We start from the raw sequence: 55,719 nt of genomic DNA, 5'->3' as shown, positions 1-55,719 counted from the left end.
CGTGGCGTTCAGCGCCCTCGGCATGCCGCAGTACACGGCGGAGTGCAGCAGCGCCTCCGTGATCTCCTCCGGAGTGAGACCCACGTTCAGGGCCGCGCCCACGTGCACGTCGAGCTGGGCCTCGCAGCCGCCGAGCGCCGTGAGGACGCCCAGCGTGACGAGCTGGCGGTCGCGCGGCGCCAGTCCCGGCCGGTCGTAGATCTCCCCGAAGGCCCAGGAGACGACCTGGTGGCCCAGCTCCGGGCTGACGTCCGCGAGCGAGTCGACGACCCGCTGCCCGGCCTCGCCGTCCACCGTCCGCAGGACCGCCAGGCCGTGGGCGAAACGCTCGTCACGCGTGGTGCTCTCGCTCATGTCGTACATCCCTTCCGGGCCGCCGCCGGACGCGGCCGCCGTTCGCCGTCACCGGAACGCTAGGAGCTGGAGCGCACTCCAGGTCAAGACCCGCCGCGCACGCCTCCCGCCCGCGCCGTACAGAACGTCGATTCACCTTGAAAACATCTTCCCGAAATTCCGTGTTTTCCGGGGCGCCGAGAAATTCACGACGCGTTCAACGTATTCGGAACGGAAAGCCTCACTTCTCGATGTGCGCACAACCATCCCTGATCAGGCCCCGTCTGATACGGCGAAAACGAGAAGATCGAGGAATTCGAATTCGCTGGGGGCCTGCCGAACAATGGACCGCACGACCCGGCCCGAGGGGCCGCGCACGACGGCACGCGCCGCCCTGCTCGCCGCCGTCGTCACCGTCACCGCCTTCTGCGCCGCCGACGTCCTCGCGCGCAGCCGGCCCTTCGGCCCCCGCACCCGTGACGTCAACGACCTGGGCAACCAGTACATACCGTTCCACGCCCACCTGTGGGACCTGCTGCACGGCCGCGCCGACGGCGGCCTCCTCGTCAACTGGCAGTCCGGCTACGGCGCCGGCTTCCTGCCCGACCTCGGCACCTATCTGGGCAGCCCGTTCGCCCTGCTCGTCGCCGTCTTCCCGCGGAACGAGATCGACCTCGCGGTCTACGTGATCACCGTCCTGAAGACCGCGTCGGCCGGCGCCGCCATGGCCTGGCTGCTCCTGGCCCTGCGCCCCGGACGCTGGTGGGCGGCCGGCCTGCTCGGCGCCTCCTACGCCCTGTGCGGCTGGAGCGTGGCCGACGCCTCGTACAACCCCATGTGGCTGGACGGCCTCATCGCCCTGCCGCTGCTCTGCCTGGCCGGCGAATGGGCGCTCGCCGGACGCCGCCGGGTGCTCGGCGTCCTCGTCGTGGCCCTCGCCTGGACGGCCAACTTCTACACCGCCTACATGGCCACCCTCGGCGCCGGACTGGTCCTGCTGCTGCGCCTGCTGCTCGCGGACCCGCCCCGCCGGCGTGCGCTCGCCGCGGCCGGCCGGGCCGCGCTCACCGCCGCCCTCGGCATGGGCCTCGCCGCCCCGCTGGTCGCCGTCGTCTACTTCGGCACCGAACACGCCTACCCCGGCAGGTTCCACGCGTTCAGCCCGGTACCGGACGAGGACCTGCTGGCCCGGCTGCTGCCGACCACCTACGGCTTCGGCTCCCCGGCCCTCTACGTGGGCCTGACCGCCCTGCTGCTCGCTCTCGCCCTGCCGTTCCACCGCGCGGTCCCGGCCCGGGTGCGCACCGGCTGGACCCTGCTCGTGCTGCTGGTGACCCTGTCACTGCAGTGGACGCCCACCCATCTCCTGTGGCATGCCTTCGCCACACCGCAGGGCAGCCCCTACCGGCAGGCCTTCGTGGTGTGCGGACTGCTGGTCATCGCCGCCTGGCACACCCTCTCGTACGGCCCGCCGCCCCCGCGCGTCCTGGCCGCCGCGGCCGCGCTGCTCGCCCTGGTCGCCGTCCTCGCCGGCCGCAGCCACCTGGTGCGCCCGCACACCTGGCCGGTGCTGCTGCTCGCCGCCGCCGGGGCGCTCGGCGGCCTGGCCCTGCTGGGCCGCGCGGACTCCGGGCGGCGCGCGCGGGCCCTGGCCGGGCTGGCCGCCGTGCTCCTGCTCGGCGCACAGCTCGGCGAGAGCGCCGCCACCTCCGCCGTGGCCACCCGGGCGCGCCTCGCCCACCTCGACGACTACGCGCCCTGGGGGCCGCGGCAGCAGCGGCAGGCGGCGGCGATCGCCCGGGCCGACGGGTGGCCCCGGTACCGCACCGACCCCGGCCGCGAACAGACCGTCGCCAACGACCCGTTGCTGGTCGGCGGCCAGGGCGCCCAGTACTACAGCAGCCTCACCTCCGACGTGCTCAGCCGCACCCTCACCGCGCTCGGCGGCGGCTGGACCTCCCGCGGCCGGAGCGTGCAGAGCCTGGACAACCCCGTCACCGACGTCGTCTTCTCCGTCGGCGCCCGGGTGCACTCCCCGCCGGACCCGCACCAGTCGAGGCCGCCGCACGACGGCGGCGGCGGACCGGTCACCGTCACCCGGCGGGACGTGCCGCCCCTGGTGACCGTGCGCGACGCACCCGCGCGTACCGGGTTCGGGCCGTCGCCCTACCGCAACCAGGAACTGCTGCTCGGCAGCCGCGTCTACACCGTGCCCCGGACCACCGTGCGCGACGACGCGGGGCGGCCCGCACCGGGCGGCGGGGTCGGCACCGGCAACGCGCTCGCCCACCCGACGGTCACGGCCGGCTGCCCGGCCGGCAGCCAGGTGTTCCTGTGGGCCCCGCACTTCTCGGGCACCGCGCGCCTGGACGGCGCCCGGGCCGACGCGCGCTTCCGGTTCGCCCACCCGCGCAACCGCGCCGCCATGGAGCCGCTCGGACCCGCCCCGGCGTCCGGACGGCTGCGCGTCACGCTCACCCCCGACCGGCCCGGCCGCGTCCCCGGCGGCGCCGTCGGCTGCCTGGACACCGGCCGCCTGCGCGCCGCCGCCGCCCGCCTGACGGCCACCGGCGCCACGCGGGTCACCGTCTCCGACGGCACCCTGCGCGCCGAACTGCCCGCCCGCAGCCGGGGTACCGCCGTCGTGGCCGTCCCCCGGACCGCCGGCTGGCGGTGCGCCGCGGGCGACGGCCGGCCCCGGCCCGCCGAGTCGTACCACGGACTGATCGCCGTCCCGCTCGACGGCGCCTCCACCTCGCTGACCTGCACCTTCCACCCGCCCGGCCTGCGGCTGGGCGCAGTCGTCGGGGCCGGCTCGCTCCTGACGCTCGCCGTGCTCGCCGTGCTCGGGGCCGTGCGCCGCCGGCGCGTCCCGGCACCGCACCCGACCACACCGCCACGCGAGCGCGTGACCACCGTGCTCCGACCGCGCCCTGGGGGAGACCCGTCATGCTGATATCGATCGTCGTGCCCTGCTACGACGAGGAGGCCGTCCTCGAACGGTTCCACGAGGCGGTCCAGCGGACCGCCGACGAACTGCTGCCGCTCGGGCACGACATGGAGTTCGTCTACGTCGACGACGGCAGCCGCGACCGCACCCTCGCCGTGCTGGAGGACCTCGCCGGGCGCGACTCCCGGGTGCGGTACGTCTCCTTCAGCCGCAACTTCGGCAAGGAGGCGGCCCTGCTGGCCGGCCTCCGGCACGCCGGCGGCGACTCGGTCGTCGTGATGGACGCCGACCTCCAGCACCCGCCCGAGCTGATCGAGCGCATGGTCCGGCTGCGCGAGCAGGGCCACGACCAGGTCATCGCCCGGCGCACCCGCGCCGGCGACCGGCTCACCCGCACCCTCACCGCCCGCCTGTACTACCGGCTCGTCAACCGCCTGGTCGACGTCGAACTGGTCGACGGCGTCGGCGACTTCCGCCTGATGTCGCGCCGCGTGGTGGACGCGGTGCTGGCCCTCACCGAGTACAACCGCTTCTCCAAGGGCCTGTTCGCCTGGGTGGGCTTCCCGAGCACCACCTTCGAGTACGAGAACGCCGCGCGTGAGGCGGGCCGCACCTCCTGGAACCTGCGCAGCCTGCTCAACTACGGTCTCGACGGCCTGCTGTCCTTCAACAACCGGCCGCTGCGCGCGGCCCTCTGGCTCGGCATGGGCCTGCTGCTGTGCGCCGGCCTGTACACCACCTGGATCGTGGGCGCCGCACTCGTCAACGGCGTCGACACCCCCGGCTATGTGACCATCATCACCGCGGTCACGGCCCTCGCCGGCGTGCAGATGGTCATGCTGGGAGTCATCGGGGAGTACACCGGCCGCATCTACTACGAGGTGAAGGGGCGTCCGCACTTCCTGGTCAAGGCGACCAACGTGGAACGAACGAAAGACCTCATCCCTTGATTCTGAGACAGATCGTCACCTTCGCCGTGGTCGGTGTCGTCAACACGGCCGTCTACTACGGCCTTTACCTGTTGTTCCTGCACCGGCTGCCCTATCTCGGCGCGCACGTTCTGGCATTCCTGCTCAGCATGGTCGGATCCTTCTTCCTCAATGCGCGGTTCACCTACCGGACGCGGCCCACCTGGCGGAAATTCCTGCTGTTCCCGCTGACGAACGTCACCAATTTCCTCGTCACCACCGCGGGCGTGTACGTGATCGTGGACGTCCTGCACGCCGGGAGCCGCTTCGCCCCGCTGCTCGCCTCCGCCGCCGCGATCCCGGTGACGTTCGTGGTGTCCCGCCGCATCATGCTGCCCGGCGGCAGGAGCGCCGGCGACCGGCCGCGCCTCTCGGCGTGACGCCCGAATCCGGTTGAGACACGGGCCCGCGGTACGCCAGGGTCCACGGCATGGAGTTCTTCTGCTACCACCGCGACCGGCCCGGCTCGACGGCGTTGCGCGGCGAACTGACCGAGGAGCACTGGTCGTACATGGACCGGTACGCGGCGGAACTGATCGCGCGCGGCCCGACCTTCGCCGGGGACGGCACGCCCACGGGCAGCGTGCACATCGTCGACCTGCCCGGCCCCGCCGCCGCCCGCGCGTTCGCCTTCGACGAGCCCAACCACCAGGCCGGCGTGTACCGGGACGTGCTGCTGCGCCGGTGGCGCGACCTGCTGGGGCGTACCATGTGGGACTTCCCCGGCGGGGCGGCCGGCGGCAACCGGTACCTGGTGCTCGGGCTCGGCGCGCGGGGGACCACCGGGCCCGAGGTGCCGCCCGGGCGGGACGACCTGATCGCGTTCGGGCCGCTGCTCTCCGACGACGGCGCCACCTGGCTGGGCACGGCGGCCCTGGTCCGGGCCCCGGACCCGGAGACCGCCCGGGCCGTCCTGGCCCCGGACGAGTACGCCGCCGTCGAGGTCCACGACTGGGAGTTCGGCGGGCGGCGCTGAGCGGACCGTGCCGCGGCCCCGGCCGGCCGCGGCCGGTTGGTCCGTCCGGTCCATGCGGGCCGCCCGGCGGCCCGGGGTCGTCGATCGGCGCGCCCGCGCCGCCTAGCATGCTCACCGCTCAGGGGTTCCCCGGACCGAGGACGGAGTCGGCGACGTGCCCTTCGCTGAGTCCGCGGGCGGCGGGCCCGCGCCGCCCGGCCCGGCCCCGTCGGCGGCGCCGCGCTCCACGGCGCCGCTGCTGGCCGTGTGCGCCGGGTACTTCATGGTCATCCTGGACGTCACGATCATCAACGTGGCCGTGCCGGTGGTCGGCCGGGACCTCGGCGCCTCGCTCACCGGCATCCAGTGGATCACGGACGGGTACACCCTGGTCTTCGCCGGCTTCCTGATGACCGGCGGCGCGCTGGGCGACCGGCTGGGCAACCGGAGCGTCTTCCGCGCGGGCACCGGGGTGTTCACGGCGGCCTCGGCGGCGTGCGCGGCCGCGCCGGACGCCTCCCTGCTGGTCGCGGCCCGGCTGCTGGAGGGGCTCGGCGCGGCCCTGATCGTGCCCGGCTCCCTCGCCCTGCTCCAGGAGGCCTATCCGGAGCCGGCCGCCCGCTCACGGGCCTTCGGGCTCTGGGGGTCGATGGCCGGCATCGCGGCCTCCGCCGGGCCGCTGCTGGGCGGGCTGCTGGTCTCCACGGCGGGCTGGCGCTGGGTCTTCCTGATCAACCTGCCGGTCGGCGTGGTCTGCCTGGTGCTGACGTCCCGGTTCGTGGCGCCCTCGCCGCGGCACCCCGGCCGGGCCCTGGACTGGCCGGCGCAGTGCGCCGTGGTGGCGGCCGTGGCGCTGCTCACCGCCGCGCTCAACGAGGCGGGGCGGCGCGGCTGGACCGACCCGGCCGTGCTCGCCGGTCTCGCCCTGACCGCACTCGCCGTGGCGGCGTTCGCCGTGCGCGAGCGGCTCGCCCGGTCTCCCGCCCTCCCGCCGGCGCTGCTGCGCTCCCGGGCGATGAGCGGCGGGGCCGCCGTCGGCCTGCTGTTCAACTTCGCCTTCTACGGCATGGTCTTCACCGCCAGCCTGTACTTCCAGCACCAGCGCGGCTACAGCGCCCTGCGGACCGGGCTGGCCCTCTTCCCCGCGGTGGCGATGACGATGTTCGCCTCCGTGCTCTCCGGGCGGCTGAGCCGCCGCACCGGCGACCGTCCGCTGGTGGTCTCCGGCATGCTCCTGGGCGCCCTGGGGCTGGCCGGCTGGGCCGCGGCCGGGCCGGATCCCGCGTACCCGCTGCTGGTGCTCCCCATGATGGCCGCCGGGTTCGGCACGTCCTTCGCGCTGACCGGCTCGACCGCCACCGTGATGGGCGCGGCGCCCCCGGCCTACGCGGGCGCCGCCTCCGCCCTGTTCAACACCACCCGCCAGGTCGGCAGCGCCACCGGCGTCGCCCTGGGCGGCAGCCTCCTGGCCACCGGCACCGACTACGGCACCGGCCTGCGCACCGCCATGGCCGCCGGCGCCCTCGCCTACCTGTCCGCCGCGGCCCTCGCCTGGCGGAGCGTCCCGGTCCGGGCGGCCCCGCCGGGCCGCTGACGCGCCGGCCGCGCCCGGCGCACCCCACCCGGCCGGCCCGGCCTCCCGGCCGGCGAGGCGGCCCCGCGGCCGCACCGGGTGCCGGTCCGGGCCTGGACCGAGTGCCGCCCCGCACTACATGCCGCCCGCGCGTTCGACCGCCTTGATCCGGGAGTCGATCGCCTCGCCGAGGAGGCAGGCCGCGCGCAGCTCGCGGAACGACGTGCCGAGGGCGTCGTGCGCCTCCTTCAAACGGTCGGCGTCCAGGTGGGCAAGGGCCTTCCGGCAGTTCAGGGTCGTGTAGGCGGCGTTGAGCATGAACCGCTCCCACAGCTTCTGCGCCTGGGGGTCGGGGACGTCGAAGTACGAGGCCGCGTCGAGGACCGTCCGGCCGATGCGCTCACAGTTGGGGCGTATGCGATCGAGGTAGGAGGGCGGCTTCTTCCCGGCGACGAACACCCGCCCGATCGCGGCGATGCCGTCCCGTTCGCGGCGGACACGCTTCAGGAGTTCCTCCCCGCCGAGCCGGCTCCAGGCGTTCACCTGCATCGCCCTGATCCGCGGGGAGACCGGCCCGGTCCTGATCCTGGGCTGCACCTTCCGGGCCTGCTCCTGCGAGTCGCGCAGGGCGGACTCCTGCCAGTGACGGACGTCGGAGCTGGCCGCGACCACCTCCTCCTGGTGTGCCGCCCGGGCCGCGGAGACCGTCAGCGCCAGGGCGCACAGCGCCGCCGGCAGGACGCGGCGCACGCGCGGACCCTCCCTCCCCCGCGGCGCCGGGGAGGCGGGCCGCCGCCGGAGCCCGGGCGCCCTGCGGACGGCCGACACCGTCGCGGCCACCACGAAGGCCGCGACGGTCACGGTCATCACCGCGAAGTCCAGGACGGTGTGGGAGTCCGTCCAGCCGGCGAGCCTGCCGGGCCGCCATCCGCAGGACGACTCGAAGAGGCTCAACCGGTCGACGCAGCCGTCGAAGGTCAGCAGCGCCACCGGGGCGGCCAGGCCCACCAGCACGGTGGTCTGGGCGGCGGCGAGAGTGACGAGCAGCCGGTAGCGGTCCGCCCGCACGGCGGCGACCACGGCGGCCGTGAGGGCCGCCGCGGTCAGCGCGACGAAGGTCCAGGCGAGGAAGAGCAGCCCCGGAACGCTGGCCCGCCGCGGATCGGCCCCGGAGACGCCGGCCTGCGGGATCAACAGCACCGCCACCACGACGGCCCAGCACCCGACCCCGCACAGCAGGCTCGGCGGCATCACCCGGCGCATCCCGGGCAGGGCCTCGGCAGGCGGCTCCACGGCGCCCTCGATGTCGCGTGCGGCGCCGCGCGTCCAGGGCGGCGCGCCGGGACGAGGGCGGAGCGCCCAGGCCGCCAGCGGCACGACCCACAGGGCCGCGACCGCGAGGCCGACGAGCGGCACTCCTTGCGCCAGATTCAGCATGAACGGGGAGACGAGGGCGATCGCCGACAGCATCGTCCGGTGGTCCGCGGCCGGGCCGGGGTACACCTGCTCCAGCCACTGCCGGAACCCCGCGGGGTCGTACCACCATCCGGTCGCGAGCCGCACCCCGTAGCCGTGCCACCAGGTGAACCACTGCGCCAGTGCCAGTCCGCCCGCCACCAGGCTCACGACCAGGGCCGGCCGGAGCGTGCGCCCCCGCCACGTCCTGACCCACAGCTGGGCGCACTGAGCGGTCCACCAGGTGAAGGCGGGGCCGCCGAGCAGGAACTGCAGCAGCAGCGTGCTCCGGCTCGGGAAGAACTGCGCGATCGTGCCCTGACCGCTGATCAGGTTGCCCACGGTCATGCCGGCCCCCAGCCACAGCCCCGCCCGGATGCCGGAGGGAGGGCGGCGCCCGGTCAGCACCGCGTGGATCACCGCCCGCCACAGGGCGGTCCCGACGACCCCCGCGACCGTGCCCGCCGCCACCAGCGCAGCCGCCTGCCCGACGAGCTGGCCGACCGTGTACTGGACGTACGGCATCGGGGCGGCCAGGAGCTGGGTGTTGATCAGAACGGCGCCGGCGCCGGTCAGGAACATCGGCAGGGCGAAGACGCCGTACACCGGACCGGCGTCCGTCAGGGCGTCCTGGCGCAGGTCCCACCGGGGATGGGGGCGCCACAGACCCGCGAACGTGGCCAGTTCGCGGGTCAGCACGCCGCCCCTCTTCGCCGGCGCCGTGCCGTGCCAGCCGCGGGGGTCGGCGCCCCAGCGCGCCGCGGCGCGATCGGCGTGGAACTCCCGGCTGCGCAGGACGTCCGACCGCGCGAGGTACACCAGGGCGGTGAGGAAGGCCACCAGCAGGACACTGCGCGAGGGGACCGCCAGCAACCGGCTGCCGGACCGCAGCCCGTTGAAGAGGATCATGGCCAGCCCCACCAGGTACGGCGGAGCGGCCAGGGCCAGGAAGACCCGCCAGAGGGCGACCGTCGCGTAGGTGAGGGTGATGTCCCCGTTGCGTATGTGGGCGAACTCGTGCAGCAGGACCGCGCGGAAGCCCTCGGGGTCGCGGACCCGGCGGGCGAGCAGGCCGCCGTGCAGGCTCAGGACCGGCTTCCCGGTGCGGCCGAACACCAGCGCCCCGACGGAGGCGGCCGCCGGGTCCACCACGACACGCGGCATCCGGGCCACCCCGGCCACCGAGGCGACCTCCTCCAGGACGCGCCGGATCTCCCCGTCCCCGTCCACCGCGGCCAGCGGGACCACCCGGCTCCGCCGGGCCTTCCACACCGGCAGCCAGCCGAACAGCGCGACGGCGGCGGCGGCCAGCAGGGCCAGCCAGGAGACGGGCACCCACCACGGCGGCGGCTGTGCGAAGCGGCGCTGGCAGTTCGCGTACGCCATGCCCTGGTTGATCTGGCTGACGGCGGCCTGCAGATCGGAGGGGTGGCTGGGGTCGAGCCCCGCGGCGAGGCCGCAGCCGGAGGAGTCGGCGTGCGAGACCCACCAGATGGCGACGTACATCAGCATCAGGCCGCTGGTCGCCAGGATCAGGATCACCAGAACGGCGAACCGCACGGTGGTGCCGTCGCCGACCGGCCGCGTGTCACCGCAAGCCGTCCCCGTGTCCGCTGCCACCGCCGGCTAGCCCTGCGACTGGTCGGCGTCCCCGGCCGGTGCGGTCAGGGTTCTGCCCGCGTCCGCCGGCTCTCGCGGCGCGGCCGGGGCCGCGGGCGGGTCCGTCCGCTCCTCCGGCGCGATCAGCGCCAGTCTCGCGACCACCGCGTCCGCGAGCGATTCCGCGCGCTCCCGCGCGAGCCCGCGCCGCCCGGCCGTCTCCGTGATCCGGCGGTGGACCTCGGCGAGCTGGCCGGGGGTCAGCGGCGGGACGGTCACCGCGGGACTCCCGCGCCGCGATCTCCTGCGCAGCAGCGACCTCAGGCCGGCCGTCGTGCTCTCCGCGGCGGCGCTTCCGATCTGCCGGGCCGCCTGGTCCACCACCAGCCACACCACCGGGGCCACCAGCACCGTGATCTCGCCCAGGCCGAAACCGAGCGGATCCGGGCGTCCCCGGCCCCCGCGCTCCAGCCGCCGCAGGACGACCGCGTCGTCGAGGTGGGCCAGCCCCGCGACGACCGGCAGTTCCTCGGGGGCGGTCTCCGCCACCACGTCGCGCACCACATCGCGCACCCGGACGCTGCCGCACCCGGACGGCGCCGCCTCAGATCCCATGACGACCCCCCGTGTCCCGAAGATCCCTGCCGCCCACGCTACTCCCGGGGACCGGGTCCCCACGGCGCTTCGGCAGGCCAAAGCGCAGGCGAGTCCGGGACGATTGCATAAACGTGCAGCAATCCGTATAGTCATGCCATCCGGAGGAGGATGGACATGGTGGTACGTGCGGCGGTGGCCGGAGCGAGCGGGTACGCGGGCGGTGAGGTCCTGCGGCTGCTCCTCGCGCACCCCGAGGTCGAGATCGGGGCCCTGACGGCGAGCTCCAACGCGGGCCGGCGGCTCGGCGAGCTCCAGCCGCACCTGCTGCCGCTGGCCGGCCGGGTGCTGGCCGAGACCACGCCGGAGAACCTCGCCGGGCACGACGTCGTCTTCCTGGCGCTGCCCCACGGGCAGTCCGCCGCCGTCGCCGAGCGGCTCGGCCCGGACGTCCTCGTGGTCGACATGGGCGCCGACTTCCGGCTGCGGGACCCGGCCGACTGGGAGCGGTTCTACGGCTCCCCGCACGCCGGCACCTGGCCCTACGGCCTCCCCGAACTGCCGGGTGCCCGCGCCGCGCTGGAGGGGTCCAAGCGCATCGCGGTACCCGGTTGCTACCCGACCGCCGTCTCCCTCGCCCTGTACCCCGCCTACGCGGCCCGTCTCGCCGAACCCGAGGCGGTGGTCGTCGCCGCGTCCGGCACCTCGGGCGCGGGCAAGGCGCCCAAGCCGCACCTGCTCGGCAGCGAGGTGATGGGCTCCATGACGCCGTACGGCGTCGGCGGGGGCCACCGGCACACCCCCGAGATGATCCAGAACCTCAGCCGGGCGGCGGGGGAGCGGATCTCGGTCTCCTTCACCCCGACCCTCGCGCCGATGCCGCGCGGCATCCTCGCCACGTGCAGCGCGAAGGCCGCCCCCGGGGTGACGGCGCGGTCCGTCCGCACCGCCTACGAGAAGGCCTACGCCGACGAGCCCTTCGTCCACCTGCTCCCCGAGGGGCAGTGGCCGGCCACGGCGTCCGTGTACGGCTCCAACGCCGCGCAGGTGCAGGTCGCGTACGACGACGCCGCGGGCCGGGTCATCGCGATCAGCGCCATCGACAACCTGACCAAGGGCACCGCCGGCGGCGCCCTGCAGAGCATGAACCTCGCCCTGGGTCTCCCGGAGACCACGGGACTTTCCACGATCGGAGTCGCACCGTGAGCGACGCACGTGCAGCCGCCGGGCCGCAGACGACGACGATGGCCGCACCGCTGCGCTGCGCGGGCGGAGAAGCGAACAAGGAGATGCAGTGAGCGTCACGGCAGCCAAGGGATTCACGGCGGCGGGCATCGCCGCCGGGATCAAGGAGAACGGCAACCCCGACCTGGCCCTCGTGGTCAACGACGGGCCCCGCCGAGCCGCCGCCGGCGTCTTCACCTCCAACCGCGTGAAGGCCGCCCCGGTGCTCTGGTCCGAGCAGGTCATCAGGAGCGGCCAGGTGTCGGCCGTCGTGCTGAACTCCGGCGGCGCCAACGCCTGCACGGGCCCCAAGGGCTTCCAGGACACCCACGCCACCGCGGAGAAGGCGGCCGAGGTGCTCGGCCGGGGCGCCGTCGAGATCGCCGTCTGCTCCACCGGGCTCATCGGCGTGCCGCTCCCGATGGACAAGCTCCTGAAGGGGGTGGAGACGGCCGCCGGCGCCCTGAGCGAGCACGGCGGCGAGAAGGCCGCCATCGCCATCAAGACCACCGACACCGTCCACAAGACGTCCGTGGTGACCTGCGGGTCCCCCCGGACGGAGTCCGGGGGAGGGTGGACCGTCGGCGGCATGGCCAAGGGCGCGGGCATGCTCGCGCCGGGCCTCGCCACCATGCTGGTCGTCCTGACCACCGACGCCGACCTCGGCGGCGAGGTGCTGGACGAGGCCCTGCGCGCCGCGACCCGGGTCACCTTCGACCGCGTCGACTCCGACGGCTGCATGTCCACCAACGACACCGTGCTGCTGCTCGCCTCCGGCGCCTCCGGCATCACTCCCGGGTACGAGGAGTTCGCCGAGGCCGTCCGGCAGGTGTGCGACGACCTCGGCCGGCAGCTCATCGGCGACGCGGAGGGCGCCAGCAAGGACATCAGGATCGAGGTCGTCAACGCGGCGACCGAGGACGACGCCGTCGAGGTGGGCCGCTCGATCGCCCGCAACAACCTGCTCAAGTGCGCCCTGCACGGCGAGGACCCGAACTGGGGCCGTGTCCTGTCCGCCATCGGCACCACGAAGGCCGCCTTCGAACCGGACCGGCTGAACGTGGCCATCAACGGCGTCTGGGTCTGCAAGAACGGTTCCGTGGGCGAGGACCGCGAGCTGGTCGACATGCGCTACCGCGAGGTGCACATCGTCGCCGACCTCGCCGCGGGCGACGAGACCGCGACCGTCTGGACCAACGACCTGACCGCCGACTACGTCCACGAGAACAGCGCCTACTCCTCATGACCACGACGCGGAAACACACGGCACTGCCCAAGGCCCAGATCCTCATCGAGGCGTTGCCCTGGCTGACCCGGCACCACGGCAGGACGGTCGTCATCAAGTTCGGCGGCAACGCCATGGTCGATGAGGACCTGAAGGCCGCCTTCGCCCAGGACGTCGTCTTCCTGCGGCACGCCGGCCTCAAGCCGGTCGTCGTGCACGGCGGCGGTCCGCAGATCAGCGCCGCCCTCGACCGGCACGGCATCGTCAGCGAGTTCAAGGCGGGCCTCCGGGTCACCACCGAGGACGCCATGGACGTCGTACGGATGGTGCTCGCCGGGCAGGTGCAGCGCGAACTGGTCGGCCTGCTCAACCAGCACGGTCCCCTCGCCGTCGGTCTGACCGGCGAGGACGCCCACACCATCACCGCCACCAAGCACCAGCCCGAGATCGACGGCGAGCTGGTCGACATCGGGCGGGTCGGCGAGATCACCGAGATCGACACCGGCACCATCGAGGCACTGCTCGCCGACGGCCGCATCCCGGTCGTGTCCTCGATCGCCAGGTCACAGGACGACGGACATGTCTACAACGTCAATGCTGATACGGCGGCTGCGGCACTCGCTGCGGCACTGGGGGCCGAGACCCTCATGGTCCTCACGGACGTCGAGGGCCTCTACGAGGACTGGCCCGACTCCGACGAGGTGATCAGCCGCCTCACCGCCTCCCAGCTCGAGAAACTGCTGCCCGAGCTGTCCGCGGGCATGGTCCCGAAGATGGAGGGCTGCCTGCACGCCGTGCGGGGCGGCGTGCGCACCGCCCGCGTCATCGACGGCCGGGTGCAGCACTCGATCCTGCTGGAGATCTTCACCGACGAGGGCATCGGCACGATGGTCGTGCCCGACGAGACCGAGGGGGAGCAGTCGTGACGGGCAACCAGGAGCTGACCGCGCGGTGGCAGGGCGCGCTCATGAACAACTACGGCACCCCCCGGCTGCCCCTCGTGCGCGGTGCGGGAGCCCGGCTGTGGGACGCCGACGGCAAGGAGTACCTCGACTTCGTCGGCGGCATCGCGGTCAACGCGCTCGGCCACGCCCACCCGGCCGTGGTGGAGGCCGTCAGCCGGCAGATCGGATCCCTCGGCCACGTCTCCAACCTGTTCGTCGCCGAGCCGCCGGTCGCCCTCGCCGAGCGCCTGCTGCAGCTCTTCGGCCGGGACGGCAGGGTCTACTTCTGCAACTCCGGGGCCGAGGCCAACGAGGGCGCCTTCAAGATCGGCCGGCTCACCGGGCGGACCCACATGGTCGCCACCCAGGGCGGCTTCCACGGCCGCACGATGGGCGCCCTCGCGCTCACCGGCCAGCCCGGCAAGCAGCAGCCGTTCCTGCCGCTGCCCGGCGACGTCACCCACGTCCCCTACGGCGACGCGCAGGCGCTGGCCGCCGCGGTGACCGAGGAGACGGCCCTGGTGATCATCGAGCCGATCCAGGGCGAGAACGGGGTCGTGGTGCCCGCGGCCGGCTACCTCAAGGCGGCCCGCGCCATCACCGCCGCCACCGGCGCCCTGCTGGTGCTCGACGAGGTGCAGACCGGCGTCGGCCGCACCGGCGACTGGTTCGCGTACCAGGCCCACGAAGGCGTCCTGCCGGACGTCGTCACGCTCGCCAAGGGACTCGGCGGCGGGCTGCCGCTCGGCGCCACCGTCGCCTTCGGCCGCGCCGCCGAGCTGCTGCGGCCCGGCCAGCACGGCACCACCTTCGGCGGCAACCCGGTCGCCTGCGCCGCCGGACTCGCCGTCCTGGACACCATCGCGGACGAGGGACTCCTGGCCAACGTCAAGCGGCAGGGCGAGAAGCTGCGCGACGGGATCGAGTCGCTGGGCCACCCGCTGGTCGACCACGTCCGGGGCGCGGGTCTGCTCCTGGGTATCGTGCTCACCGGGCCGCACGCGCCACAGGTGCAGCAGGCGGCCCAGGAAGCCGGGTTCCTGGTGAACGCGCCCGCTCCCGACGTCGTACGGCTCATGCCGCCGCTGAACCTGCGCGACGACGAGACGGGCGCCTTGCTGCGGGCACTGCCCGGCATCCTCGACGCAGCCGACGGGGACGGACGAACCGGGGAATGAGACGACGATGAGCCAGGCGCAGGACCACGAGCAGGCGGCGGGCGCCGGACCCGCCGTCCCGCAGACCCGCACCGCCCGCCACCGCCGGATCGTGGACATCCTCAACCGGCAGCCGGTGCGGTCCCAGAGCCAGCTCGCGAAGCTGCTCGCCGACGACGGTCTGAGCGTCACCCAGGCGACGCTCTCCCGGGACCTCGACGAGCTGAACGCGGTGAAGATCCGCAACAACGACGGCGACCTGATCTACGCGGTGCCCAGCGAGGGCGGCTTCCGCACCCCGCGCGCCCCGCTGGGCGAGTCGGCGAAGGAGGAGCGGATGCGGCGGCTCTCCCAGGAGCTGCTGATCTCCGCCGAGGCCTCCGCCAACCTCGTGGTGCTGCGCACCCCGCCCGGCGCGGCCCAGTTCCTCGCCTCGGCGATCGACCAGGCCGAGCTGCACGACATCCTCGGCACCATCGCGGGCGACGACACCCTGCTGCTGATCAGCCGGAACCCGGTCGGCGGCCAGGCGCTCGCCGACCATCTGCTGCGGCTGGCACAGAACGGGCAGTGACCCGCGTGCGGGTCCCGCCCGACCGGCGGACAATGGCCTTGTGATCTTCCGGAGCCGGGGCGCAATCCCCTGGCGGCGGCCGTCCGTATACAGAGGTGTGTCGGGTTACGGGTCACCGGTGGACCGTCTTCCGGACGAGGCTCTTCTGTCCGGACTCTCCACCGGTGACGAGGAACTCGCCGTCGCCTTCGTACGGAGGTTCCAGCACAGGGTCTTCGGTGTCGCCATGGCGGTCACCGGTGACCCGCAGCTCGCCGAGGACATCGCCCAGCAGACGTTCGAGCGTGCGTGGCGTCATGCGCAGATCTACGACTCGCGCCGCGGGTCGGTCACGACCTGGCTGACGACCATCGCGCACAACCTCGCCATCGACGCCGTCCGCGCCCGGCGGACGCAGGCGGTGGCGCCCGAGGACATCGAGGCGCTCCTGGGCGTCGTCACCGAGACGCCCGAGCGCTGGGCGCTGGCCGACGAGGCCTCGTCCCAGCTCCGGAGCGCCCTGGCGCGGCTGCCGCGGGAGCAGGCGCGTGCGCTGGTGATGGCGGGCGTCTACGGGATGACGGCCCAGCAGATCGCCGAACAGGAGAAGATTCCGCTGGGCACCGCCAAGACGCGGATCAGGGCGGCCATGGGCAAACTGCGGACCACCCTCGCCGCTCCGAAGCGAGGCGACCATGTCCTGTGAGGTGACCTGCGGGAGACTGCGGGAGCTCGGCGCCGAGCTGGCGCTCGGCGTGCTCGACGGCCGCGAACGGGCCGAGGCCGTCGAGCATCTGGAGCACTGCGCGGACTGCCGCGAGTACATCGAGCACCTCACCCTGGTCGGCGACCGGCTGATCGGCCTGCTGCCGGGCCGCGAGCCGCCCCCCGGCTTCGAGACCCGGGCGGCGCGCGCCCTGACCGGGGACACGACCGCCGACGAGGGGCGCCCGCACGCGCGGGCGCCCGGCCGTCTCCGCGAGGGACTGTACGGCCGCGTCCGGCGCAGCCGGCTGCGGCTGGCCTCGGCGGCCGTCGCCTTCGCCGTCGCGGCCGGGTTCGCCGGCTGGGGCATCGGCACCGCCGTCGAGCAGGTCACGGCCTCGCCCGCCGCGACCGAGACCATGCTGGTCGGCGATCTGACCTCGGCCCGGTCCGGAGGCGGGCCCGGCGGCGAGGTCTACGCCCATTCCGGCCGGCCGGGCTGGGTGTTCATGACCGTCGACCTGACCGGCCCCGGCGCCGGGTACAACGGCAAGGTCACCTGTCTGCTGGAGCGCTCCGACGGCACCACGGTGCGGCTCGGCGAGTTCCCGGTGCGCGACGGGCGCGGCGCCTGGGGCGTGGCGGCCCCCGTCGACGCCGCCGCGGTCTCCGGCGCCCGCCTGACCTCGCCGGACGGCACGGTCCTCGCCACCGCCCCGCTGGAGACCGGCCGGATCACCACCGGCGAGGCGTGAACCCGGGGCACCCCGCGGGGACCCGGGCGCCCGGTGACGGCCTCAGCCGCGAGGGCGTCGCGTGCCGGGCAGGGTGTCGGCGAGGGCGGCGGACAGCTCGTCGAGCGCGGGCCGCGCTCCGGGGCCGGGGCGCAGGCAGGCGTCGACGGCGGCGGCGAGGGCGGGCGGCAGCCGGCGGCGGGCGGCGACGGGCGGGGCGGTCGCCTCCAGCTGGGGGTAGCGCCGGCGGTCCGCCTCCCCGGTGCGCCCGCCGCGGCCGAACGCCGGCTCGCCGCAGGCCACCTCGAACAGGGTGACGCCGACGCCCCACACGTCGGCGGCGGCCGTCAGCGGCTCGCCGCGCGCCTGCTCCGGGGACAGGTAGCGGAAGGTGCCCACGCCCGCCGGCGCCGGGCCGGGAGGCCGCGCGAGACCCAGGTCCAGCACCTTCGCGTGCCCGCGGTCCACCACCACGTTGGACGGCTTGAGGTCCAGGTGCAGCAGGCCCCGGCGGTGGAGGTACTGGACGGCGGAGCACAGCTGCACGCCGAGGAGCGCCACGTCGGCGGCGGACGCCCGGTGCCGCAGCCGCCCCACCAGGTGGGACAGCGTCTCCCCGGTCAGCGTCTCCAGCACCACGAGCGGCTCGGGCGACTCGAAGGTCTCGTAGCCGCGGACCAGATGGGGGTGGCTGAACCCGCACAGCCACCGGCCCTCCCGCAGCAGCCGCTCGCCCAGCCGGGTCTCGTCCCGCCGGTCCGGCCGCACCACCTTGACCACGCACCGGCAGTCCCGGTCCTCGCTCCAGGCGTCGTGGACGTCCAGCCAGCCGGTGCGGGTCAGATGCGCCAGGATCTGGTAGCCCGGGACCGGCCGCGCGCCCGGCGCCAGGGCCGGCGCCGGCCGCGGGAGCGCCCGGGCCGGGGCGGTCACGACGGCACCCGCCCCGGGGACGGGACGCCGTCGGCGTGCAGCCGGTGCAGGCGCGCGTAGACGCCGTCGCGGCGGAGCAGCTCGTCGTGGGCGCCCTGCTCGACGACCCGGCCGTGGTCGAGCACGACGATGCGGGTGGCGTCCTGGACGGTCAGCAGGTTGTGCGAGATGACGACGGTCGTCCGCCCGGCCATGAGTCGGCGCAGCGGGTCCATGATCCGCCGGCCCGAGCGGACGTCGAGCCCGGTGGTCGGCTCGTCCAGCACCAGCACGGGCGCGTCCCGGATCATCGCCCGGGCGATGGCCAGCCGCTGGCACTGCCCGCCCGACAGGGTCCGGCCGCGCTGGCCGACCAGGGTGTCGTAACCGTCCGGGAGCATCTCGATGAACTCGTGCGCGTCCGCCGCGCGCGCCGCCGCGACGATGTCGGCCTGCGTCGCCTCCGGCCGGCCGTAGGCGATGTTCTCCCGCACGGTGCCGTGGAACACCAGTGTCTCCTGCAGCACCACGGCGACGCTGTCCCGTACGTCGGTGAGGCTGAGCTCCCGCAGGTCCCGGCCGTCGAGGCGGACCGCTCCCCGGTCGGGGTCGTAGAACCGCAGCTGGAGCTTCGCGACCGTCGACTTCCCCGCCCCGCTGGCCCCGACCAGCGCCAGGGTCTCGCCGGGCGCCACCTCGAAGGACACGTCCGACAGGGCCCAGGACGCGGCCCCCGGGTAGCGGAACCGGACGCCGTCGAACTCCACCTCGCCGCGCGCCCGGCCGATGCGCCGGGGCTCGGCGGCCTCGACGACCTGCGGGCGCTGGTCCAGCAGCTCGATGATCCGCTCGGCCGAGGCGGAGGCCGCGTAGAAGGTGGTGCCGAGGTGGGACAGGCCGCGGACCGGCCCGTACAGCTTGCCGATCAGTGCCAGGAAGACCAGCAGGCCGCCCAGCGTCAGCTGCCCCTGGGCCAGCTTCCAGGTGCCGAGGCCCATCACCGCGATGCCCCCGGCCACCTCGATGATCTCCACGACCGGCCCGTACACGGCACGGATCCGGGCCGACGTCATCGCCGCCCGGAACCTGCCGAGGTTCTCCCGCTCGAAGCGGCGCTCCTCCCATCCCTGCCGGTTGTACGCCTGCACCAGGGCGACATTGCCGAGCGACTCCTCGGCGATCGCGCTGATCGAGCCGCTGCGCCGCCTGCGTTCCCGCGACGCCGCCTTGATCAGCCGCGAGAAGTGCCGGGCGGCGCCCCAGAACAGCGGCACGATGGCGAGGGCGAGCAGGGTCAGGTCCCAGCGCAGGTAGAACAGCAGCCCGAGGAAGACGCCCAGGCGGATCACGTAGTAGAGGACGTCCGCCACCCCGGACAGCAGGAACGTCTCCACGGCGTCGACGTCGCCGGTGACCCGCGACAGCACGTCGCCGAGCCGCCGGCGTTCGAAGAAGCCGAGCGACAGCCCCTGGACGTGCCGGAAGACGTCCGAGCGCAGGGAGAGCAGGAAGCGTTCGCTGACCCAGGTGGACGTCACGTTGTCGCCGAAGCCCAGGATGCCGGAGCAGAGGATCAGCCCCAGGTAGGCCGGGGCGATCCACAGGAAGGGGCGCAGGTCCCGGGGGACGAGCACATCGTCCACGACGATCTTGAAGAGCCAGATCTCGGCCGCGTCCACGACCGGTCCGGCCAGGCTGAACAGGGCGAGCGGCACGAGCCAGCGCCGCCCGCCACGGGTGTAGGGCCAGAACCGCCGGAACACCTCACGCAGGGGCACCGGGGGCGCCGCGGCCACCAGGGCGTCGGAGGTGTCACCCACCGACAGCAGACGCCGCAGGACCTGCGCCATGGCATGCGTTCCTCGGGAGTCGGCGGCGGAGCGGACCGGGTCCTCCGGTCACCGGTCCGCTCCGCCTGGGGATGCGATCAGTAGCCGCCGTGGCCGCCGTGGCCGCCGTGGCCGCCGCGGTCACCGTGGTCGCCGTGGTCGCCGTGGCCGTGGCCGTGGTCGCGGTCGCCGAAGTCGCCGTGGTCGCCGAAGTCGCCCCGGTCGCCTTCGAAGGACGACTCGTCGCCGTGGTCATGGCCGTAGGCCGGCATGAGATTGCTGAAGATGGCCATGTGTTCCTCCTGAATCTCGTCTCACACTGGATACGTCCCAGGGGGCGACTCGGATGGCGTTTCGGGGCAAAAAGGCCAAAATTAAACTTTCCGCCGTCCCGGCCGGCCCCGCCGTCCCGGCCGGCCCCGCCGTCCCGGCCGGCCCCGCCGTCCCGGCCGGCCCCGCCGGGCACCCGCCGCCCGCCGGACCGCCCCGCCCGGCCCCGCTCAGCCCAGCCGTTCCGCCAGGCCCCCGGTGCACCGCACCTCGTCCCCGGCCGTGATCAGCAGGGCCTCCACGCCGGGCAGCGACTCCAGCCACGCCAGCCCCGCCCGCGACCCCATCGCGAAGGCGGCCGTGGCCCAGCAGTCCACCCACGTCAGCCGCGGCCCCACCACGGTCACCGAGACCAGGTCGGTGACCGCGGGGCGGCCGGTGCGCGGATCCACGATGTGCGCGCCGCGCTCCGCGGTGCCGGACGTCGCCACGGACAGCTCGTCCGCACCCGCCGCCGAGATCACCGCGGCCAGCCCGCCCGGCCGGAGCGGATCGGCCACGCCCACCCGCCACGCCCGCCGCGGTTCCGGCGCGCCCAGCATCTGGACGTCGCCGCCGCCGTTCACACTGACCCCGCACACCCCGTCGACCGCGGCGAGCAGCCGGGCGGCCCGCTCCGCGGCCCACCCCTTGACGATGCCGGTCGGGTCGAGGCCGCCCTGGTACCGAGCGCTGAACCAGCCCTCGCTGACCCGCTCCGCCTCGGCCGCCAGCTCCAGCACCTCGGCCACCTCGGACGCGCACCGCGCCACGGTCAGCTCACCCCGGGCCAGCCGGGACACCTCGCTGTCCTCGCGGTAGGTGGAGAACAGCGCGTCGGCGCGGTGCAGTCCCGCGACCGCCCCGGCCAGCGCCTCGCGCACCGCGCCGGGCCGCCCGCCGCGCACGTCGAAGGAGAAGACGGTCCCCATGACCTCCTCCGCGTGCCGCAGCGCGGCGGGGGCGTCGGCCGGCTCGCCCATCGGGTCAGCCACCCGCCTGGTCGAGCGCCGACTGCAGCGACTGCCGGTAGCCGGTGCTGGTGTAGGTGGCCCCGGACACGGCGTCGATGCGGGCGTTCCCGGCGGCCACGGCCTCCTGGTTGAGCCTCGGCACGGCGAGCGCGGTCTTCTGGCCGCTGACCCCGCCCTTCGGCGCCTGCACGGCCGCCGCCTGGGTGATCCTGCCCCCGCTGACCGTGATCCTGACCTGCACCGGGCCGTACTGCGTCTGCGCGACCCGGCCGGTGACGGTGCGGGTCCCGGCGGTACCCCGCGCACCCGGGGAGGCCGGGGAGGCGGAGCCGCCCCCACCGCCCGGCCCGGAACCGGCGCCGGTGCCGGACCCGGCGGACGCCGGCGCCTTCACCTTGTCCAGCGCCGACTGCAGCGACTTCTTGTACCCCGCGCTCGTGTACGTCGCCCCGGACACCGCGTCGATGTCGGCGTTCCCGGCGGCCACGGCCTCCTGGTTGAGCTTCGGCACCGCGAGCGCGGTCTTCTGGTCGCTGACCCCGCCCTTGGGCGCCTGTACCGCCTCCGCCTTGGTGATCTTCCCGCCGGCGACGGTCAGCCGTACCTGCACGGCCCCGTACTGGGTCTGCGCCGCGTCACCGGTGACGGTGCCCGCCGCGGCTGCGCCGCCCTGCTGCCCGCCCTGGGGGGACCGCTGCGCGGCCGCGCCCGCCTGCGGCGCCGCGCCGGCCGCCGACGCCGCCGCCGGGTCCGAGGCGGGCTTCAGCGACAGCAGCAGCACGACTCCGGACACGGTGGCCGCGGTGGCCAGCACGACGCGCCGAATGGGGTGGCTCTTCCTCATCGCTTCGCAGCTCCCGCTCACATCTCGAACGACTCGTGGTGGATACGGCGCGCGGGGACGCCCGCGCCGCGCAGCGCCTCGTACACGGACTGCGCGAACCCGGGCGGGCCGCACATGAAGACGTCGTGGCGGTCGACGTCCGGGATCTTCCGCTGGAGGTTCTCCGCCGAGATGTCCGGCCGTTCGCCGTCCGGGCTGTTGACCGCGTACATCAGCCGGGCGCCCCGTTCCTCGGCGATCGCGGCCAGCTCGTCCCAGAGTGCCAGGTCCTGGGTGGTGTTGGCCCGGTACAGCAGGGTGATGTCACCGGCCGCCCCGGGCAGCGTCTCGAACAGCGCCCGCATCGGCGTGATGCCGACCCCGCCGGCCACCAGCAGCACCTTGCCCCGGCTGCGCCGCTGCGCGGTGAGCGCCCCGTACGGGCCCTCCGCCCACACCCGGGTGCCGGGCGCCAGCTCGCGCAGCCGGGAGCTGTGGTCGCCGATCGCCTTCACCGTGATCCGCAGCATGTCCGGCCGGGGCGCCGCCGACAGCGAGTACGGGTGCGAGCTGAACCGCATCCCGGGGGCCAGGAACCGCCAGCGGAAGAACTGCCCCGCCTCGGCGCCCATCCGGTGCAGCCGCCGGCCGCCGATCAGCACCGACACGATGCCCGGCGTCTCCTCGATCACCGCCTCCACGCGCATCCGGTGACGGATGTTCAGCCGGACCGGGGTGATGACCCGGTACCAGAGCACCAGCGCCGTGACGGCGCCGTACAGCCCGTACCAGAAGGTCCTGGCGACCGGCTCGACCGCGAAGTCGTTGCCGGTGGTGATCTGGTGCCAGAAGGTCAGGAACACGGCCGCGTACGTCAGCAGGTGCACGTGGTACCAGGCGTCGTACGGCAGCCGGCGGCGGATCCCGCCGGCCGAGCTGACGCCGATCAGCACGAACAGGCCGGTGCCGATCGCGGCCTTGCCCATGTCCGGGAGCTGTTCGACGGAGTCCACGGTCTGCCGGACCACGTCTCCGAGCGACTTGCCCGCCTGCAGCGCGTAGCCCCACATGGTGAGGAACACGTGCGCGACGACCAGGCAGAGCGTGTAACGGCCGCTCATCGCGTGCCAGCGGGCCACCCGGTCGGAGCCGACCCGCCGCTCCAGCGCGGGTACCCGCGCCATCTGGAGCACGACCAGCGCCATCAGGTAACCGGCCAGCAGGCCGGTGATCCGGCCCGCGTTCAGGATCCGGCCGCCGTCGTCCGCGATGGCCGGGGTGTTGTGCCACCAGAGCCACAGCACGGCCGCCGCGCCCGCCCAGACCGCGATCAGCAGCGGAACGGCCGGGGAGCGGCGCGGGCGGATGCGGCGCATCGTCTGGCGGCGGGCGGCACGTCCGCCTGCGAGCGTGGTGGTCACGGTTCCTCCGTGGGGACTTGACCCTTGGCCCAGAGATACGCGCGGCGCGCGCCGGGTGTTCATCCGCCGGCGGAGTCCAGCGCGGACTGCAGCGACTGCTTGTAACCGGTGCTGGTGTAGGTGGCGCCCGACACCATGTCGATGTCCGCGCTCTGCGCCGCCAGCGCCTCGCGCCGCAGCTGGGGGATGGCGTAGCTGTTGATCTCCTGGTCGCGCGGGTTCTCCGTCGGGTAGGTGACCGCGGTGACGTCGGTGAGCCTGCCGCTCCGGATCGTCACCCGCACCTGCACCGGGCCCCAGCGGGTCTGGACGGTGTCCCCGGTGACCGTCCTGGTCCCGGTGTCGGGCGCCTTCGTCGACCCCGGGGAGGCACCGGAGCCGCTGCTCGTCGGCGCCGGCGCGGGCGTGCCCGCGGCGAGCGCCGGGGCGGCGTGCGGCTTCAGCGACAGCAGCAGCACCATCCCGGAGACGGTGGCCGCGCTCGCCAGCACGATGCGGCGGAAGGGGCGGTTCTTGTTCAACGCGTGCACGTCTGCGGCCTCACAGCTCGAACGACTCGTGGTGGATGCGGCGGTCCGGGACCCCGGCCGCCCGGAGCTCCCCGTACACGTCCTGTGCGAAGCCGTGCGGCCCGCAGATGTAGACGTCGTGGCCGGCCAGCCCGGGGAAGGACGCCCGCAGGGACTCCGCAGTGATGTGCGGGCGCTCGCCCCGCGGCCCGTTCAGCGCGTACAGCACCCGGCCGCCGCGCCAGCGGGCGATCGACTCCAGTTCGGCGCCGAGCGCCAGATCCGCCGCGGACCGCGCCCGGTACAGCAGGGTGACCTCGCCGGGCAGCGTCTCGAACAGCGCCCGCAGCGGGGTGACCCCGACACCGGCCGCGATCAGCAGGGAGTGGTGGCTGGTGGCCCGGTCGGCGGTCAGCGAGCCGTAGGGGCCCTCCGCCCACACCCGGGTGCCGGGCCTCAGCAGGGCGACGGCCGCGCTGTGACCGCCGAGCGCCTTCACCGTGATGCGCAGCATGTCCGGGCGCGGCGGCGCCGACAGGGAGTACGGCGTCGACGTCCAGCCCATCCCCTCGCCCAGGAACCGCCAGCGGAAGAACTGCCCCGGCCGCGCGCCCAGCTCGTCGAGGTGCCGGCCGCGCACGACGACCGAGTACACGCCCGGCGCCTCCTGGTGCACCGAGTCCACCCGCAGCCGGTGGCGCCGGTTGAGCCGGACGGGGGCGAGGACGCGGAACCACACCACCAGCCCCGCGACCCCGAGGTACAGCACGTACCAGACGGCGGTGGCCACCGGCCGGCCGTTGAACTGGTCGCCCAGCGTGAGCTGGTGGAAGAAGGCCAGGAACACGGCCGCGTACGTGAGCAGGTGGACGTAGTACCAGAACTCGTAGCTGGTGCGGCGGCGCGCGGCCCGCACCGACGTGACGCCGACCGCGAGCAGGATCACCGTGCCGGCGGTCGCCTTGAGCATGTCCGGGTAGTCCAGGACCACCGTCACCGTCTCGTGCCACAGCGTGGCCCGGTCCTGGGCGGCGTACCCGGTGAGGATCAGCACGACGTGCGCGACGAGCAGGCAGATCGTGTAGCGGCCGGCCATCGCGTGCCAGCGGGCCACCCGGTCCGAGCCGACCCGGGTCTCCAGCAGCGGCACCCGGGCCATCAGCCCCACCAGGACCGCGCAGGCGTACCCGCACAGCAGGCCGGCGATCCGCCCGCCCCCGGTCAGCCAGCCGGCCGTGCCGACCACGGACCCGGTGTCCGTCCACCAGAGCGCGACCACGGCCGCCGCACCGGCCCACAGCGCGGCCAGCACCCAGCCCGCCGGGGAACGCCGCGCGGTCCCCGGCAGGGGCGGGGCCGCCCGCCTCGTATCCACGGTGGTCATCAGAGCCGTTCCCTTCGTCCGTCAGCGATGCCACTGTGCGGGCCGAAGTTCTGAGGCACCTCTGAAAAAGCCGCTCCGGCGGGGTCCCGCAGGGCTTTCTCAGAGAGATCTCACAGAGCCGCCCGCGTCCTCAGAGGAAACTCACAGGCCGCGGGGCGGACGGCCGGCCGGTCGAGGGGCGATGCTGGTAGGCGCGATGAACACGACCCGTTCCGGCCGACCGGCCCTCACCCGACCCGACGGCACCCCGTTGCGCGTCCTGGTCGTCGACGACGATCCCGACCTCGCCGAGGTGCTCACCGGCGCCCTGCGCTACGAGGGCTGGGAGGTGCGCGCGACCGGCGACGGCGCGTCGGCGGTCAGCGCCGCGCGCGAGCTGCTGCCCGACGCCGTCGTCCTCGACGTGATGCTGCCCGACACCGACGGCTTCGCCGTGCTGCGGCGCCTGCACGAGGTGACGCCCGAGGTGTGCGTGCTGTTCCTCACCGCCCGGGACGCGGTGGAGGACCGCATCGCCGGCATCACCGCGGGCGGCGACGACTACGTCACCAAGCCCTTCAGCCTGGAGGAGGTCGTCGCCCGGCTGCGCGGCCTGCTGCGCCGGGCCGGCATGGCCCGCCAGCAGGAGGACGGGCCCCGGCTGGTCGTGGGCGACCTGGTCATGGACGAGGAGGCCCGCGAGGTGACCCGGTCCGGGGAGCTGATCGAACTCTCCCCGACCGAGTTCGAGCTGCTGCGCTTCCTCATGCGCAACCCGCGCCGGGTGCTCAGCAAGGCCCAGATACTCGACCGGGTCTGGTCCTACGACTTCGGCGGCCGGGCCCACGTGGTCGAGCTGTACATCTCCTACCTGCGCAAGAAGGTGGACGCGGGCCGCGAACCGATGATCCACACCGTGCGCGGGGCGGGGTACGTGCTGAAGCCGGTGACCCGGTGAGGGCCCCGCGCCGCCTGCCCCGCCCCCGCACCCTGCGCGCCCGGCTCACCGTCGGCCTCGTGGTCCTGCTCGCGGTGAGCTGCGCGGCCGTGGGGCTCGCGGCGGTCGTCGAGCTGAACGGCTTCCTGACCCAGCGCCTGGACGAACAGCTCGTCCAGGTCGGCACCCGGTTCCCGGAGAGCATGGAGCACGACCCGCCGCGCACGGACCACGACGGCGACGAGCACCTCGACACCCGCCGCCAGGCCACCGGCACCTTCGGCGCCCGCCTGCTGGACGGCAAGGTCACCCACAAGGGCCTCATCCGCTCCGGCGACCCCTCCGCCGACCTGAACGTCGACCTGACGGCCGGGGACCAGCGGCGGCTCGCCCGGCTCCCGGCCGACGGCCGCCCGCACACCATCCAGCTGTCCGCCCTGCACGACTACCGGGTCATCGCCTCGTCGGGCCGGGACGGGGACGTCCTGATCGTCGGCCTGCCGCTGGAGCCCGTCGAGGCGACCGTCCACCGCCTGGAACGGGTGGCCGGCATCGTCTTCGGCCTGGCCCTCGTGGTCACCGGCGTGGCCGGGGCGCTCTGGGTCCGCTGGTCGCTGCGCCCGCTGAGCCGGGTCGCGGCCACCGCCACCCGGGTCAGCGAGCTCCCGCTGGCCAGCGGGGAGGTCGCCCTGCCGCCGCGCGTCCCGGTGTCCGACCCGGGCAGCGAGGTGGGCCGGGTGGCGGCCGCCTTCGACCGCATGCTGGGCCATGTCGAGGGCGCCCTGACCAAACGGCACGCCAGCGAGGAGCGGCTGCGCCGCTTCGCCGCCGACGCCAGCCACGAGCTGCGCACCCCGGTCGCCTCGGTCCGCGGCCACGCCGAACTGGCACTGCTGCACCCCGGCCCGGTGCCCGCGGAGGTGACCCGGGCCCTTGAGCGCATCGCCGCCGAGTCCTCGCGCATGGGCGAGATGGTCGACGACCTGCTCCTGCTGGCCCGCCTGGACGCGGGCCGCCCCCTGGAGAGCCGCCCGGTCGACCTGACCCGTCTGGTGCTGGACGCGGTGACGGACGCCCGCGCCGCGGGCCCCGGGCACCGCTGGACGCTGGACCTGCCGGAAGAACCGGTGACGGTGCCCGGCGACGCGCACCGGCTCCAGCAGGTGCTGGCCAACCTGCTGGCCAACGCCCGGCTGCACACCCCCGACGGCACCGAGGTGACGGTGACCCTGGCCGCCGGAGAGGGCACGGCCATCCTCTCCGTCCACGACGACGGCCCCGGTGTCCCGGAGGACGTGCGGCCGGGCGTCTTCGAGCGCTTCACCCGCGCCGAGCACCGCCGCCGCCCGGACGCCTCCGGTGGCGGGGCCGGCCTCGGGCTGTCGATCGTGGCGGCGGTGGTGGAGGCGCACGAAGGGAGCGTGGAGCTGGCGAGCGAGCCGGGTTCGACGACCTTCACGGTGCGGCTCAGCACCGGGTGACGGCCGTGCGGCTCAGTACCGGGTGACGGCCGTGGCGCCGTCCGCCGTCCCGATCGCGATGTGCGGCTCGCGCGCCGGGTCGGCCCAGCTCAGGATCGCGCGCATGGCGTCCTCGGGCACGGACACGCAACCCGCCGTCGCCCCCTTGCCGTTCACGTGCAGGAAGATCCCGGCGCCGCGCCCGCGCACCGGCCGGTCGTAGTTGAAGCCGATGACCAGCGCGTACCCGTACTGCGGAGCGTAGGAGTCCAGCTTCTCGGACCGCGAGGCCAGGCAGTCCGCCGGAAGCGGCTCGGTCCAGCGGTTGTACGAGGCGGAGTCGTTGTCCTGGCACCACCAGGACGCGGCCGTCACCGGCCGGTACCCGACCCGGGTGCCAACCGGGGCGGCCCGGAGGCCGAAGCCGAACGGGAGGCCGTACAGCCCGGTCGGCGTCGTGTCGGTCCCCTGCACCCGGGCGCCGCCCTCCACCAGCCCGTTCGCCCCGAACCTGGCGGGCGCGGAGCCGGTCTCCGTCCACGTGCCGTCCCGCAGGTCCCACCAGGTCACCGTGCCCGACGTCGAGCCGGCGGCCGGCGCCAGGGCGGTGATGAGCTGGGTGCCGCCGCCGGTGTCCGCCATCCGCGCGGGCAGCGGGTCCGTGCCGCGCGCGGGGGTGAGGCCGAGCACACAGACGGAGGCGGACACGAGGGCGAGGACGACACCTGGGCGCATGGCTCAGACGCTAGAGGGGGGCAGTGGCAGCGGCAGCCCGGGCAGTCCGTCCAGGCTGCTCGCCACGTGCTCCTTCTTGGTGAAGTAGGCGTTCAGCGAGGCGTCGTCCTCCCGCGCGAACCGCTTCGCGTGCAGATCGCGGTCCTCCTCGTACGCCATGCGGGGGACGGCGTAGCCGCAGGTGTCGCGGACCAGCTCGGCGTGCACGACGACGATCGCGCGCAGTCCGTGCGGGCCCGGGTCGATGTCCGGGAAGCGGGCGAGCAGCCCGGCGAAGCGCGGGTCGTCACGGAATACCGGCTCGCCCCGGCCGTGCACCCGCACGATGTTCGGCGGCCCCTGGAAGGCGCACCACATGAGGGTGATCCGGCCGTTCTCCCGCAGGTGCGCGATCGTCTCCGCGTTGGAACCGGCGAAGTCCAGGTAGGCCACGGTGAGTTCGTCCAGCACCGCGAAGGAGCCGCGGAGCCCCTTGGGGGAGAGGTTGACCGTGCCGTCGCCGGAGAGGGGAGCGGTGGCCGTGAAGAAGAGGGGCTGCTCCTCGATGAACGTGCGGAGCCTGCCGTCTATGCGTTCGTAGGTCTTTCCCATGTCCGCCGATTATCGGCGCAACTCCTTCGGCTGTCTAAGTATTTGGCTCCTCTGGTCCGGCTCCCACCCGACCGCGGCCACCCCGGCCGGCGTCTGCGGGGCGGCCGCGGTCGCCTGTCACCTCACTTGGTGAGCGTGCAGGCGGCGAGGGTGTCGAGGCCGGTGGGCTTGGTGGTGGTGCGGCCGATGGCGATGGCGATGCGGTCGATGGTGGAGGCGCGTTTGTCCTTGAGGGGGCCGAGGATGGCGTTGTTCACGAAGTTGGGTCCGCCCTGGCCGACGGTGCGGGCGAGCCGGGTGTTCGCCTCGTTGATCTGGGTCTGGAGCAGGGTGAGGTTGCGGTCGACCTCGGCCTTGGCGGAGGCGGGTACGGCGGGCAGCCGGGAGGCGACGTCGGGGCAGGTGATGGTGCCCGCCGCGGCGAGGGTGCGGGCGTTCGCCGCGCCGTCGCTTCCGTCGGGCGTCCCGGCCAGCGCCGAGCCGGCGATCACCGCGCCGGACAGGACCACTGCGGCGGCGCCGCCGATGACCGCCACGCGGCGCTTGTCGTACTTCGGAAGAGCCCTGGACATGCGGAAGCCTCACTTGGTCGGAAAGAGGGACGGAGGGAGGTCGGGAGACCGGGTCGGGCAACGCGGCGCCTGCGTTCGGGGGTGAGTACGGGAAAGCGGTTTCACCCGTTCAATCCGTGCCGGGACTTCCGGCTCGCCGGAGCGCCGATTGACGAATCATGCGGAGTTCTGCATACTCATGCATGTCAGCGAATGCACTGTGAGGAGAATCCCGTGACCGAGCGCGTCGTACTCGCCTACTCAGGCGGTCTGGACACCTCCGTCGCCATCGGCTGGATCGCCGAGGAGACGGGCGCCGAGGTCATCGCCGTTGCGGTCGACGTCGGCCAGGGCGGCGAGGACCTGGACGTCATCCGCAAGCGCGCCCTCGCGTGCGGCGCCGTCGAGGCCGAGGTCGCCGACGCCAAGGACGAGTTCGCCGACGAGTACTGCCTCCCGGCGATCAAGGCCAACGCCCTCTACATGGACCGCTACCCGCTGGTCAGCGCCCTGTCCCGGCCGACGATCGTCAAGCACCTGGTCGCCGCCGCCAAGAAGCACGGCGCCACCACGGTCGCCCACGGCTGCACCGGCAAGGGCAACGACCAGGTCCGCTTCGAGGCCGGCATCGTCGCCCTCGCCCCCGACCTGAAGTGCATCGCACCGGTCCGCGACTACGCGATGACCCGAGACAAGGCGATCGCCTTCTGCGAGGCCAAGCAGCTCCCGATCGCCACCACCAAGAAGTCCCCGTACTCCATCGACCAGAACGTCTTCGGGCGCGCCGTCGAGACGGGCTTCCTGGAGGACATCTGGAACGCCCCGATCGAGGACATCTACGAGTACACCTCCAACCCGGCCGTCCCGCGCGAGGCCGACGAGGTGATCATCACCTTCAAGGAGGGCGTCCCGGTCGCCCTCGACGGCAAGCCCGTCACCGTGCTCCAGGCCATCCAGCAGCTCAACGAGCGCGCCGGCGCCCAGGGCATCGGCCGGATCGACATGGTCGAGGACCGCCTGGTGGGCATCAAGTCCCGCGAGGTGTACGAGGCCCCCGGCGCGATCGCCCTGATCACCGCCCACCAGGAGCTGGAGAACGTCACCGTCGAGCGCGAGCTGGCCCGCTACAAGCGGCAGGTCGAGCAGCGCTGGGGCGAGCTGGTCTACGACGGCCAGTGGTTCTCCCCGCTCAAGCGCGCCCTGGACGGCTTCATCGACGAGGCCAACCAGCACGTCTCCGGCGACGTCCGGATGACCCTGCACGGCGGCCGCGCCGTCGTCACCGGCCGGCGCTCGGAGTCGTCGCTGTACGACTTCAACCTCGCCACCTACGACACCGGCGACACCTTCGACCAGGCCGCGGCCAAGGGCTTCATCGACATCTACAGCCTGTCGTCGAAGATCGCCGCCAAGCGGGACCTGGCCTGAGTCCCGGGCGGGTGACTCCGTAGGGGTCACCTCGCGCGCATCGCCTGACAGCCGCCTCCCCGCCTGCAAGGGTGGGGAGGCGGCCGCACACAGACGACTTCCGAGGAGCAACGCAAGTGAGCAGCAACAGCGGTGACGTACGGCTCTGGGGCGGCCGTTTCGCCGACGGTCCCGCCGAGGCCCTGGCGAAGCTGTCCGCGTCCGTCCACTTCGACTGGCGGCTCGCCCCCTACGACATCGCCGGCTCCCGCGCCCACGCGCGCGTGCTGCACAAGGCGGGGCTCCTCACCGAGGACGAGCTGACGCGCATGATCGCCGGTCTCGACCGGCTGGAGGCGGACGTGGCGGACGGCTCCTTCGTCGGCACCATCGCCGACGAGGACGTCCACACCGCCCTGGAGCGCGGCCTGCTGGAGCGCCTCGGCCCCGACCTGGGCGGCAAGCTGCGCGCGGGCCGGTCCAGGAACGACCAGGTCGCGACCCTCTTCCGGATGTACCTGCGGGACCACGCCCGGATCATCGGCGGTCTGATCGCCGAACTCCAGGACGCGCTGGTCGGCCTCGCCGAGGCCCACCCGGACGTGGCCATGCCCGGCCGCACCCACCTCCAGCACGCCCAGCCGGTGCTCTTCGCCCACCACGTGCTCGCGCACGCGCAGTCCCTGTCCCGGGACGCCGAGCGGCTGCGCCAGTGGGACGAGCGCACGGCCGTCTCGCCCTACGGCTCCGGCGCCCTGGCGGGCTCCTCCCTGGGCCTGGACCCGGAGGCGGTCGCCGCCGACCTCGGCTTCGAGCACGGCAGCGCCGGCAACTCCATCGACGGCACGGCCTCCCGCGACTTCGTGGCGGAGTTCGCCTTCGTCACCGCGATGATCGGGGTCAACCTGTCCCGGATCGCCGAGGAGATCATCATCTGGAACACGAAGGAGTTCTCCTTCGTGACCCTGCACGACGCGTTCTCCACCGGCTCGTCGATCATGCCGCAGAAGAAGAACCCTGACATCGCCGAGCTGGCGCGCGGCAAGTCGGGCCGGCTGATCGGCAACCTGACGGGTCTCATGGCGACGCTGAAGGCCCTGCCCCTCGCCTACAACCGCGACCTGCAGGAGGACAAGGAGCCGGTCTTCGACTCCTGCGACCAGCTCGAGGTCCTGCTCCCGGCCTTCACCGGCATGATGGCCACCCTCACCGTCAACCGCGAACGCATGGAGGAACTGGCCCCGGCCGGCTTCTCGCTCGCCACCGACATCGCCGAGTGGCTGGTCAAGCAGGGGGTGCCGTTCCGCGTGGCCCACGAGGTCGCGGGGGAGTGCGTGAAGGCCGCCGAGGCCGAGGGCAAGGAACTGGACGAGCTGACCGACGAGCAGTTCGCGAAGATCTCCGCCCACCTCACCCCGGAGGTGCGCTCGGTCCTCAACGTGCCCGGCGCCCTCGCCTCCCGCAGCGGCCGCGGCGGCACGGCGCCCAGCGCGGTCGCCGTCCAGCTCGCCGAGGTCAAGGCGGACCTGGCGGCCCAGCACGCCTGGGCCACGGCGCCCCGCAAGGGACGCGGCTGACCACGGCGAACAACAGGGCGCCCGCCCGCGCCGGAGCACCCCGAGCGGGGCGCCGCCCGCGCCGGAGCACCCCGAGCGGGGCGCCGCCCGCGCCGGAGCACCCCGAGCGGGGGCGCCCGCCCGCGCCGGAGCACCGCTCCGGCCGGGTCGTCGGCCGGACCAGGAGGTCGTCGCGGGTTACGTTGGTCGCCAGCCGTACCGGAGCCGACCGAACGGAGCCTGCGATGCCCTTCGCCCGCCTCGCGACAGTGACCACGCCGACGAGCCACATCGGCCTCGGCCTGGCCGCGGTGGGCCGCCCCGGCTACATCAACCTGGGCCGCGACCAGGACCTCGGAGCGGACCGCAGCGTCGCGGCCCTGCGCGAGCGCACCCACGAGCTCCTCGACGCCGCCTACGCGCAGGGCGTGCGGTACATCGACGCGGCCCGCTCCTACGGCCGTTCCGAGGAGTTCCTCGCCGACTGGCTGAACGCCCGCCCGGACATCGACGACGTCGTCGTCGGCAGCAAGTGGGGCTACACCTACACCGCCGACTGGTCCACCGACGCCGAACGGCACGAGGTGAAGGACCACGGCCTCGCGACCTACGAGCGGCAGCGCGCCGAGACCGGGGAACTCCTCGGCGACCGGCTCGACCTCTACCAGATCCACTCGGTGACCCCGGACAGCCCGGCCCTCACCGACAAGGAGCTGCACGCCAGGCTCGCCGAGGCCGCCGCCGGCGGGCTCACCGTCGGCTTCTCCACCAGCGGCCCCGCCCAGGCCGACGCCATCCGCGCCGCGCTCGCGGTGACGGTTGGGGGCGAACCGCTGTTCCGTACCGTCCAGTCGACGTACAACGCCCTGGAGACCTCGGCCGGCCCGGCGCTGGCCGAGGCGCACGACGCCGGGCTGACGGTGATCGTCAAGGAGGGCATGGCCAACGGCCGGCTCGCCGCGCCGCATGCCCCGGGCAGGCTGAAGGAGGTGGCCGAGGAGACCGGCCTCGGCTGCGACGCCGTCGCCCTCGCCCTGATCCTGCGGCAGCCCTGGGCCGGTGTCGTCCTGTCCGGCGCCGCGACGCCCGCCCAGCTCGCCTCCAATCTGCACGCGGCCGTCGTCGACCTTGACGCGGACCAGCTCACCCGGCTCGCCACCCTGGTGGAGGATCCGCACGCCTACTGGGAGCGGCGCGGACGGCTGCCCTGGCACTGACGGAGACCCGCTCCGCACGCCCCACTCGACGACAGTTATGAGTCACGCATGCCCAATGTGAGACATCAACGTCTCACATGGTCTACGCTTGTCTCATGGCCCTCGATCGTGACCACGTGCTGCGCAGCGCGGCCGCCCTGCTGACCCGCAAGTCCACCGCGACGATGGACGAGGTCGCCAAGGCCGCCGGGATCAGCCGCGCCACCCTGCACCGCCACTTCGCGGGACGCGACGCGCTCGTCCGCGCCCTGGAGGCGCTCGGCATCGCCGAGTGCGAGGCCGCCCTGGACGCGGCCCGCCTGGACGAGGGCCCGGCGGGCGAGGCGGTGCACCGCCTGGTCCGCGCCATCGAGCCCGCGGCCGGCCTGCTGGCCTTCCTCTACACCGAGAACCAGCTCTTCGAGGGCGAGGGGCAGAACCAGGGCTGGACCCGCCTCGACGAACGCCTCACGGGCCTGTTCCGGCGCGGCCAGGAGAGCGGCGAGTTCCGCATCGACCTCACCCCGGCCTGGCTCACCGAGGCGCTGTACGGCCTGCTGGCCTCCGGCGCCTGGGCGGTGGCCGAGGGCCGGCTGGCCGGCAAGGACTTCAGCTACATGGTCGTCGAGCTGCTGCTCGGCGGCGCACGACGTGCGAACGCACCCCGAAGAGAGGAATCATGACCAGCACCCTGCGGCCGGCCGGCACGACCGGGGCGGTGAAGCGCCCGGGCCGCTGGCTGGCGCTCGGCGTCCTCGTCCTGGCCGTGCTGCTGGTGGCCGTCGACGCCACCGTCCTCGGCCTCGCCACCCCCTACATCAGCGAGGACCTGCGCCCCTCCGGCACCCAGCTGCTGTGGATCGGCGACGTCTACTCCTTCGTCATCGCCGGCCTGCTCGTCTCCATGGGCAGCCTCGGCGACCGCATCGGCCGCAAGCGCATCCTGCTCGCCGGCGCCACCGCGTTCGGCGCGGTCTCCGTGCTGAACGCCTACGCGACCACCCCGGAACTGATGATCCTCGCGCGGGCGCTGCTCGGCGTCGCGGGCGCCACCCTGATGCCCGCCACCCTCGCCCTGATCCGCAACCTCTTCCACGACCCGCGCGAGCGCAGTCTCGCCATCGGCGTCTGGGGCGCCACCGCCTCCGCCGGCACGGCCGTCGGCCCCATCGCGGGCGGCTTCCTGCTGGAGCACTTCTGGTGGGGCTCGGTGTTTCTGATCAACCTGCCGGTCATGGCGGTGCTGGTCCTGGTCGGCGTCCGCACGCTGCCCGAGTCCCGCAACCCCGCCCCCGGCCCCTGGGACCTGAGCAGCGTGGTGCTGTCCCTCGTCGGCATGATCGGCATCGTGTACGCCGTCAAGGAGACCGCCGCGCACGGGCTCGCGCCCGTCCCGCTCGCCGCGGGCCTGCTGGGCGCGGCCGCGCTGTACGGCTTCGTGCGCCGCCAGCTCACCATGCCGGTCCCGCTGCTGGACATGCGTCTGTTCCGGCGCCGTGGCTTCAGCGGGGCGGTCCTCGCCGACCTGCTGACCGTGCTGGGCATGTCCGGCCTGGTGTTCTTCCTCTCCCAGTACCTGCAACTCGTCCAGGGCAGGCGCCCGTTCGAGGCGGGGCTGGCGGAACTGCCCGCGGCCGTGGGCGCGGTGGCGGCCGGCCTGGTCGCCGGCCGCGCGGCCCGCCGCTTCTCGGTGCGGGTGGTGGTCTCCGGCGGCCTGGCGGCGATCGGCGCCGCCCTGGCCGTGCTGACGACGCTGAGCCGGTCGACGGGCTACCCGCTGCTCGGGGCCGCGCTGCTGGTCGTGGGCGTGGGCGCCGGCTTCTCCTTCACGGTGACCGCCGACGTCATCCTCGCCGGCGTCCCCAAGGACGAGGCGGGCGCGGCGTCCGCGGTCTCGGAGACGGCGTACGAACTCGGCGCGGCGCTGGGCATCGCCCTGCTCGGCTCCATCGTGACGGGCGCCTACCGCGGCTTCACCGGCCCGGCGGGTACCCCGGCCCAGGCGCACGAGTCACTGGGCGGCGCGGTGGAGGCGGCGAGGGGCATGCCGGCCGAGGCGGCCGGGCAGATGCTGGACGCCGCCCGCGACTCCTTCGTCCACGGCCTCCACCTGGCCTCGGGCGCCGGCGCGGCCGTCCTGCTCGCCACAGCGGCGGCGGCCTGGTTCCTCCTGAGAAACCAGAGCCTGGAAGACACAGACTGAGCGAAACGCCCCCGAAGGGGGCGCGGGGAACTGCGCGACCGACCGAGAAGCACCCGCGGGCGCGATGAAGCAGCACCCCCACGGCGGTGACGCGCCGAACCGCCGGAGGCTTACGCCGCCTTCGCCTTGGTCGCGTACATGTCCACGTACTCCTGGCCCGACAGCCGCATGACCTCGGTCATCACCGAGTCGGTCACCGCCCGCAGCACGTAGCGGTCCCGGTCCATCCCCTCGTACCGGGAGAACTCCATGGCCTCGCCGAAGCGCACGGTCACCCGGCCGGGCCGCGGGATGCCCGAGCCGCCCGGCTGCAGCTTGTCCGTGCCGATCATGGCGAACGGGACCACCGGCGCGCCCGTCATCAGGGTGAGCCGGGCGATGCCGGTGCGGCCGCGGTACAGGCGGCCGTCGGGGGAGCGGGTGCCCTCGGGGTAGATGCCGAAGATCCGGCCCTCCTCGAGGATGCGGCGCCCCGTCATCAGGGCCGCCACACCACCGCGGCCGCCGTCGCGGTCCACCGGGATCATGCCGACGCCGGTGAAGAACCACGCCATCAGCCGGCCCTTGAGGCTCTTGCCGGTGACGTACTCGTCCTTGCCGATGAAGACGACCTGACGGTCGCAGACCAGCGGCAGGATCATCGAGTCGATGAAGGTCAGGTGGTTGCCCGCGAGGATGACCGGCCCGTCCCCCGGAATGTGCTCCACGCCCTCCACCTGGGGGCGGAACATCAGACGCATGATCGGTCCGAGCACTGCCTTGATGAGCGCGAAGCGGGACAACGGGTCCTCCGATGTCGAGGTGAGCGATATGTGTCTGTGCAGGTGAGGACATTACTCGCGGCTCCGGGGGAAGCGCACATCGGGAAGGTCCGGTTCACCGAGGTCTTACGCGTTGTTGACGTTGGTTTACCTGCGGTGAAGCGCCGGAACCAGGCCTGGCGTCCGGTCGGGCGATGTGACGGACATCGCCCGCAGCCCGCACCGTCCGGGTTCCCGCCCCGCCGCCGGGAATTCCCCGACACGCCGTCACATTCCGCCGCCTGGCGGACATCCGGTGCCACCCGCGTGTTCGGCCGGGGGCCTCCCTTCCGTCATCCGGACACCCCTACGATCGGCGCGCACCGGCGCCCGGGATCCGGAGCGCCGGGAACGGACACGCAGCGAACGGCAGGAGGGCGCATGGACCGCATGGACGGCGACCGGGCGAACGAGCGGCGGCAGACCACCGGACGGCGGGCCGTGCTCGGCGCGGCGGTGCTCGGCGCGGGCGGGGCGGTCCTCGGACTGCCCGGCGCCGCCCGGGCGGCCGGCGCCGGGACGGCCGCGCACGGCGGGCGCGGGCTGAAGGGCCTGCCGGTGCCGACGATCATCGGGCACCGGGGGGCCAGCGGCTACCGCCCCGAGCACACCTTCGGCTCCTACGAGCTGGCCCTCGACCTCGGCGCGGACATCGTGGAGGCCGGTGACCTGGTGCCCACCCGGGACGGCCACCTCGTCTGCCGGCACGAGCCGGAGATCGGCGGCACCACGGACGTCGCCTCGCACCCCGAGTTCGCCGGCCGGAAGACCACCAAGGTGCTGGACGGCGTCTCCACCACCGGCTGGTTCACCGAGGACTTCACCCTCGCCGAGCTGAAGACGCTGCGCGCGGTCGAGCGCATCCCGGCCAACCGGCCGCACAACACCCTCTACGACGGGCGCTGGGAGATCCCCACCTTCGAAGAGGTCCTGAAGTGGCAGGACGAGCAGACCCGCAAGCGGGGCAGGCAGGTCTGGATCTACCCGGAGACCAAGCACCCCACCTACTTCCGCAAGCTGGGCCTCGGCCTGGAGGAGCGGGTGGCGAAGCTGCTGCGCAAGCACGGCAAGGACGGCCGGAACGCGCCGGTGATCCTGCAGTCCTTCGAGCCGACCAGCATCCAGCGGCTGAACCGGCTCGTCGACAACCCGCTCGTCGTGCTGCTCTCCTCGGCGAACAGCCGCCCCTACGACTTCGTCGACACCGGCGACCCGCGCACCGTGGCCGACCTGGTCTCGCCCAAGGGCCTGCGGGAGATCGCCGGTTACGCCCAGGGCATCGGCCCGACGCTGGACCTCGTCATCCCGAGGAAGGCGGACGGCACCCTCGCCGAGCCGAGCACGCTGGTCGCCGACGCGCACAAGGTCGGCCTCATCCTGCACCCCTACACCATGCGCAACGAGAACCCCTTCCTCCCGGCCGAGTACCGCAAGGGCACCGCGGCGGACGCCTACGGTGACGCCTTCGGCGCCTTCGCCGCGTACTTCGCCACCGGGATCGACGGCGTCTTCACCGACAACGCCGACACCGGTCTGCTCGCCCGGGCCGACTTCCTGGCCCGCTGACCCGGTGGCCCGCGTCAAGACCCCAGCGGGCACCCACCCTTTCGGGGGGAACGCGCGCCGTCCCGGAACCCGGCACCGGGGCGGCGCGTCGTTGCGCACATGACGCACGACCTGCTGGCGGCCCTCGGACCCCTGCTCACCGCCGAGGCGTCCGCCGAGGCACAGGCGTCCGGGAGCGAACCGGACGACCTCCAACAGGCCGTCTGGCTCCGGCTGCTGGAGCGGCTGGCGGCCGGCGGCCCGCCGCCGGACCCGCACGGCTGGCTGCGCAGCGCCGTCCGCGCCGAGGCCCGCCGCAGCCGCCGTACCACCCGGCGCGAGCGGCCGTACGAGGCCGAACCGGCCGACGACGCGCGCCGCGGGCCCGAGCAGCTCGTGCTCGCCGCCGCCCGGCACCGCGCGCTGCGCGACGCGGTGCGCGCACTGCCCGGACGCTGCCCGCGGCTGCTGGCGGCGCTGCTCTCGCCCAAAGACCTGACATACCGGGAGATCGCCGGGGAGTTGGGTATCTCACAGGGCAGTCTCGGACCGGAACGCTCCAGATGTCTGGGATGTCTTCGGCGATTGCTCGCACCGGAGGTTGCGGCCCGCTGAGCGCGGGGATAGGAGTGGGGGACGACCGGTGATCAGGTGAGCGGGAGGCATGCGCACATGGGCATGAGCGTGACCATCTCGGTGGCGACCGAGCAGGACGCGGAGCAGATCTTCAGGCTCCAGTACCTGTGCTTCCAGAGCGAGGCGGCGCTGTACGGCAACTACCGCATCGACCCGCTCGTCCAGAGCCTGGAGTCCGTCCGTCAGGAGGTCGTCCAGGACTGCGTGTTCGTCGCACGGCTCGGCGAGGAGGTGGTCGGCTCGGTGTGCGGCAAGCCGACCGAGGACGGCGCGGCCGCCATCGGCAAGCTCTGCGTCCACCCCCGGCTCCAGGGCCACGGCATCGGCGCGCGGCTGCTGCGCGCGGCCGAGACGGCGCTGTCCGAGCAGCGCGGCGCCACCCGCTTCCGCCTGCACACCGGCCACCGCAGCGAGGGCAACCTGCGCCTGTACCGCCGGGTCGGCTACGAGGCCGTGGGCCGGTCCACGGGCGCCGACGGCGTGGAGCTGATCGTGCTGGAGAAGCGGGCGGGCACGTACGCGGCTACCGCGTGACGCGCTCGCGGGACCGGCGCAGCCAGTACATCGCCGACAGCGGCAGCAGCACCGGGATGAAGACGTACCCCATGCCGTAGTCGGACCAGACGGTCGCGTCCGGGAAGGCGGAGGGATCGGCCAGGGTCCACGTCCCCACGATCAGCACGCCCGCGAGCTCGGCGGCACAGCACACCAGTGCCGCCCTGCGGGCCTTCTCCCCGCCCCGGACGAGCGAGTACGTGATGAACCCGTACACCACACCGGCCACCGCCGACAGCGAGTAGGCCAGCGGCGCCCGGTCGAAGTCCGTCGCGATCTGGTACACCGAGCGCGACACCGCCCCGACCACCATCACGCCGTAGAACCAGACCAGCAGCATCCCCGGCCCGCTGATCAGCCGGGCCGGCCTCTCCCGCACCGCCGTCATCTCAGGCTCCCCAGATGTCATAGAGCCGCACCTCCAGCACGGCGAGGACCACACCGCCGGCGGCCACCGTCACCGAACCCCAGCGGGTCCGCTCGGCCAGCGACATGAAACCGGCCGCCGGCACACAGGCGAACGCGCCCAGCAGATACGCGAGGAAGATCGCCGTGCCCTGCTCCGGCTTCTCGCCCCGCGCCAGTTGCACGATGCCGACGACCAGCTGGACCGCGGCCAGCAGGGACACCACGGCCATGCCGATGAAGTGCCAGTCCTTGGTCGGCTGGTCCCGGTAGGCCGCCCAACCGCACCAGGCGGCGAGCAGCAGCGCGGTGAGCCCGGTCACCAGCGTCAGGGCATTGAGCATGCGGTGACCTTATTACGGCGGAAACGCCCCGCCGCCGCCGACCCCGTCGTACGCCGTAGGGTCAGGACCATGACGATCCACGCGCAAGCCCTCCTGTTCGACAACGACGGCACCCTGGTCTCCTCCCTGGAGTCCGTCGAGCGCTGCTGGACGCGCTGGGCGGGGGAGTACGGGATCACGGCCGAGGAGTTCGGCCGGGTGGAGCTGCACGGGCGGACCGCGGCGGAGATAGTCGCCGACCTGCTGCCCGCCCGCCTGGTCCCGGAGGCGGTCGCGCGGGTCGAGCGGCTGGAGGTGGAGGACGTGCCGAACGGCGGGGTGCGGCTGCTGCCCGGGACGCGGGACTTCCTGGACTCGCTGCCCGCCGACCGCTGGGCCGTGGTGACCTCCGCCACCCGGCGGCTCGCCGAGGCCCGGCTGGACGCCGTCGGCATCCTGCCGAAGACGTTCGTCACCGCCGACGACGTCACCCGCGGCAAGCCCGACCCCGAGCCCTACCTGCTCGCCGCCCGGCAGCTCGGCGTGGACCCGGCCCACTGCGTGGTCTTCGAGGACGCCCCCGCCGGGCTCCGGGCGGGCCGCGCGGCCGGCATGACCACCGTGGCGTTGGCCACAACCCACCGGGCCGCCGAACTGCGGGCCGACCTGGTGGTCGAGGACCTCTCGGCCTTGTCCGCACTGGTCACCGACCGGGGAGTGGAGATCTCCCTCCGCGGCTGAGCCCGCACCCCCCACTGTCCACCGCTGTCCACCATGCGGACAGCGGTCGCCGGTCAGCACCGTCGGTCTGGTTTACTGCTCGCATGACCACGACGAGCAGCCGCATCCCTGCGACCGAGGCGACCATGCCGCCCGGTGCTCGCTGTATGTGTCGAATGTGCGCCTTCTAGAGGGCCCCCGCACCACCTGAGCCTCGCGCCCCGAAGCGAGAGCCGTGGCCGGTCTCCGCAGCCGTGGCGACCGACGCCGCCCCCACCGCCCGAACGGCGTGGGGGGACCCGCACCGCGCACACGACGTTCTCCCCGGTTCCATCGCCACAGCGAGAACCGTGCCGCGTCCCTGACCGACTGCAACGCATGCACCCGTGCCCGGGCACACCCGCGCCCGCGCACTCGACAGTGACGGAATCCCTGTGATCACCACATCGGGCCTGACCAAGGTCTACCGCTCCCGCGGCCGCGAGGTCACCGCCCTCGACGGCGTCGATCTCCACGTCCGCGAGGGCGAGGTCTACGGCGTCATCGGCCAGTCCGGCGCCGGCAAGTCCTCGCTCATCCGCTGCGTCAACCTGCTGGAGCGCCCCACCGCCGGCACCGTGACCGTCGCCGGGCAGGACCTCACCGCGCTCGCCGGGCGCGGCCCGCGGGCCGGCCGGGAACTGCGCCGGGCGCGCAGCCGGATCGGCATGGTCTTCCAGCACTTCAACCTGCTCTCCTCGCGGACCGTGCAGGACAACGTCGAACTGCCGCTGGAGATCCTCGGCAAGTCCGGCAAGGAGCGCTCCCGCAAGGCCCTGGAACTGCTCGACCTTGTCGGCCTCGCCGACAAGGCGAAGGCACACCCCGCCCAGCTCTCCGGCGGCCAGAAGCAGCGCGTCGGCATCGCACGCGCCCTGGCCGGCGACCCCAAGGTGCTGCTCTCCGACGAGGCCACCAGCGCCCTGGACCCGGAGACCACCCGCTCCATCCTCCAGCTGCTGCGCGACCTGAACCGGCAGCTCGGCCTGACCGTCCTGCTCATCACCCACGAGATGGACGTCGTGAAGTCGATCTGCGACTCCGCCGCACTCATGGAGAACGGCCGGATCGTGGAGTCCGGCACGGTCAGCGAACTGCTGGCCACCCCGGGCTCGGAGCTGGCCGCCGCGCTCTTCCCGGTCGGGGGCGAGGCCACCGGCGCCGACCGGACCGTCCTGGACGTCACCTTCCACGGCGAGGCCGCGACCCAGCCGGTCATCTCCCAGCTCTCGCGCACCTACAACATCGACATCTCGATCCTCGGCGCCGCCATCGACACCGTCGGCGGCCTCCAGATCGGCCGCATGCGCATCGAGCTGCCCGGCCGCTACGAGGACAACGTGGTGCCGGTCGGGTTCCTGCGCGAACAGGGTCTGCAGATCGATGTCGTCGCGCACGAGGGCCAGGAGCCCGTGCTGGTCGAGGAGGGTGCGAAGTGACCTGGTCCGAGATGTGGTCGCTGCTGGAGCCGGAGTGCTGGAACACCGCCTACATGGTCGGGTGGTCCACGCTCATCGCCGTCGCCGGCGGTCTGCCGCTGGGCATCCTGCTGGTGCTCAGCGAGCGCGGTGGCCTGCTGCAGAACGTCGTGGTGAACAAGGTCCTCGGGCAGGTCGTGAACATCACCCGCTCGATGCCGTTCATCATCCTCATGGTCGCCCTGACCAGCCTCACCCGATGGGTCACCGGGACCAGCATCGGCCGTGACGCGGCCATCGTGCCGCTGGCGATCGGCGCCATCCCGTTCTTCGCCCGCCTCGTCGAGACGGCCGTCCGCGAAGTGGACGGCGGGCTGGTCGAGGCCGTGCAGTCGATGGGCGGCAACACCCTCACCATCGTCCGCAAGGTCCTGGTGCCCGAGGCCCTGCCGTCGCTGATCGCCTCCGCGACCACCACCCTCGTCGCCCTCATCGGCTACTCCGCCATGGCGGGCACCGTCGGCGCCGGCGGCCTCGGCGACCTCGCCGTCCGCTACGGCTACCAGCGCTTCGAGACCGGCCTGATGTGGGTGATCGTGGCGATCCTCGCCGTCGTCATCTCCCTCATCCAGTTCGCAGGCGACTACGCGGCCCGCGCCCTGCACCACCGCGGCGCCCGCTCCGGCCCCGCGCCGAAGCTCCGCCTGCTCAAGGCCAAGGAGCCCGCGGCCGCCGACGTCACCGAGATCGCCTGAGCGGCGCCCCCCAGAACTCCCCGTGCACCCACCACGGGGTCGCACCACCCTTAAGGAAAGGCACTTTTCGTGCGTAACACCGCCAAGCTCACCACCGCCGTCCTCGCCGCCGGAGCCCTCACCCTCGGGCTCAGCGCCTGCGGCTCCGGCAAGGACTCCGCCGGCTCCTCCGACTACAGCGGCCCGCTGGTCGTCGCCGCGAGCCCGACCCCGCACGCCGAGATCCTGAACTTCGTCCAGAAGAACCTGGCGAAGAAGGCGGGCCTCGACCTCGAGGTCAAGGAGTTCACCGACTACATCACGCCGAACACGGCGACCGAGGACGGCTCGGTCGATGCCAACTACTTCCAGAACCAGCCGTACCTCGACGACTTCAACAAGAAGCGCGGCACCCACATCGCGCCCGTCGTCACGGTTCACCTGGAGCCGCTCGGCCTCTACTCCCACAAGGTGAAGAAGGTGGACGCCCTCAAGAGCGGTGCGACCATCGCCGTCCCGAACGACGCCGTCAACGAGGCGCGGGCCCTGAAGCTGCTCGCCGCCAAGGGCCTGATCACCCTCAAGGACGGCGTCGGCACCGAGGCGACCCCGCAGGACATCACCAAGAACCCGAAGAAGCTCCAGTTCAAGGAGGTCGAGGCGGCCCAGACCGCGCGCTCCCTGGACGACGTGGACGCGGCGGTGATCAACGGCAACTACGCCATCTCCTCCGGCATCAAGCCCGCGAAGGAGGCCCTGGTCCTGGAGTCCGCGAAGAACAGCCCGTACGGCAACTTCCTCGCGGTCAAGGAGGGCAACGAGAAGGACCCCCGGGTCAAGAAGCTCGCCAAGCTGCTGACCTCGCCCGAGGTGAAGAAGTTCATCGAGGACAAGTACCAGGGCTCGGTCATCCCGTCCTTCTGATCCCATATCCCCACGCACGGGGTCCGCACCCTCGCACGGTGCGGACCCCGTTGTGCGTTTGGGTGCTTTCATGCTGCATGCTGGGCAGTTCAGCAGCCCCTGAAGGTTTTTCCGAAGGTTACGGAGCGGCGCATGACTAGCACCTTCCCCAACATCTCCATCAGCACGGAGCGGTTGGTGCTGCGTCCCCTCGACGAGGACGACGTGCCCGCGATGACCGAGATGATGAACGACGAGCAGGTCGCCGCCTGGACCGACGTGCCACAGCCGTTCACCGAGGACGGCGCCCGGCACTGGATCACCGCCTGGGCGCCCGCCGAACGCGCCGCCGGCCACGGCCTCGACCTCGCCGTCACCGAGTTCCTCACCCAGCGCCTGGTCGGCATCGTCCAGCTCACCAAGACCGACTGGCGCATCCGCTCCACCGAGCTGTCCTACATCATCGCCCCCTGGGCCCGCGGCGAGGGCTACGCGTCCGAGGCCGCCCTCGCCACCGCCCACTGGCTCTTCGGCGACCAGGACTTCGAGCGCATCGAACTGCGCACCGCCGCCGACAACACCGCCTCCCAGCAGGTCGCCCAGAAGATCGGCTGCATCAGCGAGGGCGTACTGCGCAACGCCTGCATAGTCCACGTCCGCACCGCGGACGGCGGCTGGACCGACGCGCGCACCGACTTCATCGTCTGGAGCCTGCTGCCGGAGGACCTGGAAGGCGGCGACGAGCAGTTCGCCGACACCAGTGGTTTCAGCTCCTACTCCGACTGGAACTGACCCCCCCGGGGGCCGCACCGCGCCCCGCCCCCGCCCCCGTCGCACGCCCGCCGGCCGCACCAGGTACGCTCACGGAGCCCGCTCAGGGCCGCCCACCCCAGACGACCTGTGAAAAACGGAGACTGACGACGATGGCCGACCGGGTCACGGTGATCGGCTGGGACGGCTCGCCGCCGACCGAAGCGGCACGCGCCGCCCTCGGCGCCGCCACGCTCGTGGCGGGCGCGGCCCACCATCTGGCGCTCCCCGAGATCCCGCCCGCCGCCGAACGCGTCCGCCTCGGCAGCGTCGCCCTGGCCGCCCGCCGCATCGCCGCGCACCGCGGCACCGCCGTCGTGCTCGCCGACGGCGACCCCGGTTTCTTCGGCGTCGTACGGACCCTGCGCGCACCGGAGTTCGGACTGGAGGTGGAGGTCGTCCCCGCCGTCTCCCCGGTCGCCGCCGCCTTCGCCCGCGCCGGCATGCCCTGGGACGACGCCCAGGTGGTCGTCGCCCACCGGCGCACCCTGCGCCGGGCCGTGAACGTGTGCCGGGCCCACACCAAGGTCGCCGTCCTCACCTCGCCGGGCGCCGGACCCGCCGAACTCGGCCTCCTCATGGAGGGGGTCCACCGGACCTTCGTCATCTGCGAGGAACTGGGCACCGAGCACGAACAGGTCACCGTCGTCACCTCCGACAAGGCCGCCGACCACACCTGGCGCGACCCCAACGTCGTCATCGTCGTCGGCGGCCGGGCGGCGGTGGCCGAGGACGGCGGCTGGATCGCCGGGCGCGACCCGGGCACCGGGCCGCGCGGCTGGGTGCAGCCGGACGAGGCGTACGCCGAGCCCGACGGCCTCGGCGAGGGCGAGACCCAGCTGCTGCGGGCCGCCCAACTCGCGCGCCTCGGGCCCCGCGTCGGCGACCTCGTCTGGGACATCGGCTGCGGCGGCGGCGCCTTGGCCACCGAGGCCGCGCGCGCCGGGGCCGCGGTCATCGCCGTCGACCGGCTGCCCGAGGCCTGCGCCCGCACCGAGGCGGCCGCGCGCCGCTTCGGCGTCCAGCTCCAGGTGGTCCACGGCACCGCCCCGCACGTCCTGGAGAACCTGCCCGAACCCGACGTCGTACGCGTGGGCGGCGGGGGAGCGGCCGTGGTCTCAGCGGTCGCCGACCGCCGGCCGCAGCGCATCGTCACCCACGCCGCGACCCGCGACGAGGCCGAACTCGTCGGCCGCGGGCTGACCGAGCACGGATACCAGGTCGAGTGCGCCCTGCTGCAGTCCGTCGAACTGGACACCAGGGCCTGGCGGGAGACCGAGCGGAACGTCGCGTTCCTGCTCAGCGGGGTCCTGGTCGATCGCGCCCCGTGATCCGGTTGTCGTACCGCGCGCGGTAGGCTGGCCGATCGTTGTACCGCACCGGTGGCCCGGAGCTTCGTTCATCAATGTCCGGAAAGCGCGCCCGTTTTGGGGTGGGGTGTGGTACGGCACAACCCGAGGACGCGCAACGTGGCGCAGTCCACAGCGGGCTGTCGCGGATCATGCTGTCGCGACGGCGGAACGGCCGGGACAATGCCACTGAATGGCTTTGTCGCCTTTTCCGGGCGGTCGTTCGTGCCGCTGGGCACGCACGCTCGTTCTTCACTACGGGGGCGGTCGGTGCGCCGTCCCGGGTGAGCTGGTCGTAGAGAAGCACTAACCGATGGGCGAGGGGTACGCATGACCGACACCGGCCAGGTCCCGGCCGAGGGACAGCCGGAGAGCGCAGGCATGGTGGAGCAGCCGGGCGTCCCCGCGCACGGCGCGTACACCTACCTCTCCGAGCTTCCCGCCGAGGACGAAGACCTGCTGCTGCCGGGTGCTCAGGGCGCCTGGGGCAACGAGGTTCCGCCGCCCGCGCCGGAACCCGTCGTCGAGGCCTTCCACGAGCCCGGCCCGCACGAGACGGCCGGCCGGGACAGCGGCTCCGTCGACCTGAGCGGCGTGCGGCTGCCCGACTCGGGCCCGGTGTCCGTGACCCCTTCCCCCATTCTCTCGGTCCCCCACGACGCGGCCGCGGCAGCCGCGCAGCAGCCGCGCCGGCCGCTGCACCTCGGCCCGCCGATCCCCGACGCCTCCGCCAGCCCGGTCCGCTCCCTCGCCGACCGCGGCCCGGCCGGGGCGCCGGTCCGGCAGCCCGGTCCGGCCACGACCGGGCCCGAGTACCTCGACGCCCAGGCCCTGCCGAACGGGGCCCCGCAGAGCGCGGCCCCCTGGGGCGCCGCGCCGGTCGCCGCTGCCCAGGCGGGCGCCCAGGCGCCGGCCGCGGAGACGGTCGCTCCGGCCGCGGAACCAGTCGCTCCGGCCGCGCAACCCGTCGCTCCGGCCGGCGAGCCCGAGCCCACCGCCGACGCCACAACCGACGCCACCGGCGCGGCCCAGGCGGCGGTGGCCCGCCTCGCCACCCAGGCGGCCGCGCAGCCGCAGCCCGAGGAGCCGCAGGCTCCCGTCGCGGCCCAGGGTGTGCACGGTCACGACGGAGTGCAGCCCGCGCACGGCCACGACGGCGGGTACGTCGCTCCCGCCGCCGGCCAGGGGCAGAGCGACGACGGCGACGCCCTCCCGGCGGACACTGGTCAGGAACCGCAGGCCGCGACCGTCCCCGGCGCGGACGGCGCCGAGGACGGGCCGGCGGTGGAGGCGTCACCGTCGACGGCCGAGGCGGCCGCGCCCGAGGCCGAGGCGGGTGCCGCACCCGGTGACGCCGGGGAAGCGGGCCAGGCCCCCGGTGTCACGCCGGGTGCCGGGCCGGGCCAGGCGGTCGCCGGCCCGGACGCCGCGGAGCAGGCCCCTGCGGCGGTCGAGGCGCAGGCACAGGGCGCGGAGGAGCCCGAGGCGGTCCAGGCGCCCGAGCCCGTGGCGTCCGGTGAGGCCGCCGAGCCCGTCCAGCCGGAGGGGAACACACCCGTCGGCGCCGAGACGGTGCCTGCCGAGACCGTGTCCGCCGAGACCGTGCTTGCCGGGGACGCCCCGGGTGTCGACGCGGCAGCCGGCGCGGTCGCGGAAGCCGGCGGTGCCCTCCCGGCACAGGACGTGGCCGCAGTGGCCGACGCCGCCGTCGTCGCGCCTCAGGAAGTGACCGAGGACGTGCCCGAGCAGGCCGACCAGGTCGGAGTCGGCCCGGCGGACGCAGCCGTTCCGACGGACGAAGCTGTTCCGGCGGTCGACGCCGCTCCCGCTCCCGTCGCGCCCCAGCCCGTCGCGCCCCAGCCCGTCGAGCCCCAGCCCGTCGAGCCCCAGCCCGTCGAGCCCCAGCCCGTCGCGCCCGCCGAGATCCCGGCCGCCGCCACCGCGCCCGCGCAGGCCGAAGCCGTCGTACCCGCGGCCGCGGCGGAGCCGCCGCAGGCGCCCGAGTTCGCGCAGGCCCCGGAGGCCGTACCGGCCGCCCAGCCCCTCGCCCCGGCGACGGAAGCAGAGACGGTGACCGCGGCCACCGAGGCGCCCGCACCCGCCGCACCCGCCACACCCGTCACGCCCGACGGCGACGCGATGACCGCTCAGCAGCCGCAGCAGCCGCAGCGGCCCCAGCACCCCGAGGACCAGCCCGGGGCCACCGCCCCGGACGGCACCGCCACGGGCGCGGCGCCCGCTCCGGCCGCCGGCCACGGCGCGCCCTCGGGCCCGCAGCACCAGCCCGCCGGCGCCGCGCCCGCACCGGCCGCCGCCGAGGCCGTGACGCCGCCCGCGCCCGCCGAAGAGGCGGACCCGGCCGCGGCCGCCGCACCCCAGCCCACGGCCGTTCCGCCGCAGGCGGGCCCCGAGCAGCCGCTCGGGCAGTTCGTCCCCGTCGACGGCCAGGTGCCGACCACCCCGCACCTGGCCCCGACCCCGCCGCACCCCCTGGTGCTGCCCGCCCAGGGCCGGCCGGAGCCGGTGGCCGCGGTCCCCGCGCCCCGCGGGGCCGGGACCGCCGGGGCGCCGGACACGCTGGACGCGCCGGACGGCGAGGCCGCCGCCGGCGTCGTACAGCACGCTGAGGACCTTCGGACCAGGGCCGCCGAGGAGAGCACGGCCGCGGCGGAGGAAGAGCCGAGACGGTCCGCCGGACCGGCCGCGCCGGCCTACGACGACGCCGAGCGCGAGGCCGTCCTGAAGGTGATGCGCGAACGCCGTGACATCCGCAACGGATTCCGCGGCGACCCGATCCCGCACGAGGTGCTGCTGCGCGTGCTGGAGGCGGCCCACACGGCGCCCTCCGTCGGCCACTCCCAGCCCTGGGACTTCGTCGTCATCCGCTCCGCCGACACCCGGCGGGCCATGCACGAGCTCGCCATGCGCCAGCGGGACGCCTACGCCAAGTCGCTGCCCAAGGGCCGGGCCAAGCAGTTCAAGGAACTGAAGATCGAGGCCATCCTCGACACCCCGGTGAACATCGTCGTCACCGCCGACCCCACCCGCGGCGGCCGCCACACCCTCGGTCGGCACACCCAGCCGCAGATGGCCCCGTACTCCGCCGCGCTCGCGGTGGAGAACCTGTGGCTCGCCGCACGCGCCGAAGGCCTCGGCGTCGGCTGGGTCAGCTTCTTCGACGAGCGTGAGATGGTCCGCGCCCTCGGCCTGCCCGAGCACCTCGAGGTCATCGCCTATCTGTGCGTCGGATACGTCGACGAGTTCCCGGACGAGCCCGAGCTGATGCAGGCCGGCTGGTCCAAGCGGCGCCCGCTGTCCTGGGTGGTGCACGAGGAGACCTACGGCCGCCGCGCCCTGCCCGGAGAGGAGCCCCACGACCTGCTTGCCGAGACCGTCGCCCAGATCCGCCCGCTCGACGCCAAGGCCCTCGGCGAGGCCTGGGAGCGCCAGAAGCGCATGACCAAGCCGGCCGGCGCGCTCGGCATGCTGGAGATCATCTCCGCCCAGCTCTCCGGGCTGTCCCGGCAGTGCCCGCCCCCGATCCCGGAGCCCGCGGCCGTCGCCATCTTCGCCGGTGACCACGGGGTGCACGCCCAGGGCGTGACTCCCTGGCCGCAGGAGGTCACCGCGCAGATGGTGGCCAACTTCCTCGGCGGGGGAGCGGTCTGCAACGCCTTCGCCGGCCAGGTCGGCGCCGAGGTGTGCGTCGTGGACGTCGGTGTCGCCGCCGACCTGCCGGCCACCCCGGGCCTGCTGCCCCGCAAGATCCGCGGCGGCACGTCCGACATGACCGCCGGTCCGGCTATGAGCCGCGAGGAGGCCAAGGCCGCCATCGAGGTGGGCATCGAGACCGCCCGCGACCTGGTGGCGGCCGGCAACAAGGCGCTGCTCACCGGTGAGATGGGCATCGCCAACACCACGGCGTCCGCCGCGCTGATCTCGGTGTACACCGGCGCCGACCCGGCCGAGGTCACCGGCCGGGGCACCGGCATCAACGACGAGACGCTGGCCCGCAAGACCGAGGTCGTCCGCCGCGCCCTGGAACTGCACCAGCCGGACCCGGCCGACCCGATCGGCGTCCTCGCGGCCCTCGGTGGCTTCGAGCACGCGGCCATGGTCGGCCTGCTCCTCGGCGGCGCCTCACTGCGTACGCCGGTGATCCTCGACGGCGTCAGCGCCGGCGCCGCGGCCCTGGTCGCCCGCGCCATCGCCCCCGAGGTCCTCGCCGCCTGCATCGCCGGCCACCGCAGCGCCGAGCCCGGCCATGTGGCGGCGCTCAACAAGCTCGGCCTGCGTCCCCTGGTCGACCTCGACCTCCGCCTCGGCGAGGGCACGGGCGCCCTGCTGGCGCTGCCCCTGGTCCAGAGCACCGCACGGGCGATGCACGAGGTCGCGACGTTCGACTCGGCGGGGGTCACGGAGAAGTAGCGGCCGCCCGCGGCGGGCGGTCCGGTGCCCAGCCACCGGACCGCCCGTGCCCCCGCTCGCTCCCACGCCTTAAAATCCCCACGTCAGGGCCGCTCCGACGTCGCAGCGCGCCCATCGCAGAGCTGCTCGAGGAGCCCTCCCTCATGGCCGAACACCCCGCCTACCCCGTAGGCCTCCGCCTCTCCGGCCGCCGCGTGGTCGTCCTCGGCGGCGGCCAGGTGGCCCAGCGCCGCCTCCCGGCGCTGATCGCGGCAGGCGCCGACATCGTCCTCGTCTCCCCGCACGCCACACCCTCCGTCGAGGCCATGGCGGACGCCGGCGAGATCACCTGGGAGCGCCGGCCGTACGCGCCGGGCGACCTGGAGCAGGCCTGGTACGTCCTCATCGCCACCAGCGACCCGGAGACCAACGAGGCCGCGTCCGCCGAGGCGGAGCGCGACCGGGTGTGGTGCGTACGCTCCGACGACGCCGACCGGGCGACCGCCTGGACCCCGGCGACCGGACACAGCGAGGGCGTCACGGTGGCCGTCCTCACCACCGACGCCCGCGGCCGCGACCCCCGGCACACGGCGGCCGTCCGCGACGCGGTGGTCGAGGGCCTGCGCGACGGCACCCTCGTCGCCCCGCACCACCGCACCCGCACCCCCGGCGTCGCGCTGGTCGGCGGCGGCCCCGGCGACCCGGACCTGATAACCGTCCGCGGCCGCCGTCTCCTCGCCGAGGCCGACGTGGTCATCGCCGATCGCCTCGGCCCGCGCGACCTGCTGGCCGAACTCCCGCCGCACGTCGAGGTCATCGACGCGGCGAAGATCCCGTACGGCCGCTACATGGCCCAGGAGGCCATCAACAACGCCCTGATCGAGCACGCCAAGCGGGGCAGGTCGGTGGTGCGGCTCAAGGGCGGCGACCCGTTCGTCTTCGGCCGGGGCATGGAGGAGGTCCAGGCGCTCGCCGAGGCCGGCATCCCGTGCACGGTGGTGCCCGGCATCTCCAGCTCCATCTCCGTGCCCGGCGCGGCCGGCATCCCGGTCACCCACCGGGGCGTGGCCCACGAGTTCACCGTGGTCAGCGGCCATGTCGCCCCCGACGACGAGCGCTCCCTGGTCGACTGGCCGTCCCTGGCACGGCTGACCGGCACGCTGGTGATCCTGATGGGTGTCGACAAGATCGGGAAGATCGCCGAGACGCTCGTCGCGCACGGCAGGCCGCCCGGGACCCCCGTCGCCCTCGTCCAGGAGGGCACGACGGCCGCCCAGCGCCGCGTCGACGCCACCCTCGCCACGGTCGCCGAGACCGTGCGCACCGAGGACGTCCGGCCCCCGGCGGTCATCGTCGTCGGCGAGGTCGTCGGCGTGGGCCCCGGACCGGCGGCCTGATCACGGACGGCCGGGGGCGGCCCGCCCACACCCCGGCCGTACGCAACCCACCCCTCCCAGGACAAGGCAGCAGCACCCCGTGGCCGAGCTCATCACCATCGACGACCCCGACGACCCGCGCCTGCGCGACTACACGGACCTGACCGACGTCGAGCTACGCCGAAGGCGCGAGCCCGCCGAGGGCCTGTTCATCGCCGAGGGCGAGAAGGTCATCCGAAGGGCCGGGGACGCCGGGTACGAGATGCGGTCCATGCTGCTGACGGCCAAGTGGATCGAGGTCATGCGGGACGTCATCGACGACATGCCCGCGCCGGTGTACGCGGTCAGCCCGGAACTGGCCGAGCGGGTCACCGGCTACCACGTGCACCGCGGGGCCCTCGCCTCCATGCGCCGCAAGCCGCTGCCGGCGGCGGCGGAAGTGCTGCGGACCGCCCGGCGGGTCGTGGTCATGGAGGCGGTCAACGACCACACCAACATCGGCGCCGTCTTCCGCTCGGCGGCCGCGCTCGGCATGGACGCCGTGCTGCTCTCGCCGGACTGCGCCGACCCGCTGTACCGGCGCAGCGTCAAGGTCTCGATGGGCGCGGTCTTCTCCGTGCCCTACGCCCGCCTGGAGACCTGGCCCAAGGGCCTGGACCCGGTCCACGAGGCCGGCTTCTCCCTGCTCGCGCTCACCCCCGACGACAGGGCCCGCACCCTGGACGAGGTCGCCCCGCACCGGATGGACCGGGTGGCCCTGATGCTCGGCGCCGAGGGCGACGGCCTGTCCGCGCGGGCCCTGGCCGCCGCCGACGCGTGGGTCCGCATCCCGATGTCGCACGGCGTCGACTCGCTGAACGTCGGCGCGGCCGCCGCGGTGGCGTTCTACGCGGTGGCCTCGGGACGCCCGGAAGCCTGAACCGGCGTCGCCGGCCGTCCGTCCGGCGCCGGACCGAGTCCGGCCCCCGCGTGCTGTGCCTGCCGCCGCCCGTCGTCGCCGAGACCCCGCGCCGGACCCTGACAGCCCTGCGCGACCGCGATCCCGAGCGCGACCAGCAGCGTCACCACCACGAAGACGAACAGCCGCTGGCGCAGCAGCCGCGGATTGGCCGGCCGCAGCCGGCCTCCCTTCGGGCGCGGGGCCGGCCGCCCGGCGCCGCTGCGCGGAGCGGGCCGGCTGCCGGAGCGCGGGCCGCCGCCGCGCGGCACGGGAGTGGGCCTGGCGGTGCCCGGCCGTGAGGGCGCGGGTCCGCCGCGCGGGACACCGCCGCCGCGGACCGGCGCACCGCCCCGCGCGGGCGTGTTCCCCCGGGGCACCGGGGTGCCGGGAGCCGTGCGCCGCTGGGTGCGCTGCTGCTCGGGGTAGGTGTCGACGAGCCGTCCGGTCGGCAGGTCCGCCTGCGCGGCGCGCGGCGCGGGCGGCCGTACGTCGGCCAGGCCCTGTGCCTCGCGGGCGGCGATCTCCTTGAGCCGCAGCGACAGTTGCAGCGTGCTCGGCCGGTTGTCGGGGTCCTTGGCCAGACAGGCCCGCACCAGTGGGGCCAGGGCGTCGGGCACGCCGTTCAGATGCGGCTCCTCGTGCACCACGCGGTACAGCATGACCTCGGAACTGCCCTGCCCGAACGGCGAGTCGCCGGTCGACGCGTAGGCCAGCGTCGCGCCGAGCGAGAACACGTCGGTCGCCGGCGTCACCACGGCGCCGCGCACCTGCTCGGGGGCGAGGAAGCCCGGCGAGCCGACCGCGGTGCCGACGTGGGTGAGCGTGGAGGCGCCGGTGGCCCAGGCGATGCCGAAGTCGATGATCCGCGGCCCCTTCGGGGACAGCAGGATGTTGGACGGCTTCAGATCCCGGTGCACGACACCGGCCTCGTGCACGGCGACCAGCCCCTCGGACAGCGCCGCCCCGATCGCCGCCGCGTCGGCCGCGCAGAGCGGTCCGTCGTCGGCGACCTTGTCGTGCAGGGAGGGCCCGGGCACGTACTGCGTGGCGAACCAGGGCCGCTCGGCCTCCAGGTCCGCGGCCACCAGCCGGGCGGTGCACCCGCCCCTGATCCGCCGGGCGGCCGAGACCTCGCGGGCGAAGCGCGACCGGAACTCCTGGTCCTCCGCCAGGTCGGGCCGGATCACCTTGAGCGCGACCCGCTGCCCCTTCTTGTCGGAGCCGAGGTAGACCACGCCCATCCCGCCCGCGCCGAGCCGTCGGTGAAGCCTGAACGAGCCGACGACGCGCGGGTCCTCGCGCCTCAGGCGCATCATCGCCATGTTCATCCCCGCTGCCCGGTCCCTGTGACGTGGCACAGCTTACGTTTCCACGGCCGCCCGCGCGCATAGGCCGCGCCCTCTCGGCCCGAGGGATTGTCCCCCGCGGGCGGCCCGGGTGAGAGTCGGTCAGGAAGCCATGGCCGACAGCGCCCTTGAGACCTGGGCGACTCCAACCAAGCCCCGGGGGAAGGGCGTTGACCCGGCGTACGTCGACCAGGCGCAGGCCACGCCGACCGGGACCCCGCGTCCGCGGACGGACCGGGCCCCGCCCGGCGGGACGGGCCGCCGGACGATCGGGACACCCGTCACCGACCGCCCGGAACCGGAGGAAGTGATCGAACTCACTCGAAGTGTCACACCGGCAGGACCGGACATGAGGGGACACAGCGGACGTCCCCTCCGGGAAGACCCCGAGAGTCAGGTTCATGTCTCCACCCAGGGGAGTACGCCTCCACTCGCCGCTCATCCTCCGGGAGGCCCGGCAATCGGTACGAGGGCATGACGCCCGCCCGGGCCCACGCGCCTAGATTTGAGGTCAAGCGGCGGGTGCAGCACTCGTCCCCCGAGGTCAAGCACCCGCCGCTGCAAGGACAACAGACACGGTCAGGAGAGGGACCATGGCCCACACGGCACCGCGGCGCACGACGTTCGCCCCCCGCCGCACGGGCCGCCGCCACCCCCTGGTGGCGACGCTGATGGCCCTTCCCCTGGCGGCCCTGCTCCTGATCGTCTTCGACGGCTGGGAGACGGTGGCCACACAGGCGTCGTCCGTGGGTGCGATGCTGGGGCGCTGAGCGGCGACCCCAGGCCCGGAAGAGCGGTCCGGGCGGGGACATCCATCCATGAAACCCCGTGGGGACGGGGGTGCGGCGGACGGCAGCAATGCCGGCGCAGCTGGGGAGCTGCGCCGGCATTACGCCGGTCCCCACCACCCGGGACAACGTCCGACGACTCCGACACAGGGCCCGCGTAGGCATGGAGGCCGAGCTTGCCTGGCTCGGGGCGCCGGGCCCGTCTAGCCGTAGAGACCGCGCGGCCCGTGACACCGGGCTCGCCGAGCTGGTCGCACCAGGCTCGGGTAGCCGTGGAGACCGCGCGGCTCGTGACACCGGGCTCGCCGAGCTGGTCGCACCAGGCTCGCGTAGCCGTGGAGACGGGGCCGGCGCAGCGATGGGCACCGGGCCCGTAGCTGCGGGCATGCGTGCCGCTAGGGGCGGCACGGGTGGGCGCAGCGGCACCCCGCAAGCGCGGGCAAGCGAAACACCCCTGGTCCAGCGACAGCACGGGTCACCTCACAGCACCCCCCAGCGGCACCCCCGTCCAGCACAGCACCGCCCAGCGGCACCCCCCGTCCAGCACAGCACCGCCCAGCGGCACCCCCCGTCCAGCACAGCGCAGCCCTCACAGGCGTACCCTCAGCCGACACCCCACCGCCCCCCGAGGCCGAAGTGAACCTCCTCAACGCCCTGTCCACGAAGGCCAGAACCGCAGCCCACCCCAACTCCCCCCACCCCGGCGGAGCCCCCTGCACCTGCCCCACCACAACCCTCGCCGACCGCCCCGACGCCACAGTCGTACGGCACGCCGGAACCGTCGCCAAGGCCCACGCCCCGCACACCGACCCCGCCGGACTCTCCCTACGCCTGGCCACCGCCGCCCGCCTCCCGGACATCCTCCTGCCCCCGCTCACCA

The 55,719-nt window shown here is 74.0% G+C and carries 50 protein-coding genes and 1 pseudogene (1 of these 51 only partly in view); 33 read left to right on the top strand and 18 right to left on the bottom strand.

The features are described from left to right. Positions 1-354 carry the 5' portion of a carboxymuconolactone decarboxylase family protein gene (locus TNCT1_RS23080; RefSeq protein WP_143635239.1) on the bottom strand. It extends 90 nt beyond the left edge of the window, so 354 of the gene's 444 nt are visible here — the first part of the coding sequence; it begins with the start codon at positions 352-354; its stop codon lies beyond the left edge, outside the window. A 322-nt stretch (positions 355-676) separates the two neighbouring features. Here TNCT1_RS23080 and TNCT1_RS23075 point away from each other — a divergent pair, with 322 nt between their 5' ends. The 5 genes from TNCT1_RS23075 to TNCT1_RS23055 all read left to right on the top strand — a co-directional run bounded on the left by TNCT1_RS23075 (position 677) and on the right by TNCT1_RS23055 (position 6,800). Continuing rightward, a complete protein-coding gene (locus tag TNCT1_RS23075; RefSeq protein WP_143635238.1) occupies positions 677-3,289 on the top strand; it encodes a YfhO family protein in 2,613 nt (870 codons plus the stop codon). Then, on the top strand, positions 3,283-4,233 hold the full coding sequence (locus TNCT1_RS23070) for a glycosyltransferase family 2 protein (RefSeq protein WP_143635237.1): 951 nt from the start codon (positions 3,283-3,285) through the stop codon (positions 4,231-4,233). The genes TNCT1_RS23075 and TNCT1_RS23070 overlap by 7 nt, the downstream gene beginning before the upstream one ends. A 2-nt stretch (positions 4,234-4,235) precedes the next feature. Further along, entirely contained in the window at positions 4,236-4,631 is a 396-nt protein-coding gene (locus tag TNCT1_RS23065) for a GtrA family protein (RefSeq protein ID WP_143635665.1), read from the top strand. Between the two features lie 50 nt (positions 4,632-4,681). Continuing rightward, complete coding sequence (locus TNCT1_RS23060) at positions 4,682-5,227, top strand: YciI family protein (RefSeq protein ID WP_143635236.1); 546 nt, start codon at positions 4,682-4,684, stop codon at positions 5,225-5,227. A 154-nt stretch (positions 5,228-5,381) separates the two neighbouring features. Continuing rightward, positions 5,382-6,800 (top strand): MFS transporter, encoded by a 1,419-nt coding sequence (locus TNCT1_RS23055; protein WP_143635235.1) that lies wholly within the window; start codon positions 5,382-5,384, stop codon positions 6,798-6,800. A 114-nt stretch (positions 6,801-6,914) separates the two neighbouring features. Here the strand turns inward: TNCT1_RS23055 and TNCT1_RS23050 are convergent, their stop codons facing one another. Beyond that, complete coding sequence (locus TNCT1_RS23050) at positions 6,915-9,854, bottom strand: M48 family metallopeptidase (RefSeq protein ID WP_143635234.1); 2,940 nt, start codon at positions 9,852-9,854, stop codon at positions 6,915-6,917. Between the two features lie 6 nt (positions 9,855-9,860). Beyond that, a complete protein-coding gene (locus TNCT1_RS36020) occupies positions 9,861-10,448 on the bottom strand; it encodes a hypothetical protein (protein ID WP_216856678.1) in 588 nt (195 codons plus the stop codon). Positions 10,449-10,604: 156 nt separating this feature from the next. Here TNCT1_RS36020 and argC point away from each other — a divergent pair, with 156 nt between their 5' ends. From argC to TNCT1_RS23010, 7 genes are all read left to right on the top strand, one after another. Further along, on the top strand, positions 10,605-11,633 hold the full coding sequence (gene argC / locus TNCT1_RS23040) for an N-acetyl-gamma-glutamyl-phosphate reductase (RefSeq protein ID WP_143635232.1): 1,029 nt from the start codon (positions 10,605-10,607) through the stop codon (positions 11,631-11,633). 88 nt (positions 11,634-11,721) lie between these two features. Then, on the top strand, positions 11,722-12,897 hold the full coding sequence (argJ, locus tag TNCT1_RS23035; protein ID WP_143635230.1) for a bifunctional glutamate N-acetyltransferase/amino-acid acetyltransferase ArgJ: 1,176 nt from the start codon (positions 11,722-11,724) through the stop codon (positions 12,895-12,897). Beyond that, complete coding sequence (argB, locus tag TNCT1_RS23030; RefSeq protein WP_143635228.1) at positions 12,894-13,802, top strand: acetylglutamate kinase; 909 nt, start codon at positions 12,894-12,896, stop codon at positions 13,800-13,802. Before argJ ends, argB begins: the two co-directional genes overlap by 4 nt. Positions 13,803-13,843: 41 nt before the next feature. Next, a complete protein-coding gene (locus tag TNCT1_RS23025) occupies positions 13,844-14,998 on the top strand; it encodes an acetylornithine transaminase (RefSeq protein WP_235902860.1) in 1,155 nt (384 codons plus the stop codon). Positions 14,999-15,005: 7 nt separating this feature from the next. Next, positions 15,006-15,551: an arginine repressor gene (locus TNCT1_RS23020; RefSeq protein WP_143635224.1), complete on the top strand. Its 546-nt coding sequence runs from the start codon at positions 15,006-15,008 to the stop codon at positions 15,549-15,551. Between the two features lie 97 nt (positions 15,552-15,648). Continuing rightward, positions 15,649-16,236, top strand: a complete 588-nt coding sequence (locus tag TNCT1_RS23015) for an RNA polymerase sigma factor (RefSeq protein WP_143635222.1) — start codon at positions 15,649-15,651, stop codon at positions 16,234-16,236. Beyond that, positions 16,226-16,990: a zf-HC2 domain-containing protein gene (locus TNCT1_RS23010; RefSeq protein ID WP_143635220.1), complete on the top strand. Its 765-nt coding sequence runs from the start codon at positions 16,226-16,228 to the stop codon at positions 16,988-16,990. Before TNCT1_RS23015 ends, TNCT1_RS23010 begins: the two co-directional genes overlap by 11 nt. A 42-nt stretch (positions 16,991-17,032) precedes the next feature. Here the strand turns inward: TNCT1_RS23010 and TNCT1_RS36015 are convergent, their stop codons facing one another. The 8 genes from TNCT1_RS36015 to TNCT1_RS22970 all read right to left on the bottom strand — a co-directional run bounded on the left by TNCT1_RS36015 (position 17,033) and on the right by TNCT1_RS22970 (position 25,130). After that, a complete protein-coding gene (locus tag TNCT1_RS36015; RefSeq protein WP_235902845.1) occupies positions 17,033-17,902 on the bottom strand; it encodes a serine/threonine-protein kinase in 870 nt (289 codons plus the stop codon). After that, positions 17,899-19,731, bottom strand: a complete 1,833-nt coding sequence (locus TNCT1_RS36010) for an ABC transporter ATP-binding protein (RefSeq protein ID WP_216856677.1) — start codon at positions 19,729-19,731, stop codon at positions 17,899-17,901. Before TNCT1_RS36010 ends, TNCT1_RS36015 begins: the two co-directional genes overlap by 4 nt. A gap of 77 nt (positions 19,732-19,808) precedes the next feature. Further along, positions 19,809-20,003, bottom strand: coding sequence for a hypothetical protein (locus tag TNCT1_RS23000; RefSeq protein ID WP_143635218.1), 195 nt, complete (start codon positions 20,001-20,003; stop codon positions 19,809-19,811). A gap of 207 nt (positions 20,004-20,210) precedes the next feature. After that, positions 20,211-21,002 carry an FAD:protein FMN transferase gene (locus TNCT1_RS22990; RefSeq protein ID WP_143635213.1) on the bottom strand — a complete coding sequence of 264 codons (792 nt, stop codon included), beginning with the start codon at positions 21,000-21,002 and terminating at the stop codon, positions 20,211-20,213. A gap of 4 nt (positions 21,003-21,006) precedes the next feature. After that, the gene (locus TNCT1_RS22985) at positions 21,007-21,837 is read right to left on the bottom strand and encodes an FMN-binding protein (protein WP_174266412.1); all 831 of its coding nucleotides are present in this window, start codon (positions 21,835-21,837) and stop codon (positions 21,007-21,009) included. 17 nt (positions 21,838-21,854) lie between these two features. Continuing rightward, the gene (locus tag TNCT1_RS22980; protein WP_174266411.1) at positions 21,855-23,237 is read right to left on the bottom strand and encodes a ferric reductase-like transmembrane domain-containing protein; all 1,383 of its coding nucleotides are present in this window, start codon (positions 23,235-23,237) and stop codon (positions 21,855-21,857) included. A 59-nt stretch (positions 23,238-23,296) separates the two neighbouring features. Beyond that, positions 23,297-23,767: an FMN-binding protein gene (locus tag TNCT1_RS22975; RefSeq protein ID WP_143635211.1), complete on the bottom strand. Its 471-nt coding sequence runs from the start codon at positions 23,765-23,767 to the stop codon at positions 23,297-23,299. A gap of 10 nt (positions 23,768-23,777) precedes the next feature. Further along, complete coding sequence (locus TNCT1_RS22970) at positions 23,778-25,130, bottom strand: ferric reductase-like transmembrane domain-containing protein (protein WP_143635208.1); 1,353 nt, start codon at positions 25,128-25,130, stop codon at positions 23,778-23,780. Between the two features lie 196 nt (positions 25,131-25,326). On the opposite strand from TNCT1_RS22970, the gene TNCT1_RS22965 reads away from it, so the two are divergent. Together TNCT1_RS22965 and TNCT1_RS22960 are read left to right on the top strand one after the other, a co-directional pair. Continuing rightward, positions 25,327-26,067 (top strand): response regulator transcription factor, encoded by a 741-nt coding sequence (locus TNCT1_RS22965; protein ID WP_143635206.1) that lies wholly within the window; start codon positions 25,327-25,329, stop codon positions 26,065-26,067. Next, a complete protein-coding gene (locus tag TNCT1_RS22960; RefSeq protein ID WP_143635204.1) occupies positions 26,064-27,527 on the top strand; it encodes a cell wall metabolism sensor histidine kinase WalK in 1,464 nt (487 codons plus the stop codon). Before TNCT1_RS22965 ends, TNCT1_RS22960 begins: the two co-directional genes overlap by 4 nt. A 12-nt stretch (positions 27,528-27,539) precedes the next feature. Here the strand turns inward: TNCT1_RS22960 and TNCT1_RS22955 are convergent, their stop codons facing one another. From TNCT1_RS22955 to TNCT1_RS22945, 3 genes are all read right to left on the bottom strand, one after another. Next, complete coding sequence (locus TNCT1_RS22955) at positions 27,540-28,241, bottom strand: L,D-transpeptidase (RefSeq protein ID WP_143635201.1); 702 nt, start codon at positions 28,239-28,241, stop codon at positions 27,540-27,542. Between the two features lie 3 nt (positions 28,242-28,244). Beyond that, positions 28,245-28,832, bottom strand: coding sequence for a pyridoxamine 5'-phosphate oxidase family protein (locus TNCT1_RS22950; RefSeq protein ID WP_143635200.1), 588 nt, complete (start codon positions 28,830-28,832; stop codon positions 28,245-28,247). Between the two features lie 122 nt (positions 28,833-28,954). Next, the gene (locus TNCT1_RS22945; protein ID WP_143635197.1) at positions 28,955-29,404 is read right to left on the bottom strand and encodes a hypothetical protein; all 450 of its coding nucleotides are present in this window, start codon (positions 29,402-29,404) and stop codon (positions 28,955-28,957) included. A gap of 213 nt (positions 29,405-29,617) precedes the next feature. Between TNCT1_RS22945 and TNCT1_RS22940 the strand changes: the two genes are divergently transcribed. The 5 genes from TNCT1_RS22940 (at position 29,618) to TNCT1_RS22920 (ending at position 35,745) form a co-directional block, all read left to right on the top strand. After that, complete coding sequence (locus TNCT1_RS22940; protein WP_216856676.1) at positions 29,618-30,811, top strand: argininosuccinate synthase; 1,194 nt, start codon at positions 29,618-29,620, stop codon at positions 30,809-30,811. A 116-nt stretch (positions 30,812-30,927) separates the two neighbouring features. Next, complete coding sequence (gene argH, locus TNCT1_RS22935) at positions 30,928-32,367, top strand: argininosuccinate lyase (RefSeq protein WP_143635193.1); 1,440 nt, start codon at positions 30,928-30,930, stop codon at positions 32,365-32,367. Positions 32,368-32,591: 224 nt separating this feature from the next. Next, positions 32,592-33,563, top strand: a complete 972-nt coding sequence (locus TNCT1_RS22930; protein ID WP_143635191.1) for an aldo/keto reductase — start codon at positions 32,592-32,594, stop codon at positions 33,561-33,563. Between the two features lie 95 nt (positions 33,564-33,658). Then, positions 33,659-34,225, top strand: coding sequence for a TetR/AcrR family transcriptional regulator (locus tag TNCT1_RS22925; protein WP_174266410.1), 567 nt, complete (start codon positions 33,659-33,661; stop codon positions 34,223-34,225). Then, a complete protein-coding gene (locus tag TNCT1_RS22920; RefSeq protein ID WP_143635185.1) occupies positions 34,222-35,745 on the top strand; it encodes an MFS transporter in 1,524 nt (507 codons plus the stop codon). Before TNCT1_RS22925 ends, TNCT1_RS22920 begins: the two co-directional genes overlap by 4 nt. Before the next feature lie 110 nt (positions 35,746-35,855). On the opposite strand, the gene TNCT1_RS22915 is transcribed toward TNCT1_RS22920, so the two are convergent. Next, positions 35,856-36,527 (bottom strand): 1-acyl-sn-glycerol-3-phosphate acyltransferase, encoded by a 672-nt coding sequence (locus TNCT1_RS22915; protein WP_143635182.1) that lies wholly within the window; start codon positions 36,525-36,527, stop codon positions 35,856-35,858. 399 nt (positions 36,528-36,926) lie between these two features. On the opposite strand from TNCT1_RS22915, the gene TNCT1_RS22910 reads away from it, so the two are divergent. The 3 genes from TNCT1_RS22910 to TNCT1_RS22900 all read left to right on the top strand — a co-directional run bounded on the left by TNCT1_RS22910 (position 36,927) and on the right by TNCT1_RS22900 (position 39,260). Then, the gene (locus tag TNCT1_RS22910; protein WP_373920499.1) at positions 36,927-38,111 is read left to right on the top strand and encodes a glycerophosphodiester phosphodiesterase; all 1,185 of its coding nucleotides are present in this window, start codon (positions 36,927-36,929) and stop codon (positions 38,109-38,111) included. A 99-nt stretch (positions 38,112-38,210) separates the two neighbouring features. Beyond that, positions 38,211-38,705 (top strand): sigma-70 family RNA polymerase sigma factor, encoded by a 495-nt coding sequence (locus TNCT1_RS22905; protein WP_143635180.1) that lies wholly within the window; start codon positions 38,211-38,213, stop codon positions 38,703-38,705. A 57-nt stretch (positions 38,706-38,762) separates the two neighbouring features. Continuing rightward, entirely contained in the window at positions 38,763-39,260 is a 498-nt protein-coding gene (locus TNCT1_RS22900; RefSeq protein WP_143635178.1) for a GNAT family N-acetyltransferase, read from the top strand. Here TNCT1_RS22900 and TNCT1_RS22895 read toward each other — a convergent pair. Together TNCT1_RS22895 and TNCT1_RS22890 are read right to left on the bottom strand one after the other, a co-directional pair. Continuing rightward, positions 39,250-39,669 carry a hypothetical protein gene (locus tag TNCT1_RS22895; RefSeq protein WP_143635655.1) on the bottom strand — a complete coding sequence of 140 codons (420 nt, stop codon included), beginning with the start codon at positions 39,667-39,669 and terminating at the stop codon, positions 39,250-39,252. The two genes, TNCT1_RS22900 and TNCT1_RS22895, sit on opposite strands and share 11 nt — an antisense overlap. A gap of 1 nt (position 39,670) precedes the next feature. Further along, complete coding sequence (locus TNCT1_RS22890; protein WP_143635176.1) at positions 39,671-40,030, bottom strand: hypothetical protein; 360 nt, start codon at positions 40,028-40,030, stop codon at positions 39,671-39,673. Positions 40,031-40,099: 69 nt separating this feature from the next. Here TNCT1_RS22890 and TNCT1_RS22885 point away from each other — a divergent pair, with 69 nt between their 5' ends. The 9 genes from TNCT1_RS22885 (at position 40,100) to TNCT1_RS22845 (ending at position 52,684) form a co-directional block, all read left to right on the top strand. Further along, positions 40,100-40,750: an HAD family hydrolase gene (locus tag TNCT1_RS22885; protein ID WP_143635174.1), complete on the top strand. Its 651-nt coding sequence runs from the start codon at positions 40,100-40,102 to the stop codon at positions 40,748-40,750. 413 nt (positions 40,751-41,163) lie between these two features. After that, complete coding sequence (locus tag TNCT1_RS22880) at positions 41,164-42,207, top strand: methionine ABC transporter ATP-binding protein (protein WP_143635172.1); 1,044 nt, start codon at positions 41,164-41,166, stop codon at positions 42,205-42,207. Next, positions 42,204-42,941, top strand: coding sequence for a methionine ABC transporter permease (locus tag TNCT1_RS22875; RefSeq protein ID WP_143635171.1), 738 nt, complete (start codon positions 42,204-42,206; stop codon positions 42,939-42,941). Before TNCT1_RS22880 ends, TNCT1_RS22875 begins: the two co-directional genes overlap by 4 nt. A gap of 69 nt (positions 42,942-43,010) precedes the next feature. Then, the gene (locus TNCT1_RS22870) at positions 43,011-43,844 is read left to right on the top strand and encodes a MetQ/NlpA family ABC transporter substrate-binding protein (protein WP_143635170.1); all 834 of its coding nucleotides are present in this window, start codon (positions 43,011-43,013) and stop codon (positions 43,842-43,844) included. 132 nt (positions 43,845-43,976) lie between these two features. After that, positions 43,977-44,615, top strand: a complete 639-nt coding sequence (locus TNCT1_RS22865; RefSeq protein ID WP_143635168.1) for a GNAT family N-acetyltransferase — start codon at positions 43,977-43,979, stop codon at positions 44,613-44,615. A gap of 131 nt (positions 44,616-44,746) precedes the next feature. After that, positions 44,747-45,964, top strand: coding sequence for a precorrin-6y C5,15-methyltransferase (decarboxylating) subunit CbiE (gene cbiE / locus TNCT1_RS22860; protein ID WP_143635166.1), 1,218 nt, complete (start codon positions 44,747-44,749; stop codon positions 45,962-45,964). A 348-nt stretch (positions 45,965-46,312) separates the two neighbouring features. Next, entirely contained in the window at positions 46,313-50,410 is a 4,098-nt protein-coding gene (gene cobT, locus TNCT1_RS22855) for a nicotinate-nucleotide--dimethylbenzimidazole phosphoribosyltransferase (RefSeq protein WP_143635165.1), read from the top strand. 143 nt (positions 50,411-50,553) lie between these two features. Continuing rightward, entirely contained in the window at positions 50,554-51,786 is a 1,233-nt protein-coding gene (gene cobA / locus TNCT1_RS22850) for a uroporphyrinogen-III C-methyltransferase (RefSeq protein ID WP_143635163.1), read from the top strand. Positions 51,787-51,865: 79 nt separating this feature from the next. Continuing rightward, positions 51,866-52,684: an RNA methyltransferase gene (locus TNCT1_RS22845; protein WP_143635161.1), complete on the top strand. Its 819-nt coding sequence runs from the start codon at positions 51,866-51,868 to the stop codon at positions 52,682-52,684. Here the strand turns inward: TNCT1_RS22845 and TNCT1_RS22840 are convergent. Beyond that, positions 52,651-54,033, bottom strand: a complete 1,383-nt coding sequence (locus TNCT1_RS22840) for a serine/threonine-protein kinase (RefSeq protein WP_143635159.1) — start codon at positions 54,031-54,033, stop codon at positions 52,651-52,653. The two genes, TNCT1_RS22845 and TNCT1_RS22840, sit on opposite strands and share 34 nt — an antisense overlap. Before the next feature lie 611 nt (positions 54,034-54,644). Between TNCT1_RS22840 and TNCT1_RS35890 the strand changes: the two genes are divergently transcribed. Next, a complete protein-coding gene (locus TNCT1_RS35890) occupies positions 54,645-54,821 on the top strand; it encodes a hypothetical protein (RefSeq protein WP_174266409.1) in 177 nt (58 codons plus the stop codon). 654 nt (positions 54,822-55,475) lie between these two features. Then, positions 55,476-55,719, top strand: a pseudogene (locus tag TNCT1_RS22830) (aminoglycoside phosphotransferase family protein); the annotation flags it as partial.

Origin of the sequence: Streptomyces sp. 1-11 (assembly GCF_007176755.1) — a bacterium.
Taxonomy (GTDB): Bacteria; Actinomycetota; Actinomycetes; order Streptomycetales; family Streptomycetaceae; genus Streptomyces.
Note: the sequence above shows the minus strand (reverse complement) of the source record. Positions and strands in the feature narration are given on the sequence as shown.

Excerpts from the sequence above, each read along its gene's own strand:
- TNCT1_RS23075 (WP_143635238.1), top strand. The coding sequence starts at position 677 with ATGGACCGCACGACCCGGCCCGAGGGGCCGCGCACGACGGCACGCGCC.
- cbiE (WP_143635166.1), top strand. The coding sequence starts at position 44,747 with ATGGCCGACCGGGTCACGGTGATCGGCTGGGACGGCTCGCCGCCGACC.
- TNCT1_RS22950 (WP_143635200.1), bottom strand. The coding sequence starts at position 28,832 with ATGGGAAAGACCTACGAACGCATAGACGGCAGGCTCCGCACGTTCATC.
- cobT (WP_143635165.1), top strand. The coding sequence starts at position 46,313 with ATGACCGACACCGGCCAGGTCCCGGCCGAGGGACAGCCGGAGAGCGCA.
- TNCT1_RS35890 (WP_174266409.1), top strand. The coding sequence starts at position 54,645 with ATGGCCCACACGGCACCGCGGCGCACGACGTTCGCCCCCCGCCGCACG.
- TNCT1_RS23000 (WP_143635218.1), bottom strand. The coding sequence starts at position 20,003 with ATGGCCATCTTCAGCAATCTCATGCCGGCCTACGGCCATGACCACGGC.
- TNCT1_RS22965 (WP_143635206.1), top strand. The coding sequence starts at position 25,327 with ATGAACACGACCCGTTCCGGCCGACCGGCCCTCACCCGACCCGACGGC.
- TNCT1_RS22970 (WP_143635208.1), bottom strand. The coding sequence starts at position 25,130 with ATGACCACCGTGGATACGAGGCGGGCGGCCCCGCCCCTGCCGGGGACC.
- TNCT1_RS22885 (WP_143635174.1), top strand. The coding sequence starts at position 40,100 with ATGACGATCCACGCGCAAGCCCTCCTGTTCGACAACGACGGCACCCTG.
- TNCT1_RS22895 (WP_143635655.1), bottom strand. The coding sequence starts at position 39,669 with ATGACGGCGGTGCGGGAGAGGCCGGCCCGGCTGATCAGCGGGCCGGGG.
- argB (WP_143635228.1), top strand. The coding sequence starts at position 12,894 with ATGACCACGACGCGGAAACACACGGCACTGCCCAAGGCCCAGATCCTC.
- TNCT1_RS22900 (WP_143635178.1), top strand. The coding sequence starts at position 38,763 with ATGGGCATGAGCGTGACCATCTCGGTGGCGACCGAGCAGGACGCGGAG.
- TNCT1_RS22945 (WP_143635197.1), bottom strand. The coding sequence starts at position 29,404 with ATGTCCAGGGCTCTTCCGAAGTACGACAAGCGCCGCGTGGCGGTCATC.
- TNCT1_RS23025 (WP_235902860.1), top strand. The coding sequence starts at position 13,844 with ATGAACAACTACGGCACCCCCCGGCTGCCCCTCGTGCGCGGTGCGGGA.
- TNCT1_RS22925 (WP_174266410.1), top strand. The coding sequence starts at position 33,659 with ATGGCCCTCGATCGTGACCACGTGCTGCGCAGCGCGGCCGCCCTGCTG.
- TNCT1_RS22890 (WP_143635176.1), bottom strand. The coding sequence starts at position 40,030 with ATGCTCAATGCCCTGACGCTGGTGACCGGGCTCACCGCGCTGCTGCTC.
- TNCT1_RS23020 (WP_143635224.1), top strand. The coding sequence starts at position 15,006 with ATGAGCCAGGCGCAGGACCACGAGCAGGCGGCGGGCGCCGGACCCGCC.
- TNCT1_RS22910 (WP_373920499.1), top strand. The coding sequence starts at position 36,927 with ATGGACCGCATGGACGGCGACCGGGCGAACGAGCGGCGGCAGACCACC.
- TNCT1_RS36020 (WP_216856678.1), bottom strand. The coding sequence starts at position 10,448 with ATGGGATCTGAGGCGGCGCCGTCCGGGTGCGGCAGCGTCCGGGTGCGC.
- cobA (WP_143635163.1), top strand. The coding sequence starts at position 50,554 with ATGGCCGAACACCCCGCCTACCCCGTAGGCCTCCGCCTCTCCGGCCGC.
- TNCT1_RS22930 (WP_143635191.1), top strand. The coding sequence starts at position 32,592 with ATGCCCTTCGCCCGCCTCGCGACAGTGACCACGCCGACGAGCCACATC.
- TNCT1_RS22985 (WP_174266412.1), bottom strand. The coding sequence starts at position 21,837 with ATGAGGAAGAGCCACCCCATTCGGCGCGTCGTGCTGGCCACCGCGGCC.
- TNCT1_RS22905 (WP_143635180.1), top strand. The coding sequence starts at position 38,211 with ATGACGCACGACCTGCTGGCGGCCCTCGGACCCCTGCTCACCGCCGAG.
- TNCT1_RS23070 (WP_143635237.1), top strand. The coding sequence starts at position 3,283 with ATGCTGATATCGATCGTCGTGCCCTGCTACGACGAGGAGGCCGTCCTC.
- TNCT1_RS36010 (WP_216856677.1), bottom strand. The coding sequence starts at position 19,731 with ATGGCGCAGGTCCTGCGGCGTCTGCTGTCGGTGGGTGACACCTCCGAC.
- TNCT1_RS23060 (WP_143635236.1), top strand. The coding sequence starts at position 4,682 with ATGGAGTTCTTCTGCTACCACCGCGACCGGCCCGGCTCGACGGCGTTG.
- TNCT1_RS23010 (WP_143635220.1), top strand. The coding sequence starts at position 16,226 with ATGTCCTGTGAGGTGACCTGCGGGAGACTGCGGGAGCTCGGCGCCGAG.
- argC (WP_143635232.1), top strand. The coding sequence starts at position 10,605 with ATGGTGGTACGTGCGGCGGTGGCCGGAGCGAGCGGGTACGCGGGCGGT.
- TNCT1_RS22865 (WP_143635168.1), top strand. The coding sequence starts at position 43,977 with ATGACTAGCACCTTCCCCAACATCTCCATCAGCACGGAGCGGTTGGTG.
- TNCT1_RS22990 (WP_143635213.1), bottom strand. The coding sequence starts at position 21,002 with ATGGGCGAGCCGGCCGACGCCCCCGCCGCGCTGCGGCACGCGGAGGAG.
- TNCT1_RS22840 (WP_143635159.1), bottom strand. The coding sequence starts at position 54,033 with ATGAACATGGCGATGATGCGCCTGAGGCGCGAGGACCCGCGCGTCGTC.
- TNCT1_RS22955 (WP_143635201.1), bottom strand. The coding sequence starts at position 28,241 with ATGCGCCCAGGTGTCGTCCTCGCCCTCGTGTCCGCCTCCGTCTGTGTG.
- TNCT1_RS22920 (WP_143635185.1), top strand. The coding sequence starts at position 34,222 with ATGACCAGCACCCTGCGGCCGGCCGGCACGACCGGGGCGGTGAAGCGC.